Below are 56,561 nucleotides of genomic sequence, written 5' to 3'. Positions count from 1 at the left end.
CGCCGACATCTGGGCGGTCTTCCAGGACGAGTACCTGCCCACCCCGGACAACGCCTGGGGCCGGATCTCGCTGACCGGCTCGCGCAGCCTGACCACCGAGGACGGCCGTGACGCGCTGACCACGCAGGCCCTGGTGGACGGCGTGGAGACCACGCTGACCGGTACCGGCAACGGCCCGGTCTCCGCCTTCGGCGACGCGCTGGCCGGCATCGGCGTGGACGTCCGTGTCCTGGACTACGCCGAGCACGCGCTGAGCGAGGGCGGCGACGCCCAGGCCGCCGCGTACGTCGAGTGCGCGGTGGACGGCAAGGTGCTGTGGGGCGTCGGGATCGACGGCAACACCGTGCTGGCCTCCCTGAAGGCGATGATCAGCGCGGTCAACCGCGCGCGTCGCGGGTAATCCTTCCGGCTGAACCTCGCAGCACCGAACGGGCCGCCCTCCGAGGCGGCCCGTTCGCGTTCCCGGGACCACCCGCCCCGCCCCCTCCACCCCGTCCCACCCCCGCACGTAGTGACCCCGGCCCCCGCCACCGCGAGCGAGCCGAAGGGGCGCGCCGGTGCCGAAAGCGAGGAGCGCGGGCAGGAGCGAAGCGACTGACGAAGCGACGACCGTCGGCACCGGATCAAAGCGCCCCGGAGGCGAGCCGAGCCCCAATGAAGCTGTGTTCTGCGCCACATTTTTCTGTGTCGGAAGCCGTTCGGGGTACTGACACATGCCCGTAACCATGGCAACATCGACCCACCGGAAATCCGGGGTCGGTGGGACGGCCACGGCGTCCGGTCGCGTGACCTGCCCATTGTTGTGCAGGCCGCCTGCCATGTCTGGGGAGTGGCGCCGTGACAGGGTTGTGGGGTGTCCGTCCTCGGTGGCGGACTGACGTTCTCGGTGACTTCTTCTGCCCAGGCTGCGGCGGGGACCGCAACTACCGTCGGCAGCACGGCCGGCGGTGGCTGCGTCTCCTCGGCACACCGGTGCTCCCGCTGGGGCCGGTGATCGGCAGCGTCCAGTGCACCACCTGCCACGGCCGGTACGGCGTCCAGAGCCTGGAACAGCTCACCAGCGTCCGCCTCTCGGCGATGCTCCGCGACGCCCAGTACACCGTGGCCCTGGCCGTCCTGGCGGCCGGCGGCACCGGCGGGCGCAGCGCCCGCGAGGCGGCCTGCGCGGTCGTCAAGGACGCCGGCTTCGAGGACTGCGGCGAGGCCCAGGTGCTCGCCGCGCTGGCCGCGCTGTCCGGTCTGGGCGGCGAACTCCACCAGGCGCACGGCCTGGCCGACGGCCTCGCCGTCGAACTGCACGCGGCCCTCGAACCGCTCACCGCGCACCTCGCCCAGCAGGGCCGCGAGCGGCTGCTGCTCCAGGGCGCCTGGATCGCGCTGGCCGACGGCCGGTACCTGCCGCAGGAGCGCGAGGCGCTGGCCGAGGTGGGCCGGTGCCTGGGCCTCGGCGAGGAGCAGGTCGGCACCCTGCTGGAAGCGGCGACCCGCGCCGCGCACTGAGCCTCCGGGGCCTCCCCCCTGCCCCGGAGCAGGGCCCGACCTCCCCCCTCGGGCCCGCCGCGACCCGTACCGGCGGACATCCCCCCACGGACCCCGGTGCGGGATCACGGCTGCCGTCCCGCCGCCGGCGACCGCCGCCGTTCCCGCTGCCCGGTGCTCCCGTCCGGTGCTCCGCCCGGAGCACGCGGCCGGTGCGCGAGAATGGACGGATGCCCCCTCTGTTCGACGGTCTCGCACCCCTCGACGGCCCCGTGCCACCGCAGCGCTCCGCGCCTCCCGGCGGCGCCGTGCGCCCGGGCGGCCCGGGACGGACCGGCGGGGCCGCGGCATGAGCCTGTACCGGGACGACGGTGTCGTGCTCCGCGCGCAGAAGCTCGGCGAGGCCGACCGGATCATCACGCTGCTCACCCGGCGGCACGGCAAGGTCCGCGCGGTCGCCCGCGGGGTGCGCAAGACCAAGTCCAAGTTCGGCGCCCGGCTGGAGCCGTTCTCGCACGTGGACGTGCAGTTCTTCAGCCGCGGCAGCGACCTGATCGGCCGTGGCCTGCCGCTCTGCACCCAGGTGGAGACGATCGCACCGTACGGCGGCCCGATCGTCGCCGACTACGGCCGCTACACCGCCGGTACGGCGATGCTGGAGACGGCGGAACGGTTCGCCGAGAACGAGGGCGAGCCGGCCGTCCAGCAGTACCTGCTGCTGGTCGGCGGACTGCGGACGCTCGCCGCCGGCCGGCACGAGTCGCACCTGGTGCTGGACGCCTTCCTGCTGCGCTCGCTCGCCGTCAACGGGTACGGCGCGAGCTTCACCGACTGCGCGAAGTGCGGACTCGAAGGGCCCAACCGGTTCTTCTCGCTGCAGGCCGGCGGAGTGCTCTGCGGGGACTGCCGGGTGCCTGGCTGTGCCGTACCCTCCCCTGAGACACTGGTACTGCTCGGCTCGCTCCTGTCAGGGGACTGGCAGACGGCCGACGCCTGCGAGCCGCGGTACTGGCGGGAGGGCAGCGGTCTGGTCGCGGCCTATCTGCAGTGGCACCTGGAGCGGGGAATCCGCTCGATGAGATACGTGGAGAAGTAAGCATGGCAGCGCGACGGCTCTTCGGCGGAAGCAAGCAGAGGGACTACCTCCCCCCGACCCCGCACCCGAGCGGCGCACAGCCGCCGAAGATCCCCGGCGAGCTGGTGCCGGGCCACGTCGCCATCGTGATGGACGGGAACGGCCGCTGGGCCAAGGAGCGCGGGCTGCCCCGCACCGAGGGCCACAAGGTCGGCGAGAGCGTCGTGCTCGACGTCCTCAAGGGCGCCATCGAGCTGGGCGTGAAGAACATCTCGCTGTACGCCTTCTCCACCGAGAACTGGAAGCGGTCCCCGGAGGAGGTGAAGTTCCTGATGAACTTCAACCGGGACGTCATCCACCGCCGCCGCGACGAGATGGACGCGATGGGCGTGCGGGTCCGCTGGGCCGGCCGGATGCCCAAGCTCTGGAAGAGCGTGGTGCAGGAGCTGCAGGTCGCCGAGGAGCAGACCAAGGACAACGACGCCGTGACGCTCTACATGTGCGTCAACTACGGCGGCCGGGCCGAGGTCGCCGACGCGGCGGCGGCCATCGCGGCCGATGTCGCGGCCGGCAAGCTGGACCCGAAGAAGGTCAACGAGAAGACCGTCGCCAGGTACATGTACCACCCGGACATGCCGGACGTGGACCTCTTCCTGCGCCCCAGCGGCGAGCAGCGCACCTCCAACTTCCTGCTCTGGCAGTCCGCCTACGCCGAGTTCGTGTTCCAGGACGTGCTCTGGCCGGACTTCGACCGCCGCGACCTGTGGCGGGCCTGCGAGCAGTACGCGATGCGCGACCGCCGGTTCGGCGGCGCCCTGCCCAACGAGGTGACGGGGGAGCCCGCCGCCGAGGTGCCGACCCAGCGCTGAGTCCGCGCGGACGGACCTGCGGACGCACCGAGGGCCCACGGGACGGATCCCGTGGGCCCTCGGTGCGTCCGGTTCAGGCCTTGGCGGCGCAGTCCGCGCAGGTGCCGAAGATCTCCAGCGTGTGCGCGATGTCGCTGAAGCCGTGCTCGGCGGCGACCGCGTTGGCCCAGCGCTCGACGGCCGGGCCCTCGACCTCGACGGTGGCTCCGCAGTGACGGCACACCAGGTGGTGGTGGTGCCCGCTGCTGCAGCGCCGGTAGACGGCCTCGCCGTCGGCGGTGCGCAGCACGTCGACCTCGCCGGCGTCGGCGAGCGACTGCAGGGTGCGGTACACGGTGGTCAGGCCGACCGAGTCACCCCGGTGCTTGAGCATGTCGTGCAGTTCCTGCGCGCTGCGGAAGTCCTCGATCTCGTCCAGGGCCGCCGAGACGGCGGCCCGCTGCCGGGTCGATCGGGCGCGCGGCGTCGGGCCTGCGGTGGTCACCGTGGGTCCTCCTGGGGGTGGGGGCGTCTCGCACCTCATTGTGCCAGCCCCGCTCCGCTCGTCGGGCCGCTCTGCGCGCAGGCGTTCGCGTCGGCCGCGCCCTGGCCCGGCAGCCGGACGTCGCAGACCTCGGGGCCGCGGTCGGCCGGGGCCCGGTGGCGGCGCCGGGCGAGCGGTCCGGAGATCGCGCTGAACAGCGCGAAGACCACGATCGCGAGCAGCACGATGGCCGGGCCGGAGGGGACGTCCGCCTGGTAGGAGCCGGTCACGCCGGCCAGCGAGACCACCACGCCGAGCGCGATGGCGGCGGCCTGGGTGGCGGCGAAGGAGCGGGTCAGCTGCTGGGCGGCGACGACCGGCACCACCATCAGGGCGCTGACCAGGAGCAGGCCGACCACCCGCATCGCCACCGTGACCGTGACGGCGGCCATCACCGCGAGCAGCAGGTTCAGCAGCCGGACCGGCAGGCCGGTGACCCGGGCGAACTCCTCGTCCTGGCAGATCGCGAAGAGCTGGCGGCGCAGGCCGACGGTGACGGCGATGACGACCGCGCCGAGGACGGCGATGGTGACCAGGTCGGCGGGGGCGACGGTGAGGATGGAGCCCCACAGGTAGCTCTCCAGGCTGCCCGAGCCGGCCTCGGCGGAGAGCGAGACCAGCAGCTTGCCGCAGGCCATGCCGCCGTAGAAGAGCATCGCGAGGGCGATGTCGCCGCGCTGGTTGCCGCGGGAGCGGACCAGCTCCATGACGACGGCGCCGAGCACGCAGACCAGGACGGCCATCCAGACCGGGCTGGTCTGGAAGATGAAGCCGAGGCCGACGCCGGTCATCGCGACGTGTCCCATGCCGTCGCCCAGCAGGGCCTGGCGCCGCTGCACCAGGTAGATCCCGACGGCGGGCGCGGTGACGCCGACCAGGACGGCGGCCAGCAGCGCCCGCTGCATGAAGTCGTAGGAGAGCATCTCGGTCATGCCGGCCGCCTCGGGGTGGTCGTCAGCCCGGTACCCGTCAGGCCGGTGCTCGTCAGGTGGTGGTCGTCCGCGTGCGGGTGGACGTGGTCGTGGCCGGGCAGCGCGTGCAGACCGGTGTTCGGCACCGGCGGGCCGTCGTGGGCGACGCAGCCGTCGCGGAGCAGCACCACGCGGTCGATCAGCGGCTCCAGCGGGCCCAGCTCGTGCAGCACCAGCAGGACGGCGGCGCCGCGGGCGACCTCGCTGCGCAGGGTGTCGGCGAGCACCTGCTGGCTGGCGGCGTCCACGCCGGCCATCGGCTCGTCCATGATCAGCAGGTCGGGGGAGCCGACCAGGGCGCGGGCGATCAGCACCCGTTGCTGCTGGCCGCCGGAGAGGTCGGCGACGCCGTCGCGGGCGCGGTCGAGCATGCCGACGGCGTCGAGCGCGCGGTCGACCGCCTCGCGGTCCTTGCGGCGGAACGGCAGCAGCCGGTGCTGGGGGAGCCGGCCGGTGGAGACCACCTCGCGGACGGTGGCGGGGACGCCGCCGGCGGCGGTGGTGCGCTGCGGGACGTAGCCGATCCGGTGCCACTGCCGGAACTTGGCGTACGGGGTGCCGAACAGCTCCAGGCCGCCGCGCTCCAGCGGGACGGCGCCGATCACGCTCTTCACGGTGGTGGACTTGCCCGAGCCGTTGGCGCCGAGCAGGGCGACCACCTCGCCGGGCCGGACGGAGAGGTCGACGCCGCGCAGGACGGGCCGGCCGCCGAGCGAGGCGACGGCGCCGGTGAGGCGCACGATCGCGGGGGCGGCCGCCGCCGGGGTGCCGGGGAGCCGTGCCGGGTCGGAGTCCGTCGGGGGTGTGACGTCCTTCGTGCTGTTCTGGAGCATGGGGTGTGGTGTCCCGTCAGCTGGTGGCGCCGAGCGCGGCCTGCAGGTTGGCGAGGTTCTGCTTCATGATCGTCAGGTAGTCGTCGGCCGCCGCGCCGCCGGCGGGGGGCTTGATCCCCTCGATCGGGTCGAGGACGGCGGTCTTCAGGCCGAGGTCCTTGGCGACGGTGTCGGCGAGCTTGGGGCTGACCAGGGTCTCGAAGAAGATCGTGGTGGCGCCGTTGTCGCGGGCGGCCTTCTGGACCTCCGCCAGCCGGGCCGGGGTGGGCTCGGCCTCGGGGTCGACGCCGTTGATGGCCACCTGGGTCAGGCCGTAGTGCTCGGCGAGGTAGCCGAAGGCGGCGTGGCTGGTGACGAAGGTCCGGGACTTCACGTTCCGCAGGCCGTCCTGGAACTGCTGGTCCAGCGCGGTGAGCCGGTTCACCAGGTCGTCGGTGTTCCTGGTGTAGTCGGCGGCGTGCTCGGGGTCGGCCTTGGCGAACTCGGCGCCGACGCTCCTGGCGACCGCCGCGTAGCGGGTGGGGTCGAGCCAGATGTGCGGGTCGCCGGCCGGGCCCTCGTGGTGGTGGCCCTCGCCCTCCTCGGTGCCCTCGTCGAGGTGGTGGTCGACCAGCGGGCCGGCGGCCGTGGCGTCCACCAGGTGCTTGGCGTGGGACTGGCCGACGGCCTGGTCGACGGTGGGCTGCAGACCCTTGAGGTAGAGCACGGCGTCGGCCTTCTGGACCGCGCCGACCTGCTTGGCGGTGAGCTCCAGCTCGTGCGGCTCGACGCCGGCCGCGGTGAGGTCGGTGATCTTCACGTGCTCGCCGCCGATCTGCGCGGCGAGGAACTCCATCGGGTAGAAGGAGGCGACGACGTCCAGCTTGCCGTCCGAGCCCTTGGCGCTGCTGCTGCCGCCGCAGGCGGACAGGGCGAGCGCACCGATCACGGCCGTGGCGGTCAGGGCTATGGAGCGGGGGGCGCGTCGGAGGATCATCATGACAACCATTCTCATCTTATGTGGAAATGATTGTCAACTCACTCGTTCGGAGCAATCGGTCCGCCCGTCCGGCGGACGCCCGTTCGACCAGCTCCGGCGCCGGGCCGTCACCGGGCCGGTGCCTCACCGCCGATACCGATTTGAACCGGGTACCCGTATGGCCGGTAACCTGAGGTATTCGGGTACGAGCAACCAGCCGTGCCCTGACCGTGCCGTCGTACTGAAGAGAGCACTGTGGCCGCCGACAAGATCGACACGATCGTCAGCCTGAGCAAGCGCCGTGGCTTCGTCTACCCCTGCAGCGAGATCTACGGTGGCCAGCGCGCCGCCTGGGACTACGGACCGCTGGGTGTCGAGCTCAAGGAGAACATCAAGCGCCAGTGGTGGCGTTCGATGGTCACCGCGCGGGAGGACGTCGTCGGGCTCGACTCGTCGGTGATCCTCGCCCGCGAGGTCTGGGAGGCCTCCGGCCACGTCGCCACGTTCAACGACCCGTTGACCGAGTGCCTCTCCTGCCACAAGCGGTTCCGCGCGGACCACCTGGAGGAGGCGTACGAGGCCAAGCACGGCAAGCTGCCGGCCAACGGCCTCGCCGACCTCAACTGCCCCAACTGCGGGAACAAGGGCTCCTTCACCGAGCCCAAGGAGTTCTCGGGCATGCTGAAGACCCACCTCGGCGTCACCGAGGAGGCCTCCGGCCTGGCCTACCTGCGCCCCGAGACCGCGCAGGGCATCTTCACCAACTTCAAGGCCGTCCAGCAGACCTCGCGCAAGAAGCCGCCGTTCGGCATCGCCCAGACCGGCAAGAGCTTCCGCAACGAGATCACGCCCGGCAACTTCATCTTCCGCACCCGCGAGTTCGAGCAGATGGAGATGGAGTTCTTCGTCAAGCCCGGCGAGGACGAGGAGTGGCACGAGTACTGGCTCCAGCAGCGCTGGGACTGGTACGTCGGCCTCGGCATGAAGACCGAGAACATGCGCTTCTTCGAGCACCCGAAGGAGAAGCTCTCGCACTACGCCAAGCGCACGGTGGACATCGAGTACCGCTTCAACTTCGGCGGCACCGAGTTCTCCGAGCTGGAGGGCGTGGCCAACCGCACCGACTACGACCTGACGGTGCACAGCGAGCACTCCGGCCAGGACCTCAAGTACTTCGACCAGGAGTCCGGCGAGCGGTACTTCCCGTACGTCATCGAGCCGGCGGCGGGCCTCAACCGCGCGATGCTGGCCTTCCTGCTCGACGCCTACTTCGAGGACGAGGCGCCCAACGCCAAGGGCGTCATGGAGAAGCGCGTCGGCATGCGCCTGGACCCGCGCCTGGCGCCGGTCAAGGTCGCGGTGCTCCCGCTGTCGCGCAACGCCGACCTCTCGCCGAAGGCCCGCGGCCTCGCCGCCGACCTGCGCACCGCGTGGAACGTCGAGTTCGACGACGCCGGCGCGATCGGCAAGCGCTACCGTCGCCAGGACGAGATCGGTACGCCGTTCTGCGTCACGGTCGACTTCGACACCCTGGAGGACAACGCGGTCACCATCCGCGACCGCGACACCATGGCGCAGGAGCGGGTCTCGCTCGACCAGGTCAAGACCTACCTGGCGAGCCGTCTGATCGGCTGCTGACAGCACGCTCCGGCCCCCGTACGCCATCGCGGCGTACGGGGGCCTTCGCGTGTCGTGGACCGGCCCGCGCGATGCCGCGCCGGCGGCGGGACCTGGCCGTTGGCAGGGCCGGGGCGTCGGTCAGGGCCGGGCCGGTGGCAGGGCCGGGGCGTCGGTCAGCGGCGGGAGCGGCGGGAGCGGGGTGCCGGCTGCTCGGTCGGCAGGCCGGCCGCGCGCAGGGCCGCCTCACCCGCCCGCCGGCGGCCCGGGTCGCCGTCGGCGAGCGCGGCCAGCAGCGTGCCGTACCGGCCGGGGTCGCCGGCCAGCGCCGCACCGACCAGGGCCAGTTCGGCGGGCTGCCGCAGCGCCACCAGCTCCCGCAGCAGCGCGCCGGCCAGCGGCTCGTCCAGGGCACCGGCCAGGGCGGAGATCTCCGGGCCGGGGCGGGCGGCGGCCTGGCGCAGCAGGGTCCGGGTGTCACCGGTCCGGCCGGCCGCGTGCAGCCGCTCGGCCAGTGCCGCCAGGTCGGCGGGCGGGGCGGAGCCCCATTCCCAGAGCAGGGTCTGCCCGTCGGCGCCCTGGCCGGAGTGCTCCAGCGCGGCCAGCAGGTCGGGCAGGACGGCGGCCGGGTAGCCCCAGAGGGCGTGGAACAGCTCCGCCGCCTCGGTGACCAGGGCCGCCCGGCGCAGCTCGGCGAGGGTCCCGGCGGCGTGGCCGGGCGCCCCGTGCGCGACGGCCCGGGCGAGGTAGGCGGCGGCGCCGGCCGGGCCGCCGGAGCGGAGCAGCGCGGTGAGCCGGGCCACGTCGGCGGGGGCGAGGGTGACGGCGGCCTGGGCCACCAGGGCGGCCGACTCCTGGGCGGAGCCGCGCCGGTGCAGGCCGGCGATCCGTTCGGCGAGGCCGGCCAGCTCGGCGGGGGTGCGCGGTTGCGGGGCGGGCGCCGGGGCGGGCCGGCCGTCGGCGGGCCCGTCGCTGTCGGCCCGGGCGCCGGCCGGCGGCGGACCGCCCGCGGCGTCGGCGGCGTCGGTACCGGGCCGGGCGGTCCGTCCACCGCCGAAGCGGGCGCCGGTGGCCCGGGGCGCGGCGGCCGCCGGCAGGGCGTCCGCCGGGGGCGTCGGCGCGGGCGGGGCGGCGGGCTCCTGCTCGTACGCGCCGCCGAACCGCGCCCCGGTCGGGCGCTTGCGCCGGGGCTCGGGCGCGGGTGCCGGCGCGGGCTCGGGGGCGGCCGGAGCCGTGGCGGCCGTCTGGTCCTGGCGCCGGAGCCGGTCCTCGACGGCGAGCAGGTGCTCGCTGAGCTCCAGGCAGCGGGCGCCGAGGCTCTCGCGCAGTTGCCGGGCGTGGTCGAGCCGGCGCAGCAGTTCGGGGTCGGGCTGCTGCTGCGGCTGGGCGTAGCCGTGGTCGCGGTCCGGCAGGCTGACGGCGCGGACGGCCTCGCCGAGCCGGCGTTCGCGCTGGGTGGCGTACTGCCGGGCGCGCAGCAGTTCGTCGAGTTCGGCCCGCAGGGCCTGGGGGTCCTGCCCCACCGATGAGCGGGTCCTGCTCTCCTGGTGCACCGTCATCGCCCGCCCGACCTCTCCACCGTGCCCCGACCCTGGTTGCCGGTCATCCTGGCGGGGCGATACGGCGGGCGTGTTACGGCAGTGAGTCCGCTTGTTTTCGGTCCGGCGAGGAGTGCCCGTCCGGTGTACGAACAGGGTCGGTGCGCGGGGCCGTCCCGGCCGGGGAGCCGGTGGCGGGGCCGTCCAGGAGGCGGTCGGCCAGCGCGCCCGCCGCGACGGCGGCCAGCAGGAACGCGGTGACGGCGCGCAGCAGGCCGGCCTCGTAGTACGCGTCCGGCACCCAGCGGGCGGCGGGGTAGGCCGCGGCGAGGCCGGCCGCCCCGGCGAGGGCGAGCCGGCCGAGCGGTCCGAACCGGCCCGCCGCGCCCCTCGTGCCCGCCCGGCCCGCCGCGCCCGCCCGCAGTGCGGGGAGCACGGCCGCGAGCAGGACCAGCAGTCCGCCGCCGAGCGCCACCGCGGGCGTCCCGAACCCGGTCCCGTACCGGACGGCCAGCGCGGGTACCAGGAAGAGCACCAGGCCCCGGCGCAGCACCGCCTCGATCACCGAGACCGCCGGACCGGCCGGCGGCCGCGCGGCGGGCAGCGCGGCCCGGGCCCGTCGTACGGCGACGAGGACGGCCACCGCCCCGGCCGCGGCCGGGAGTTCGGCGCCGATCCGGCCCAGGTTGTACAGCAGTACGGTGTCGTAGAGGGCGAGCACCAGGCGGCCGGTCGCCCACAGGCCGACGCCGGACAGCAGCAGTCCGGCCGCGCCGGCCGGGGGCGTCCGGGCGTCGTCCCGGGCCGCGAGCCGGCGGATCAGCAGCGGCGTCAGGACGGCGGAGAGCACCCGCAGCAGGATGTCGTCGACGGTGTACGGGTTGTGCAGCTGCCACTCGACGGCGCAGAAGGCCACCGTGTACGAGGCGGCGGCCAGCGGGAGGAGCGGTGAGCGGGCCGTCCGCCGGTACAGCCCGGCGTCGAGCATCCGGAGCACGGTGGCGAACGCCAGCAGGACGAAGGGCAGTTCCAGCAGGGCGGGGACGCGCAGCACCGACGGCGCGAGCAGCCGGGGTGCGGGCCAGTGCGCCGCGAGCCACCGCACCGGCGCGTTCCCGTCGGCGAGCGCGAACCACCCGGCGGGCAGGTGGCGGGTGATGAAGGAGGTGTCCCCGCCGTGCTCGCGCAGCACGTACACGGTGACCAGCACCTGGTTGAGGGTGAGCAGCGCGATCACGACGGCCAGTGCCGCGCCCGGGCCGGGCGGCCGGCGGCGCCGCGGGGCCACCGGGCCGGGCGGGTTCACCCGGGCGGCCGGGGCCGGGCGGCCGGGGCCGGCGCGCAGGACCACGGGGGCGAGGAGCAGGCCGGCCAGGACCGAGGCCACCACGGTGGCGTCGATCAGCAGCGGTACGGCGGGCGGCACCGGGCGCTCAGGAGGAGAGCCGTGCGCGGGCCGCCATCAGGGCGAAGCCCAGCAGGTTCAGCCCCTGCCAGCGGGCCGGCTTCGTCACGTCCGCGTGGTCGGCGGCCAGGCCGACGCCCCAGATCCGGTCCACCGGGCTGGCCTCCACCAGGACGCGCTGCGAGGTGCCCAGCAGGTACGACCGCAACGCCGGGTCCTGCTCGAACTTGGCGACGCTGCCCGCCACCACCAGCTCGAAGCGCTCCGCCGTCCAGCGCCGGTCGTCGAAGCCCTTCACCTGCCGCCCGAGCGCCTTGGCCTCCGCGGGCGTGCGGGCCTTGAGGATCCGCGGCACCATCTGCTCGTCGCCGAACATCCGTGCCTTGCCCGCCATCATCCAGTGCTCGGCCGTCGGGTAGGTGATCCCGTCCACCACGAACGGCGACGGCCACCACTGGCTCAGCGCCCCGGGGCCGGTCTGCCCGCCGGGCTGCGGCCGGTGACCCCAGAACAGCAGGTACTTCGGCCGGGCGCCGGCCGCCACCAGGGCGGTGAGCTCCTCGCGGCTGCGGGTCTCGGCGGGGGTGGGGCGGCTGGTCGTCATGGGGGGCATCCTCGCACCGTCGGCGGGGGAGGGGCGCGCGATTTTCGCCGCCCCTCCCCCGCCGCCCCGGCCCTCGCCACCTGTGCCGATCGCGCCGCCCGTCCGGCCCGGAGCGGGAGCCGCCACGCGGTGGAGCCCCGACGGACCGGTCCGTCGTCCCGTCCTCACCCCACCGTGCGCGGCAGTCGCAGGCTCAGGCCGAGGATGGTGAAGGAGCCCAGCAACTGGATCCCGAGCACCAGGGCCAGCGCGTGGCTCATGCCGAGCGAGGGCGCGAGCGCGAGGTAGAGGGTGCCGAGGGTGGCCACCCCCAGGGCGAGGCTGGACTGCTGGGCGGTCGCCAGGACGCCGCTGCCGACGCCGGCCCGCTCCGGCGCGACCTTGGAGAGCACGACCCGGAACAGCGGTGTCCCGATCAGGCCCTGGCCGATGCCGGCCAGGGCGACGCCCGGGGCCATCCGCAGCGGCGAGAAGTCCGCCCAGTCGGCGAGCACGGTGGCGGCCAGGGTGGCCAGGCCGAGGGCCTGGACGACCGCGCCGGCGGCCAGCACCCGGCTGCCGAAGCGGCCGACCAGGCGCGGCCCGGAGAGCGAGGCGGTGAAGTACCCGACGGCCATCGGGACGAGGGCCCAGCCGGCCGCGACCGGGCCCAGCCGCAGGCCCTGCTGGAGGGCGACGGCGACGACGAACATGAAGCCGCCGAAGCCGGCGAAGTACGGCACCGCGATGCCGAGGCCCCGCCGCATCTCGGGGATCCGCAGCAGCGACGGCGGGATGATCGGCACGCCGCCGGCTCGCTCCGAGCGGCGCTCGACCTGGACGAAGGCGGCGACCAGGAAGGGGAACAGGGCGAGCAGCAGCCAGGTCCAGAGCGGCCAGCCGACCGCCCGGCCCTCCATCAGCGGCACCAGCAGGGCCAGCAGCGAGGCCGTCAGCAGGGCGGTGCCGGGCACGTCCACCCGGGCGGCCTGCGGGGAGCGGCTCTCCGGGACGTACCGGAGGGCGAGCAGCAGGGTGAGCAGCGCGAAGGGGACGTTGAGCAGGAAGACCGAGCGCCAGCCGGTGCCGAACAGGTCGGCGGCGACCAGCATCCCGCCGAGCACCTGGCCGATCACCACGGAGAGGCCGCCGACGGCGCCGTACACGCTCAGGGCCCGGGCCCGGCGGGCGCCGCCGGTGGCCGCGGTGATGGTGGCGAGGACCTGGGGGAGCAGCAGCGCGGCCGAGGCGCCCTGGGCCGCGCGGGCGGCGACCAGGGTCCAGGCACCGGGGGCCAGCCCGCAGGCGAGCGAGGTGAGGGCGAAGGCGGCGGCGCCGAGCACGAACAGCCGGCGGCGGCCGAAGATGTCGCCGAGCCGCCCGCCGAGGACGAGCAGGACGGCGAAGGCGATGCCGTACCCGGCGGCGACCAGCTCCAGCACGGCCGGGCCGGCCGCGAGGTCCTGGTCGATGGTGGGCAGGGCGACGTTGACGATGAAGAAGTCGAGCATCGGCAGGAAGGCGCCGAGCAGGACGGTGACGAGTCCGGCGGTGCCGAGGGCGCCGGTGCCGGTGCCGTGCGTGGTGGTGGCGGGAGCGGCGGTGGGGGTGGCGGTGGTGGTGGTCGATCGTCCCTGGTGCGGGGCGGCGGGGGCCTTGACTGCTTCTAGTGGCTGGGTCACGACTCCTACGATCGGCGGCCGCCCAGCCTGGTACCAGAGTGTCTTTATCCAGGTATAAGAAGTACCTGGCAACCGTCTGAGGGAGGGTGCATGCTGGTGCCATGAGCCTGAGCACCGTACCCGCCCGCACCGCCGCCGGAGACGGCGCCGGCGGCCGCTCCGCGCCCGTGGCGGCGCCCGCCGAGGCGCGCCGGCACGAGCTGGCGGCCTTCCTGCGCAGCCGCCGCGAGCGGATCGCCCCCGACCAGGTCGGCCTGCCCGTGACCGGCCGCCGGCGCACCCCGGGCCTGCGCCGGGAGGAGGTCGCGCAGCTCGCCGCCGTCGGGGTCACCTGGTACACCTGGCTGGAGCAGGGCCGGGCCATCCAGGTCTCCGTGCAGGTCCTGGACGCGGTCGCCCGCGCGCTGCTGCTGGACCGGAACGAGCGGGCGCACCTGTTCGCCCTCGCCGGGGCGGACGACCCCTCGCCGGTGCTGGAGTGCGCCACGGTGACCCCGGCCGTCCGGCTGATGCTGGACCAGTTCGGGCCGATGCCCGCGGCCGTGGTGAACAGCCGGTACGACATCCTGGCCCACAACCACGCGTACACCCACCTGGCGGGGGACTTGGAGGCGCAGCCCTTCGAGGAGCGCAACCTGCTCTGGATGGCCTTCACCCCCTCGCGCTTCCAGGACGTCCTGGTGGACGTCGAGGTCGAGCGCGAGGGCATGGTGGCCCGGTTCCGCTCGGCGATGGCGGACCACAGCGCCGAACCCGCCTGGAAGGCCCTGGTGACCCGGCTCCGGCAGGCCTCCCCGGACTTCGAGGCCGCCTGGGCGCGCCACGAGGTGGCGCGGCCCGGCAACGGCGTCAAGCGCTTCCTGGTCCCCGGCGCCGGTCTGCTCAGCTTCGACTACACCGGTCTCTGGCTCGGCCCCCGGGCCGGCTCCCGGCTGATCGTCTATACCCCGCGCTGCGAGGAGACCAGGGAGCGGATGGCGGTGCTGGCCGCCCGGTAGGCGGCCGCCGGCGGGCGGCTGCGGCTCTTCCGGGGCGGCGTTCGGCCCTGGGTGTCCGTCAGGCCTGGGCGTCCAGGAACGGCAGCAGGGCGGCGGTGAGTTCGGCCGGCGACTCCAGGGCGATCAGATGGGCCGCGTCCGGGAACCGGACCAGCTCCGCGCCGGGGATCTCGGCGGCGTAGCGGCCGGCGATGGCCTGGAAGTCGGCGTTGTCGCGCAGGCCGACGCCGACCAGGGCGGGGACGCCGATCGCGGCGATGTCGTTGCCCGTGACGCCCCGGGACAGTTCGCCCACCGCCTCCTGGTTCGCCAGCGCCGTCCGTACCGGCCCGCGGAGCCGCTCGGTCAGCCCGGGGTCGATCTCCTCCCAGCCGCGGGTCGCCCCGCGCAGCCACATGTCCAGGTTCACCTGGACGGCGACGTCCAGGTCACCGGCGGCCAGGGCCTTCGTCTCCGCCTCGTCGTAGGCGAACATGTCCGCCGACCAGTCGTACCCCGGCCACGGCGCGGCCAGCAGCGCGAGGGACCGCACCCGCTCCGGGTGGGCGAGGGTGAAGCCCACCGACACCCGGCCGCCCCAGGAGGCGCCGACCAGGTGGACCTGCTCGTGGCCGAGGTGGTCCAGCAGCCGGAGCAGGTCGTCGGTCTCGCCGAACTCGCCGGTCGGCACCGGGGACGCGCCGAAGCCGCGCAGGTCGTACCGGACGACGGTGTAGCGCTCGGCGAGCGCGGGGACGACCGCGTCCCACATCCGGTGGTCGGCGATGCCGGCATGCACGAGGACGACGGGCGGACCGTCACCGGTGACGGTGTACGCGAGGTGGCCGAGTTCGTCGGCGAGGGTGATCATCCGGGCATGGTGGCATGTTGGCGGCGTACATGCCACCGGGTTCCGGTCGCGGGCCGGTTGCTGCTGCGGGCGGAGCCTCCGGCGCACGTCCAGGACGGGAGGGACCTGCGCCTGTTCAACGGCGCCGTCTCGTCGTGGCCGGAGGCCGCAGGAGGCGAGCGCGGTCGGGCAGGCGCTCGCGGAGCGCCTCGGAGTGCCGTTCCACGTCGCGAGCCCCGACCTGCCGGACGACTCCGCTCCGCGCTGGCGGACCTCCGCCAACCGCGGTTGCGCCGGGCCCGCCGGCCGGGCGGGGACGTCCTACCGGGTTCTGCCCGTCGATGTGGTCAACTGGTGGCTCCGCGCGCCGGTGCGAACCGGTCACCGGTCGGTGGCCAGGCCCGTCGGCACCGCGGAACCCGCCCCGGCCGACGGCCTGCCGGCCAGTCGGCCGGGGCGGGACCTCGCACCCCCGGGGAGGCGCCGCGTTCGCGCGGGATCGGGCCTGTCCGAGGCGGTCGGCGCCTCCGCGGGTCGGCGAACTCGCAGCTCTCCGCGGCCGAACCGCCGGCCCTGGCAGGAGTTTTCAGGCCGCGCCGAACTCGCCGGTGGCGGTGGCGGTGACGAAGGCCTGCCAGGCCTCGGCGGGGAAGAGGAGGGCGGGGCCGGCGGGGTCCTTGGAGTCGCGGACGGGCGTGACGTCGGGGTAGCCGTCGGCGACCTCCACGCAGCCGTTCTGCCCGCCGCTGTATGTGCTCTTGCGCCAGGGAGCTTCGGTCAGGTCAACGTGCATGCTCAAAGTCCTCCCGTACGCGGCGGATCGTTGCCAGGGTTGCGGCCCGATTCAGGGCCTCGACCTGAAGGCGATCGTAGTGCCTGTTCAGCACTGAAACGGATTCGGTATCCCTGTCCAGGTAACCACGTTGCTCGGTTTCGGTGTACGCGAGCAGCTTCCGATCGGGGAGCGTCAGCAAGGCAACTGGGTGTGTGAAAGGTCTGTCCTCCCCCAGCGAGTACGGCGCAACCTGGAGGATCACGTGTGACCGGGTGGCAAGGTCTTCCAGATGGTCCAGTTGCGAGACCATCACGTCCCTTCCGCCGATGGGCCGGAGCAGGCAGCTTTCGTCGAGCACCGCGTGCACAGTTGGCGGCTGAGTGCGGTCGAGACACTGCTGCCTGGTCAGAAGAAAGGCCACTCGCTCGTCGGCCTGCGCCGGGGTGGCGCTTCCTCGTCGCACATTGCCGGCCTCCCATGCGGTCGCATAGGCCTGGGTTTGCAGGAGTCCAGGGACGACACCGATTTCGAACAGTCTCAGCTGAGTGGCACGAGCCTCGTGCTCCGCGAACTCGGGGAACCCCTCGATCAAAGCCGTGTGCTTGTGCTGCCACCACATCAGCACCAAGGTCCCGCCAGTCTGAAGCGCTTCGTCCGCCAGGCGGGCAAACTTCGCGGTCGGTGCCCGTTTGGCAAGTTCGATGTAGCAGACGGAGGTGTGGTCGTAGCCGAGCTGCTTGGCGAGCTGTGCCTGGGTCAGTCCAAGTGCCTCGCGCGACCTGCGGAGTTGGACTCCGAACGGCGCCCACGGGGATGACGTTGGATCAAGGACCTTACGGTTCACCATGGGTGCTCCAACTTGTGCGCCACGGAAAGACAAGTCGATTGTGGCTTCCGGGAACACTCTCTGTCCACCACTATGGAACACACAGTGAGCGCCGATTGCCGTGAGCATCGGCCGGCCCGACAGAGGGGCGGTCCCACCATGAAGTCCACTACAGGGCCGGAGCCGTGCCGGCCGAGGCCGGGGGAGACGATCGCCGTCGTCCCCCCGGACTGGGAGATCACCGATCCGGCGGCCCCTCGTTGCCGGGGCGAAGTGGTCGACGTGGTGGGTGACTTGGTGACAGTCCGGGTGCTCGGGCATCTGCGGTTGCGGCGGGTGCACCAGGTGGCGGCGTGGTCGGGCGAGGAACAGGAGGAAGGTGCGCGATGAGCGACCGGGCGAAGCCGTACCGGCCCCGCGAGGGCGAGACGGTACGGGACAGCAGGCGCCGGCTGACCGGTGTCTACATGGACACCCAGGGCGGCTGGGTCTACCTGCGCCCCGAGGGCGGGGGAGTGGAGTGGACGGCGAGGCCCGAGCACATCGCGCCGCTGGTGGACCTGGGCGCCGACGGGGAGGAGGGGGCGGCGTGAGGAGTCCGGACGGGGTGCGGCCGCTGGTCACGGCGGGCGTGGTCGTGGTGGCCGCCGCGGCGGTCGCCGTTGCCGCCGTGATCCCGGTCCGGGACGGCCCGCCGGGGACGACGGGGCTGGTGGCACTGCTGGCCTTCGCGATGGCGCTGATGACGGGCATCGCGGTCTCGGGAGCACCGGAAAGGGCAAGGGCGGAGGCAGCGGCAGGTACGGGGGCAGGTACGGCGGAGATGGTGGCGCGGCAGCCGGCCCGTCGCGAGGCCGGGCTGCCGCCGCCCGCGCCGGCGGAGGAGGTGCCCCCGCAGCGAGGGCGCTGCTTCGGTTGCGTCCGACTTGCGGCGGTGACCGGGGCCGGAGTGCTCGCCAGGGGCGGGGTGGAGGTGCCGTTGTACGTCTGCTCGTCCTGCCTGGAGCACCTGGAGGCCTGGCACGCGGCGCAGCTCGCCGCGGCCGGGGCGGACCGGACGGGCGCCGGGTTCGCCCCGTGACCCCGGACCCGCCGCCGCGCCGAGCCGGCGGCGGAGGGGCCGGCGTCGCCCGGGCCTACCGGATCGCCGGACTGCTCGCCGCCGTGACGGGCCAGGACGTCCGGCTCGCCAGGATTCCCGCCGGGTACCGCCTGACCCTCGCGGCCCCGGCGGACCCGCTGATCCAGGGCGCCCTGCCGCCGGTGCTCGGCGCCGGCGCACGCTGGGGGTACGCCGGCCGCACCGGGCTCCGGTGCGAGGTGGACGGCTGAGCGGCCGGGGCGCCGGCCCGGGCCACGAGCAGACAGGCGGCGGCCAGCGGCAGTTCGACGCACAGGGCCATCACCAGCGCCGAGGCGAGGGCGATACCGGGCGCGGCCGTGCCCACGTCGGCGAGGGCATCGGCGCAGAGCAGCACCGCGGCGCCGGCCGCCGTCCGACGGGCCGACCGTGCACGGTGTCCGAGCAGGACGTGGGTGGTGGCGAGCGCCCCGAACTCCAGGGCGTCCAGCACCACCCACCAGGTCTCCCCGCAGGCGGCCAGCACCGCCAGCCAGGGCAGCAGCGCGAGGGCGGCCGGGCCGGGCAGGCGTACGGCCAGGCGTTCGCAGGATCCGAGAGGCTCCGGGCGTCCGGGACCGGGACGGGGGGCGGGATTCACGCCGCACCGCCGCCGTGGGCGCACATCGCCCTGGACCGGGCCCGGACCAGGCGCAGCCGCTCGGCGGGCGCCTCACCGGTGGAGTCCCGTACCGTCACGGTGCTGAACGGGCCCTCGGCCCAGGCCAGCCAGAACACCCCGGACACCGTCACGGCGGGTGCCGCCGGCCGGGCCCGGCGCCGCAGCGGCAGCCGTCCGGCGGAGAACTCCACCACCGGGAGCGGCCCGTGGGCCGGCAGCCGCCCCCAGGCGAACGAGAGCTGCCGCCCGCCGTCCGTGCTGCGCCGCGCGCCCCCCAGCAGCCGGGCCGAGAGCCGGGAGAGGACCAGGACGTCCACCAACTCGCCGTGCTCGTAGACCTCCAGGGCGGGCCGCCCCCGCCGGTGCCCGCCGCCGCCACCGCTGCGACGGACCTCCCACGGCCCTCCCGGCGCGGCCGGCTCCCGCCCTTCGTCGCGGGTGCCCGACGGTGCGTCCGCCGCCCCCACTGCTGTCCCCGTTGTCCTCGTCATGCCGTCAAGCCTCCCGGCCGGGGCGGGAGATGTCGGTAGCGCGATCGACCCGACCGGGGGTGTAGCCAGCTGCACCCCCGGCCCGGCAGTCCCCTTCATGGCGGGCCGTGATCACCACGTCCTAGGCTGTCGGGCATGCCCCCGACCCCCACCCCGCTGCGCCGCGCGCTCACCGCGAGTGCCGGGCGGGCCCCCTGGTCGGCCGGGCCCTGGCACGACACGCTCTTCGTCTCCGCCGGGGCCGCGCTGAGCGTTCCGCTCTGGGCGGCGGTGCTCGTCCCGAAGCTGCTCTTCCCGCTGCTGGGCCTGGTGCTGCTCTCGCTCGGCCTGCTGAGCGCCGCGCAGCGCAGCCGGATGCGGGTGCTGCGCGGGGTGGAGATCCCGCGCCGGGCCCGGGACGGCCGGGGCCCGCTGCGCCGGCTGCATTCACCGGCGGCCCGGCGGCAGGCGGGGTACCACCTGGTGGCCGCGCCGCTGCTGGCGGTCGGCGCGGCCCTGGTCCTGTACGGCTGGGGCGTCGGCCTGGTGCTGGCGACGGTGTACGGCTGGGAGTGGCTGATGCCGCCCGGCAGCCGGGTGCACGCGGACAACTGGCTCGTCCCGCAGGAGGTCCTGGTCACGCTGGCGGGTCTGGTGCTGCTCGCCGTCGTGCCGTACGCGGCCGGCCGGCTGGCCGGGCTGGACGAGCGGGTGACCAGGGCGATGCTCGGCCCCAACCGGGCAGAGCAACTGGAACGCCGGGTGGAGGACCTCGCCGAGAGCCGGGCCGGGGTGGTGGACGCGGCCGACGCCGAGCGCCGCCGGATCGAACGCGACCTGCACGACGGCGCCCAGCAGCGGCTGACCTCGCTCGCGATGAACCTGGGCCTCGCCCGGCGGACCCTCAAGGACGTCCCCCCGGAGGCGATGCAGGTGATCGTGGACGCGCACGAGGAGGCCCAGGCCGCCATCGCCGAGCTGCGCGACCTGATCCGCGGCCTGCACCCGGTGGTGCTGGAGGACCGCGGCCTGGACGCCGCGCTGTCCGGCATCGCCGCCCGCGCCCCGCTGCCGGTGCGCCTCGACGTCCAGGTGCCGCCCGGGATCGCGCCGACCGTCGAGGCGGTCGCGTACTTCACCGTCTCCGAGGCGCTGACCAACGTCGCCAAGCACGCCCGTGCCTCCAGGGTCGACCTGTCGGTGCGCGGGCGGGGCGGCCGGCTGCGGATCACCGTCACCGACGACGGCGTGGGCGGAGCCGACCCGGCGGGCGGCACCGGACTCACGGGGCTGCGCAAACGCGCCGCCTCGGTGGACGGCACCCTCGCCGTCCACAGCCCCCTCGGGGGCCCCACCACCATCACCGTGGAGCTGCCGTGCGTGCTGTGATCGCCGAGGACTCGGTCCTGCTGAGGGCCGGGCTGGTCAAGGTCCTGGAGGCGGTGGGCTTCGAGGTGGCGGCCGCGGTCGGTGACGCGGAGGAGCTGCTCGCCGCCGTCGAGGAGCACGCGCCGCAGGTGGTGGTGACGGACGTCCGGATGCCGCCGGGCTTCACCGACGAGGGCGTCCGGGCGGCGCTGATGATCCGGCGGCAGTGGCCGGAGGTCGCGGTGCTGCTGCTCTCCCAGTTCGTGGAGGAGCGCTACGCCGCCGACCTGCTCGCCACCAACACCAGCGGTGTGGGTTACCTGCTCAAGCAGCGGGTGGCGAACGTCGACGACTTCGTGGACGCCCTGCAGCGGGTGGCCGAGGGCGGCACCGCGCTGGACCCGGAGGTGGTCGCCCAACTGCTGGTGCGCCGCAACAGCGACCCGCTGGAGCGGCTGACCCCGCGCGAGCGGGAGGTGCTCGGCCTGATGGCGGAGGGACGTTCCAACACGGCCATCGCGGCGGCCCTGGTGGTCGGCGACAGTGCCGTCGCCAAGCACATCAACTCGATCTTCACCAAGCTGGACCTGCCGCCGGCGGACGCGACCCACCGCCGGGTGCTCGCGGTGCTGCGCTTCCTGGAGGTCGGCTGACCATGGAGCGGGTCGCCGGAGGGGAGAGGGCGGCGGGGGCCGCGGACGGGACCGGGTCCGGGCCAGGAGCCTGGACGGACGGTCCGGAGGGGGCGCCGCGGCCGGGCGGGACGGCGCGCGGACTCCGGGTCTGGCGCCTCGTCGGCGGGCTGGTGACGGCGGTGGTGCTGGTGCTCTCCGGCTCGCAGGCCATGGGCGTGCTGGTGCGGCAGCACACCGTGCGGGACAAGACGTACGCGCTGGCCGCCCGCGAGCTGGTGCTCGACACCACCGGGGCGGAGGTCCGGATCGAGCCGGGACTGCCCGGGCAGGTGCTGGTCCGCAGCAGCCTGGACTGGACCCTGCGCAAACCGCTGGTGGCGATGCTCTGGGAGGGCGACACCCTGAAGGTGACGGTGCGCTGCGACCGGATGCTCGACCTCGGCGGTCTCGGCTGCGGGGTCGGCCTCGACATCCGGGTGCCGGCCGCCACCGCGGTGACCGGGCTGAGCACGTCGGGGTCCGTCGAGGTGCGCGGTCTGACCGGGGACGTCCGGCTGCGGAGCGGCTCGGGGGCGGTGGTGCTGACGGGCCTCGGCGGACGGGTGACCGCCCGGTCGGGCTCGGGGTCGGTCTGGGGCACGGCGCTGGCGTCGGCCCGGGTCGAGGTGGGCACCGGCTCCGGCGACGCCCGGCTGGCCTTCGCCCGTCCGCCGGACTCGGTCACCGCCTCGACCACCTCCGGGGAGCTGTGGATCACCGTCCCCACCGGTTCGCGGTACCGGATCACCGGCCGTTCGGCCTCGGGCGGGCGCAGCATCGACCCGGTGCTGGAGGACCCGGCGGCGCCGCGCGGGATCGACGTCTCCACCCGCTCGGGGGCGGTGTTCATCAGGTCGTCCGACGGCTGACCGGCCACCGGGCCGGGTGGGGGACAATGAAGAGTCCCGGACCGCGCCCGGCGGGACCGCCTAGCTGCTGAGGATGCGCCGCGCATGACCGCCACGCCCGCCACCGCCACGCCCGTGCCCGCCCCGGCCGACTCCGAGTTCGCGCCGCTGGACATCGGCCCGATGCGGGTGTGGCCGCCCGTCGTGCTGGCCCCGATGGCGGGCATCACCAACGCGCCGTTCCGCACCCTGTGCCGGGAGCAGAGCGACGGCAAGGGCCTGTTCGTCAGCGAGATGATCACCACCAGGGCGCTGGTCGAGCGCAACGCCAAGACCATGCAGCTGATCCGCTTCGACCCGAGCGAGAAGCCGCGCTCCATCCAGCTGTACGGGGTGGACCCGGTGACCGTCGGCAAGGCCGCCCGCATGATCGCGGACGAGGGCCTGGCCGACCACATCGACCTCAACTTCGGCTGCCCCGTCCCCAAGGTGACCCGCAAGGGCGGCGGCTCGGCGCTGCCGTACAAGCGGAACCTGCTGCGGGAGCTGCTGCGCGAGGCCGTCGCGGGCGCGGGCGACCTGCCGGTGACCATGAAGATGCGCAAGGGCATCGACGACGACCACCTCACCTACCTGGACGCCGGCCGGATCGGCGCCGAGGAGGGCGTCTCGGCGATCGCGCTGCACGGGCGCACGGCCGCCCAGCACTACGGCGGCACCGCGGACTGGTCGGCGATCGCCCGGCTGCGGGAGTCCGTCCCGGCGCACATCCCGGTGCTGGGCAACGGCGACATCTGGTCGGCCGGCGACGCGCTGCGGATGATGCGGGAGACGGGCTGCGACGGTGTGGTGGTTGGGCGCGGCTGCCTGGGCCGGCCGTGGCTGTTCAAGGACCTGGTCGCGGTCTTCGAGGGGGACGCCGACCCGGCGCGCCCCTCGTTCGCGGACGTGTCCCGGGCGATGGTGCGCCACGCGCAGCTGCTGGGCGAGTGGATGGGGGACGAGCAGCGCGGGGTGGTGGACTTCCGCAAGCACGTCGCCTGGTACACCAAGGGCTTCTCGGTCGGCTCCGAGCTGCGGGTGCGGCTGGCCAACTCCAGCTCGCTGGCCGAACTGGGCGGGACGCTGGCCGAGGTGGAGCAGTCGCAGCTCTGGCCGGCCGGCGCGGACGGTCCCCGGGGCCGGACCAGTGGCAACAACCGGGTGGTCCTCCCCGAGGGCTGGTTGGACGATCCGTACGACTGCGCCCTGCCGGGCATTGACGCCGAATCGGACACCTCCGGCGGCTGATGTGGACGGTCCGGCCAAGTGACCCCGAGAGGGGCGACTGCCGGAGCGGCCCAGCCCTCTTGGACAACCTGGCCAAGAGGGCTCCATTCAGGCTTGATCCGGTCACGGAACGAACACGTTTCTGGACGCAGTGCGACGATTGGCGCAGAGTCGCTACGCACGACTGGTGAGATGCGCCCGTGACGCTTGCCACATACCGTGGCGACTGACATACGGTCAGGTGCCGGTCTTGGCCCGGATGGCGCAAATCGCCTTCCGAAGGGGTCGGCGGAGTATCGGAGAGTCGGGATGCAGGAAATCAAACCGGGGCAACGCGGCCGGGTGCTCACCATCACGCTCTGTCCGCTTCGTGTGATCTTCGTGTTTCCGTGCATTCAAGACTTGAAGGCGCGCTAGCGTCAGCCGGACGATTTCAGCACCAGAGGTGAACACCCTGACGGGCATTCGATCTGCTGGGTTACCGATCGGTACCAGCCTCGTACGGCCTATTGGCAGCGCAACAACGCCTTCGAAATGGGTATGTTCTCCGGCGTCAGGGCAACCGTGTGCGAGGAGACCGACCCGTGCCGTCCCAGCAGAAGTTTGTTTACTCCTTCACTGAAGGAAACAAGGACCTCAAGGATCTTCTTGGCGGCAAGGGCGCCAACCTCGCCGAGATGACCAACCTGGGCCTCCCCGTCCCTCCGGGGTTCACCCTCACCACCGAGGCCTGCAAGGTGTTCCTGGAGACCGGCAGTGAGCCGGCCTCGCTCCACGAAGAGGTGAGTGCGCACCTCGACGCCCTGGAGCGGGAGATGGGCAAGAAGCTCGGCCAGGCCGACGACCCCTTGCTGGTGTCCGTCCGTTCCGGCGCCAAGTTCTCGATGCCCGGCATGATGGACACCGTCCTCAACATCGGGCTCTCCGACGCCTCGGTGCTCGGCCTGGCCGCGCAGTCCGGCAACGAGCGCTTCGCCTGGGACTCCTACCGCCGCCTGGTCCAGATGTTCGGCAAGACCGTGCTGGGCGTCGAGGGCGAGCTGTTCGAGGAGGCCCTCGACGAGGCCAAGGCCGCCAAGGGCACCACCGACGACCTGGACCTGGACGCTTCCGACCTCCAGGTACTGGTCGACACCTTCAAGGCCATCGTGCTGCGCGAGACCGGCCGGGCCTTCCCGCAGGACCCGCGCGACCAGATGGACCTCGCCATCCACGCCGTCTTCCACTCCTGGAACGGTGACCGGGCCCGGCTGTACCGCCGCCAGGAGCGCATCCCGAACGACCTGGGCACCGCGGTCAACGTCTGCAGCATGGTGTTCGGCAACCTCGGCGAGGACTCCGGCACCGGCGTCGCCTTCACCCGTGACCCCTCCACGGGCGCGGTCGGCGTCTACGGCGACTACCTCTCCAACGCCCAGGGCGAGGACGTCGTCGCCGGCATCCGCAACACCCTGCAGCTCAGCGAGCTGGAGAAGCTGGACAAGAAGTCGTACGACGAGCTCATGGCGATCATGCACAAGCTCGAACTGCACTACCGCGACCTGTGCGACATCGAGTTCACCATCGAGCGCGGCAAGCTGTGGATGCTCCAGACCCGGATCGGCAAGCGCACCGCCGCCGCCGCCTTCCGGATCGCCGTCCAGCTGGTCGACCAGGGCCTGATCGACCTGGACGAGGCGCTGCACCGGGTCACCGGCGGGCAGCTCGCCCAGCTGATGTTCCCGCGCTTCGCCCCCGACGCCAGCTCCAAGCGGGTCGCCTGGGGTCTCGCGGCCTCGCCGGGCGCCGCGGTCGGCAAGGTGGTCTTCGACTCCTACACCGCCGTGAAGTGGTCGCGCTCCGGCGAGAAGGTCATCCTGGTCCGCCGGGAGACCAACCCGGACGACCTGGACGGCATGATCGCCGCCGAGGGCATCCTGACCTCGCGCGGTGGCAAGACCTCGCACGCGGCCGTCGTCGCCCGCGGCATGGGCAAGACCTGTGTCTGCGGCGCCGAGGAGCTGGAGGTCGACACCAAGCGCCGGCGCTTCACCACCGCCGACGGGCAGGTCGTGGAGGAGGGCGACGTCGTCTCCATCGACGGCGCGACCGGCAAGGTGTACCTCGGCGAGGTACCCGTGCTGCCCTCCCCGGTGGTCGAGTACTTCGAGGGCACCCTGCACGCCGGCGCCGACGTCCAGGGCGGTCTCGTCCAGGCCGTGCACCGGCTGATGTCGCACGCCGACGTGCGCCGCCGCCTGGCCGTCCGCGCCAACGCCGACAACGCCGAGGACGGCGGGCGCGCCCGCCGCTACGGCGCCCAGGGCATCGGCCTGTGCCGCACCGAGCACATGTTCCTCGGCGAGGAGCGCCGCAAGGAGGTCGAGCACCTGATCCTGGCGGACAACGACAAGGACCGGGAGTCCGCGCTCGGCACCCTGCTGCCGCTGCAGAAGGGCGACTTCCTGGAGCTGTTCCAGGCGATGGACGGGCTGCCCGTCACCGTCCGGCTGCTCGACCCGCCGCTGCACGAGTTCCTGCCCGACATCACCGAGCTGTCGGTGCGCGTCGCCCTCGCCGAGGCCCGCAAGGACCCGAACGAGAACGACCTGCGCCTGCTCCAGGCCGTCCACAAGCTGCACGAGCAGAACCCGATGCTGGGCCTGCGCGGCGTACGCCTCGGCCTGGTCATCCCCGGTCTGTTCGGCATGCAGGTACGGGCCATCGCGGAGGCGGCCGCCGAGCGCAAGCTGGCCGGCGGCGACCCGCGTCCGGAGGTGATGATCCCGCTCGTCGGCACCGTCCAGGAGCTGGAGATCGTCCGCGACGAGTGCGAGCGGGTGCTGGCCGAGGTCGCCTCCTCCACCGGCGTCCAGCTGGACATCAAGCTCGGCACCATGATCGAGCTGCCCCGGGCCGCCGTGACCGCCGGCCAGATCGCCGAGGCCGCCGAGTTCTTCTCCTTCGGGACCAACGACCTCACCCAGACCGTCTGGGGCTTCTCCCGCGACGACGTGGAGGCCTCGTTCTTCACCGCGTACCTGGAGAAGGGCATCTTCGGAGTCTCCCCGTTCGAGACCATCGACCGGGACGGCGTCGGCGCGCTGGTCAAGCACGCCGTCGAGGCCGGCCGGGCCACCCGACCCGACCTCAAGCTCGGCGTCTGCGGCGAGCACGGCGGCGACCCGGACTCGGTGCACTTCTTCCACGAGGTGGGCCTGGACTACGTGTCCTGCTCCCCCTTCCGGATCCCGGTGGCGCGCCTGGAAGCGGGCCGCGCCGCCCTTGAGACGGCGGGCAGCGACTCGCGCTGACGGTGGCGGGCACCCGGGCGGCCAGGCATCGGCCGCCCGGGGCCCGACCCGCCTCGGCGAAGACCGCTGACCGCATCCCCTCCGACCGGGAGGGGCGTACACCGGAGCTCGGCGCAGGAGAACCGGCGTACGTACAGCAGTTGGGGCGGGAACGGACAATGGCGTCCGCTCCCGCCCCTTCCGCGTTCCCTGCGCCGATCGGGTGATGACGGACCCCGTTCGGACGGGCGGCGCGACGCGCCCGGCAAGCTGGATGTCATGACCAGTCCCATGACCAGCCGCAGCCGCCTGATCGCCGTCGCCGTGCTCCTGGTCTGCGCGATCGCCGCCGCGGGCGCCTACGCCCTCAGCGCGCACCGGGACCCGGCGGACGCCGGGACGACCCCCTCCCCGCCCGTCGCCTCCACCGCCCGCGCCCCCGGTGCGTCCGCGGCCGGCCCCACCGCCGCCGCCTGGGTGCCCGCCGACCCGGGCATCGCCGACGTCTGCCGGAGCAGGCTCCCCACCCCGGCCCGCAGCACCCTGGCGCTGATCGCCGCGGGCGGCCCCTACCCCTACCGCTCCGACGGCGTCGTCTTCGAGAACCGCGAGAGCCGGCTGCCCCGGCAGCGCACCGGCTACTACCACGAGTACACCGTGGTCACCCCCGGCTCCCAGGATCGCGGCACCCGACGCGTCGTCACCGGCGCGGTCGGCGAGCAGTACTGGACGGCCGACCACTACGCGAGCTTCCAGGAGATCGACCCGCGCTGCTGAACCGGGCCGGCGGACCGGGCCGGCCGCCGCCGTCGCACCGGGCCGTCGCACCGCCGTCGCACCGGGCCGGCCAGCGGCGGGAAAAAGCACTGGGCATCATGTTCTCAGTCTGAGAACATGATGCCCGATGACCCCTGCCCCCGAACACGACGCGACCTCCGACCCCGCCCTCGACTCCCTGCACGGCCTCTCCGTCGGGGACGCCCTCGGCGCCCAGTTCTTCGTCCCCGGCACCGGAGGCCACCTGGCCGCCCGGACCACCCCGCCCGGCCCCTGGCCGTGGACGGACGACACCGAGATGGCCTGCTCGGTCCACGCCGCGCACCGCGAGCGCGGCGGCATCGACACCTTCGACCTGACCCACGCCTTCGCCCGCCGGCACGACTTCGACCGCGGCTACGGCCCGGCCGCCAACCGGATGCTGCGCCTCGTCCGCGAGGGCGGGGACGCGAAACGCCTGGCGGCCGGGCTCTTCGACGGCCAGGGCTCGTACGGCAACGGCGCCGCCATGCGGGTCGCCCCGCTCGGCGCCGCCTTCGCCCACGACCCGGCGGCCGCCGTCGGGCCGGCCGGCGACACCGCGGTGATCACCCACACCCACCCGCAGGCGGTGGCCGGCGCGGTCGCCGTCGCCGTGGCCGCCGCCCACGCCGCCCGGGCCCGGACCGAACCCACCACCCCCGCCGCCCTTCTGACGGCGGTACGGGACCTCACCCCGCCCGGCGCCGTCCGGGCAGGCATCGGCGAGGCGATCGCCCTGCTCGCCGAGCCGGACCTGCGGGCGGTCGCCCGGGTGCTCGGCAACGGCAGCCGGGTCAGCGCCGCCGACACGGTGCCGTACGCGCTCTGGTGCGCCGCCCGCCGGCTCGACGACTACCCGGGCGCGGTCCGGGACGCGATCGCCGCGGGCGGGGACGTGGACACCACGGCCGCGATCACCGGCGGCATCGTCGCCGCGCGCACCGGCACGGCCGGCATCCCCGCCGGGTGGCTCGCCGCCCGCGAGCCGCTGCCCGGCTGGGCGACGCCGGAGCCGGGCAGCGTCGCGACCGCCACGACCGACCCGGTCGCCGCCCGTCCGCTGCTCTCCCCGCGCCCGCAGGCGGTGCCGGACGTGCTCTGGAGCGAGGAGCAGTGGCAGCGGGTCCGGCGCGGCCTGCGCCCGGCGGCGATGGAGGACAAGTGGTTCTCCTGGACGGCCGAGGGCACCCTCCACCTGCACCGCAGCTGGACGGGTGACGCGGTCTGGGAGGTCCGGGTGGCACCCGTCCGCGGCGGCGGGTGGCGGCCGGTCTCGGCACTGGTCGAGGAGCGGTACGCGGGCCTGCGGGCCGGCGCCCTGGACGCCGACGCGTTCTTCGCCGCGATCCTGCGGCTGGCCGCCCGGGGGTACTGACCCGTGGCGGGGCACCGGCGGGGCCCGTCCGGCGGGCCCCGCCGGACGGCCGTCCGGTCGGTCAGGCGGGGATCAGCTGCCCAGTGCCGCCGCCGTGTCTAAGGCACTCCTGGTTGATCGTCCGGTCCGGGGCGCTCGGCGAGGTGGCGGCGGCGATCCGCAGCTCGATGATGTCCCGCACGGCCGGCCACTCCTCGTCCAGGATCGAGTAGAAGGCCGTGCTGCGGACCACCCCGTCCAGGCCGCGCGAGTGGGCCCGGCGGACGCCCTCGCAGGTGGCCCCGAGCCGCTCGATGGCGGTCCGCGAGCGCTGGTTGCGGGCGTCGGCGCGCATCGAGATCCGCTGCACGCCCCACACCTCGAAGGCGTGCCGCAGCATCAGCAGCTTCGCCTCGGTGTTGATGCCGGTGCCCTGGGCGCGCGGGGACAGCCAGGTGTTGCCGATCTCCGCGGCGTCGGGCACCGCGGTGGCCGGATCGCCGAACGGGATGCCCGGTGCCGGCGGCCAGACCAGCGGGCCCTGCCAGTAGTCGAGTTCGAGGAAGCGGGTCGAGCCCACCACCCTGCCGTCGGCGGTGCTCACGGTCGCGAACGGCAGCGAGCGCCCGGCCGCCTGGTCGGCGAGGGCGCGGGCGACGTAGTCGCGGGCCGCTTCCAGGCCGTGCGGGACGGGGGTGAAGGCGTAGGTCGTACGGTCCTCGGCGCCGGCCTGGGCCAGCGCCTCGGCGTGGTACGTGGCGAGGGGCTCCAGCCGGACGGTGCGGCCGTTGAGGATGACGGGTACGGGCACGGAACCTTCGGTCCTTCGGCGGTCGGAGGGTGACCTCGCGCCGGGATGCGGCGCGGAGGGCGACTGGACTTCGCCCCGGCTCCAGGGGGCTCCGCCCGTTCCGGCGTACGCCGGAGTGCCCGGTTCGTACGGCGGGGGAGGCGGCCCGGAGGCGGGCAGCGCGGTGCCGGAACGGACACGGGTCCACGGACCGGTCCGGCGGGATGAGCGAGGGGACAGTGTGCGTCCGCGATATGGCCGAGGAGGAAACGAGTACGCGAAGGGAAGCAGGCGGCCAGATGAAGGCAAGGTGCGTCGTGTGGGCTGGCCCAACAGCGGTCCGGGACGTGGTCAACGGCGTTACCGACGACGAGACGACGACGCGACGATGCGAGGCAGCGAGAGGACGATACCCGTCAAAGGGCGGTGCGTCACTTCGCGGCACGCGAAAGGGGGCGTGTGAGTCGCCGCCGTACGCTGCGCCGCCCGGGCGCGGGCCCCGGAATCTGCCCGGCGCACGCCGCGCCGGACCGGCGGAGGGGGTGTGACCAGCGGGTTTCCTGCGGGGTGCGATGATTCTCCGACCGGGGGAGGGCCGGGCACCGTTCCCGGCACGAAGCGTGGGCGCAACGGGAATGCAAGCGGCCTCCGGCACGCTGGAGTGAGCGGGAGACCCACGTCGGCGGACAGCCGGCGCCGGGCCTCCGCAGGCCGGGAGCGGCCCGGACGGGCCGCAGGGCCGTACCGGACCGGGACGGGCCCGCGACGGACGACACCAGACCGGGTCGGACCGGGTCAGACCGAGACAGACCGACGACGAGAACGAACGGGGTTGGGTACGCGGTGCGAGATCACCAGGCGCTGTACGAGCTGGAACCGCAGGGTGTGGCCGCCGTGGCCGCCGCGAACGCGGCCTTGGGCGACACCGGCGCGGGCCTGGTGCTGCTGTACCACTTCGAGGGCTTCATGGACGCCGGCGAGGCCGGCGGCCAGGTGGTCGCGCACCTGCTGGAGGAGGGCTCCCCGCAGGTCGTCGCCCGCTTCGACCACGACCGCCTGGTGGACTACCGCGCCCGCCGCCCCGCGATGGTCTTCGATCGTGAGCACTGGGCCTCCTACGACCCGCCGGAGATCCTGCTCCAACTGGTCGAGGACGCGGCCGGCTCGCCGTTCCTGCTGCTCACCGGCCCCGAGCCGGACGTCGAGTGGGAGCGCTTCGCCGCCGCCGTGCGCGAGCTGGCGGAGCGGTTCGAGGTCCGGCTCTCCATCGACTTCCACGGCATCCCGATGGGCGTGCCGCACACCCGCCCGGTCGGCCTGACCCCGCACGGGAACCGCCTCGACCTGGCCTCCGGCTACCCGCAGTGGTTCGAGCAGGCCCAGGTGCCCGGCAGCGCCCAGGCCCTGCTGGAGTACCGGCTGGCCGAGGCCGGCCACGACGTCCTCGGCTTCGCCGTGCACGTGCCGCACTACGTGGCCCGCTCGGCCTACCCCGCCGCCGCCGTGCTGATCCTGGAGGCCGCCCAGTCGGCCACCGGCCTGGTGCTGCCCGGCCACTCGCTGCGCGACCGGGTCGGCGAGGTCTACGCCGACATCGAGGAGCAGCTGGCCCAGGGCGACGGCGAGCTGCGCTCGGCCATCCGCGGCATGGAGGGCCAGTACGACGCGGTGGCCGGCGCCGAGAGCCGGGACAGCCTGCTCGCCGAGGCGGTCGACCTGCCCTCGGCGGACGAGCTGGGCCGGCGCTTCGAGCAGTTCCTGGCGGAGCACGAGCGGGACGCCGACTAGGCCGGGCCCCAGGGCCTGTCCGGCCCCGGGCGCGGCCGACGGGGCCGGGCAGGGGCCGAACGACCTGACCGCGCCGGGCCCGGCATGCGTGCCGGGCCCCGCGCGGGGGCGGTGGGCGGGAACGACCGTGACGTGACCGGTCGGTCCCGCCCACCGTCATGTGCGCGTGCGTGCCGGTCCGCCGGCCGTGCCCGTACCGGCCGGCCGGGTTCCGGGCCGGTCAGGCCTTCGAAAACCGGTGGAGCGGCGCCGCCGTGCCCCGCTACCGTGCTGCGGAACCCAGTTGTCCAGTGAAGGACAAGCCCTTGTACACCGTGTGAGACCTCCCGAGTGCTGATTCGTCGCGCGTCGCACCTGTGCGCCGCGCACCTTTTTGCTGCGGTCTTCTCACTGGAACCGGTGTACTTCTGTGCTCACGGACTGGGTGGTCATGCCCACCTGCCTCCCCCTCGTCATCCGCCGCTGCCACGCGTGCCCGTCCGGGCGCTTCCAGGCCGGCGGAAAGTTCCGCGTCAACGCCAACCACAAGGTCGTCGACGCCTGGCTCCTCGCCCTCTGCACCGGGTGCGGGGACACCACCAAGATCACCGTCCTGGAGCGGGTGAACGTACGCTCCGTACCACCCGCGCTGCTCGGCCGGCTGCACGGCAACGACCCCGGCCTGGCGGCCGAGTTGCTGCAGGACCCGGTCCTGCGGCGGCGCAATCGCATCGCCCTCGACTGGGACGACGCCTGGCGCCTGGACACCGGGGGATCGGATCACCTCGGCCGCGAGGTGATCGACGTCTCGGTCCGCTTCGCGGCCCGGATCCCGGTCCGGCCGCTGCGGCTGATCGCGGAGGGCTGCGGCCTTTCGCGGGCGGAGGCCGCGAGGCTGGTCGCGCAGGGCAAGCTCGTGTCGGCCGTCCGGCTGGGCGGCAAGCTCTCCGGCGACTTCGGCTTCACGCTCAAGCGCTGAGCCCGGCCCGGGCCGGGGCCGGTTCTCGCGAGGGAGCCGGCCCCGGCCCGAATCCCCGCCCCGGCCCCGGCCCGAATCCCCGCCCCGGCCCCGCCCCGACCCCGGGGCGGGGCCGGGGCGCGAGAAGTTTCCGCCGGCGGGAGTTCTCGGGCCGGGCCCGTTCGTTGCTGCTGCCGAGGTGCCCGGGGGACGGGCCGCCGGCCGCGCACGTACCGAGGGCGTGCGGATTTCCTATCCCCAGGGGGGCTCTGCTGTGCACAGGCGATCATCCGGCGGCCCGGCCGCCACCCGCGGCGCGGTGCTGCTGGCCGCCGTCCTGCTGGCCGCGGGCTGCAGCGGCGGGACGGACCGGCCGGTCGCGGCGGAGTCCGGCCCGGGCCGGGCCGCCGCCGGCCCGAGCACCGGCCCCGGTCCGAGCCCCAGTCCGACGCCCGCCGTGCCGGCCGGCCCGTACGTGGCGCTGGGGGACTCGTACACCTCCGGCCTGAGGATCGAACCGCAGGTCGGCGAGCCCCGGGGCTGCGCCCGCTCGGCGGTCAACTACCCCTCGCTGGTGGCCAAGGCGCTCGGCCTGGCCGGGGCCTCCTTCCGGGACGTCAGCTGCAGCGCGGCCCGCACGGCCGACCTGACCGGCTCGCAGCGCACCGACGACGGCGCCAACCCGCCCCAGCTGGACGCGCTGTCGGCGGACACCCGGCTGGTGACCGTCGGGATCGGCGGCAACGACGCCGGGTTCATGGAGGTGGTCGGCGAGTGCGCCCGGCAGAACCTGGTGCAGTCGCTGGCGCAGAGCCTGGCCGGCAGCGCGGCCGCCGCGGCGCCCTGCCGGGACCACTACGCCTCGGGCGGCGCCGACCAGGTCCGGCGCAAGGTGGACGCGGCGGGGGAGAAGCTCGCCGCCGTCCTGGCCGAGGTGCGGCGCCGGGCCCCGCAGGCCCGGGTGTTCGTGGTCGGGTACCCGGCTCTGCTGCCGGCCGACCCGAGCGCCTGCACGCCGGTGCTGGGTGCCGGTGTGGCCCCCGCCGACCTGGGCTTCCTGGGGGAGAAGGAGCGCGAGCTCAACAGCATGCTCGCCGCGCGGGCGGCGGCCGCCGGGGCCGGCTTCGTGGACACCGCCACCCCCTCCGCGGGCCACGACATGTGCGCGGGGGCGGCCCGCTGGGTCGAGCCGCCGTTCCCGGCGCCGGGCCTGGCCGCCGTCCACCCGAACGCGCAGGGCCAGCAGGGGATGGCGGCGGCGGTGCTGCGGGCCGTCCGGGGGTAGCCCGGCGGTCCGGTGGCCCGCGCCCGGCACCTCGCGTCCCCGGCATCCACCGCCCCGCCGGCCGGGCGGCCGCACCAGGTGGACGGCCGCGTCAGGTGGACGGCGGACCACCGGGAAACGGGCCGGCGGCCGTCCGCGCGGTCAGGGCAATGACCACGGACGGCCGCCGGGGGTCCTGGGGTTCCGGTGCAGCGGGGCGTTCAGGTGTTCAGGCGGGCCGTCCGGCCCCCGGCCGGGGCCGGGACGGCCTCAGGCCGGGCTCAGCCGGGTCGGGTGGACGACGATCCGTACCGACTCGTCGTCCAGGCACTCGCCGGTGACCAGGTCGAACCGCTGCTTGAGCAGGGGCGAGGCGACGTAGACCCGGCCGTCCGCGGTCGAGCCGAGCAGCCCGCGGGACAGGACGTAAGCGCCGGTGAACGGGTCCCGGTTGGCGATCGCGTGGATCCGGTCCAGGTGGTCGCGGAACACCGCGGCCTGCCGGCCGTCCGGCAGCAGGGCGGCCACGCCGCGCCCCGGGGCGAGCCGCTCCAGGTCGCAGACGGGGGCCCAGGCACCCTCCGCGAGCACCTCGATCCGGTCGGTGGCGGCGGCCTCGGTGGCGACGGCGAAGGCGGTCTCAGTGGCGACGGTGGTCATCGGACCTCCAGCAGGAGCGAGTTGTCGGGGTCGAGGGCGGCCAGCAGATCGGCCTCGGTCGCGAGCAGGGTCAGGTCGGGCTTGACCTGGCCGCGCTCGGGGGTGAACCGGATGCTCGGGTCCTCGACGCCGGGGGCGTTGACGAAGGAGACGAAGCGGCGCATCCGGTCCGGGTCGGCCAGCGTGGCGGCCCACTCGTCCTGGTAGTCGGACACGTGGTTGGCCATCAGGGCCTCCAGCTCGTCGGCGATACCGAGGCTGTCGTGCACCACCACGTCGCGGACGTGGTCCAGGCCGCCCTCGATCCGCTCCAGCCAGGCGGAGGTGCGCTCCAGCCGGTCGGCGGTCCGGATGTAGAACATCAGGAACCGGTCGATCAGCTTGATCAGCTGGTCGTCGTCGAGGTCCTGGGCGAGCAGGTCGGCGTGCCGGGGGGTGGCACCGCCGTTGCCGCCGACGTACAGGTTCCAGCCGTTGGAGGTGGCGATGATGCCGAAGTCCTTGCCGCGGGCCTCGGCGCACTCGCGGGCGCAGCCGGAGACCGCCGACTTCAGCTTGTGCGGACTGCGCAGGCCCCGGTAGCGCAGTTCCAGGTGGATCGCCATGGCGACCGAGTCCTGCACGCCGTAGCGGCACCAGGTCGAGCCGACGCAGGACTTCACCGTCCGCAGGGACTTCCCGTAGGCGTGGCCGGACTCGAAGCCGGCCTCGACCAGCCTGGTCCAGATCAGCGGCAGCTGGTCCACCGTGGCACCGAAGAGGTCGATCCGCTGGCCACCGGTGATCTTGGTGTAGAGGCCGAAGTCGCGGGCCACCTCACCGATCACGATCAGCCCCTCGGGGGTGATCTCACCGCCGGGGATCCGCGGGACCACCGAGTACGAGCCGTTCTTCTGCAGGTTGGCCAGGAAGTGGTCGTTGGTGTCCTGGAGGGCCGCCTGCTCGCCGTCCAGCACGTGGCCGGAGGCCTCCAGCTCGGGCGCCAGCGAGGCGATGATCGAGCCGACGGTCGGCTTGCAGACCTCGCAGCCCTCCCCGCCCAGGCGGCCGTGCTCGGCCAGCAGCCGGCGGTGGGTGGAGATCCGCTTCACCCGGACGATCTCGTACAGCTCCGCGCGGGTCTGCCCGAAGCAGGGGCAGAGCCCCTTGTCGACCTCGATGCCGGAGGCCTCCAGCTCGTCACTGACGATCGTGGAGAGCAGCTTGATGCAGGAGCCGCAGCCGGTGCCGGCCTTGGTGCACTTCTTGACCTCGGGGACGGTGCCGCAGCTGTGCTCGGTGACCGCCGCGCGGACCTCGCCCTTGGTCACGTTGTGGCAGTTGCAGACCACCGCCTCGTCCGGCAGCGCGGAGCTGCCGAGCGAGACCGGCCCGCCCGCTCCGGCGGGCAGCACCAGCGACTCGGCCGGGACAGGCAGCGGGGTGCCGGTGCCGGCCAGCGGCCGCAGCGAGGAGTACGCCTCGGCGTCGCCGACCAGGATGCCGCCGAGCAGCGCGCCCTCGGGGGTGACCACCAGCTTCTTGTAGATGCCGGAGCGGGAGTCGGAGTAGACGACGTCCAGCGCGCCGGGGGTGGTGCCGAAGGCGTCGCCGAAGCTGGCCACGTCCACGCCGAGCAGCTTGAGCTTGGTGGAGAGGTCGGCGCCGGTGAACGGCTTGGCGGCCTTGTCGGCCAGCTGGTGGGCGACCGCGCCCGCCATCTCGTACCCGGGGGCGACCAGGCCGTAGACCCGGCCGTCCACGGCGAGCGCGCACTCGCCGATGGCGAAGACGTTCTCGTCGGAGGTCCGGCAGTTCTCGTCGACCGCGATGCCGCCGCGCTCGCCGACCTTCAGGCCGCAGTCGCGGGCCAGCTGGTCGCGGGGGCGCACACCGGCCGAGAAGACCACCAGGTCGGTGTCGAGGCTGCTGCCGTCGGTGAAGGTCATCCCGTTGGCCGCGCCCTCGGGCGAGACCGTCACGGCGGTGGTGCCGATGCCGGTGTGGACGACGACGCCCATCTCCTCGATGGTGCGGCGCAGCGCCTCGCCGCCGCCCTCGTCCACCTGGACGGGCATCAGCCGGGGGGCGAACTCGACCACGTGGGTCTGCAGGCCCAGGCCCTTGAGCGCGCCGGCCGCCTCCAGCCCGAGCAGGCCGCCGCCGACCACCGCGCCGACCCGGGAGCCGGCCGCGTACGCCTCGATGGCGTGCAGGTCCTCGATGGTGCGGTAGACGAAGCAGCCCTCGGCGTCCTTGCCGTCCACCGGCGGCACGAACGGGTAGGAGCCGGTGGCGAGCACCAGGGTGTCGTAGGCGATGCTGCGGCCGCTCGCGGTGGTGACCGTCCGGGCCTCGCGGTCGATCGCGGTGGCCGGGTCGGAGAGGTGGATCTCGTAGCCGTGCTTCGCGGCGAAGCCGTCCTCGGCGAGCAGCAGGTCCTCGGGGGTCTTGCCGGAGAAGTACGAGGTCAGCGCGACCCGGTCGTAGGCGTGCCGGGGCTCCTCGGCGAGGACGACGACCCGGTAGCGGTCGGCGGCTCCGGCGTCGGCCAGGGCTTCCAGGAAGCGGTGGCCGACCATGCCGTATCCGACCAGCAGTACGGTCGGCCTGGTGGTGGTGGTCATCGGGTCCCTCCGGGGGTCGTGCTGCTCTGCGTGGTGGCGGTGAGCAGGTGGAGCGGGTGGGCTGACAGGGCCTCGTCGCCCTCCCAGGTGTGGGCCAGGGTTCCGACGGTGCTGAGGTCGCCGAGCAGGACGCCGCCGACGAGGCGGTCCTCGCCCTGCTCGTCCCGGCGGACGATCACCTTGCGGTAGGTGCCGCCGGCGGCGTCGGCGAGCCGGATCACCCGGTCCTCGGGGGCGGCCGGCCCGGTCTCGCCGAAGGCGGCGAGGTCGAGCGGCGCACGGTCGGGGCCGGTCAGGGTGAGCCGGGTGAGCAGCCGGCTGCCGGTGTACGAGGGGGCGGCCGGGCCCGGGGCCAGCAGGCGGGCCAGGGTGTCGGCCTGCTCCTGGGCGGGGCCGGCCAGGCCGTAGAGCACGCCGCGGTGCTCGGCGCAGTCGCCCACCGCGTGGATGTGCGGGTCGCTGGTCCGCAGCCGGTCGTCGACCACGATGCCTCGGCGGGTCTCCAGGCCCGCCGCCTCGGCGAGCCCGGTCCGCGGCCGCACCCCGACGGCGACCACCAGCAGGCCGGCCTCCAGCCGGAAGCCGTCGGCCAGTTCGACGCCGGTGACGGTGCGGTCCTCGGTCAGGACGGAGCGGACCCGGCACTCGGTGTGCACCTCGATGCCGAGGTCGGTGAGGTGCTTGCGCAACAGCGCGCCGGCCTCCGGGTCGAGGTGGCGCTCCATCAGGTGCTCGCCCTGGTGGGCCAGCACCACCTGGACGCCGCGCGCCGCCAGTGCCCGGGCGGCGCTCACCCCGAGCAGCCCGCCGCCGACCACCACCGCCTGCGCGACACCGGGCAGGTAGGCCTCGATGTCGGCGCAGTCGGCCATCGTCCGGAAGGCGAAGACGCCGCTCGGCAGCGTGTGCCGCTCCCGCCCCGCCCCGGAGTCGTCGAACAGGCCGCGCAGCGGCGGCAGGACGGGGTTGCTCCCGGTGGCCAGCACCAGGTCGCCGTAGCCGATCGCGGAGCCGTCGTCGCAGAGCACCCGGCGCTGCTCCCGGTCGATCCGGACCACCCGGGCCTGCCGGCGCTCGACCTGCGCCGGCAGCGCGGCCAGCGCGGCCAGCTCGGGGGCGTAACGGCCGGCCAGCACCTCGGCGAGCAGGACCCGGTTGTACGCGGGGTGCTCCTCCTCGGCGAGCAGCACGACTGGGCGGTCGGTGCCGTGCTGGACGAGCTGCTGGGCGAGCCGGTGGCCGGCCATCCCCGCGCCGACGACCACGATGCCGTCCGCTGGGGGAGTACCGGTCGTTGTCATGCCTTTGAGCATGTGGCGCGGGTGTTTCCCGTCCGGGGCCGGTCTGTTTCGGAGGCGGAACGTTGACCTCAGCGGGGTCCGGGGCCGGGTGTGAGCCCGCCGGGTCCGGGCCGGTGCGCGCCGCGGGGGCGGCGCGCACCCGGTGTCACGGCCGGGTGCCGGCGGCCACCAGGGCGACGCTGCGGGCGAGTTCGGCGGCGTAGGCGGGGGTGAGGGCCGCCGGGTCGAAGAGCAGCCGGTACCACATGGGCCCGTAGACCAGGTCGAGCAGGAACTCGTCGTCGGGGTGCGCCACCTCGCCGCGCGCCCGGCCGCGGGCCAGCAGTTCGCGGACCGACTCGCGGCGGACGGCGATCAGCTTCTCCCACAACAGCGCGGCGAACGCCTGGTCCTGCACGGCCTCGGCGGCCAGCGCGCGGTTGAGGGTGCCGTTGACGCCCTGCTGGCCCGCGAAGGTCGCGGTGAGCAGGGCGGTGAGGTCGCCGCGCAGCGAGCCGGTGTCGGGGGTCGGCAGGTGGGTGAAGGCGTAGCCGGCCAGGGCGTCCAGGACGACCTCGCCCTTGCTGCGGTAGCGGCGGTAGACGGTCTGCTTGGAGACGCCGCTGAGGGCCGCGATGCCCTCCATGCTCAGGCCGCGGTAGCCGTGCTGCTCGGTCAGGTCGACGGCGGCGCGGCGGATGGCTTCGTCGACGGCGGGGTCACGGGGGCGTCCGGTCATGGGCTCACCTTACGGGTTGACATACGGTCCGTCTCGTATTGAAATATGGATACGCAACGGACCGTATTGGAATGGGGGTCTCCGATGCGTACCACCCGGGCCCCACTGGCCCGCCCAGTTCTCACCGCCTCATCCGCCTCATCCGCCTCATCCACCCCAGCTGCCTCCGGCGCCGCCTCCGCCCCAGCCGGTCCTGCTCCCGCCGCCGCTCCCGATACCGCCACCAGTCCCGGGCCCGCCGCCCGCTCCGGCCGCACCGCCCGGCCCGCGCTCGCGGCCCTCTCGCTCGGCTACTTCACCCTCGGCACCGCCTCGCTCGCCGTCGTCGGACTCGGCGGCCCGATCGGCCGCGACCTGCACACCGCACCCGGCAGCGTCGGCGTCCTGGTCAGCGTCTTCGCCCTCACCTTCGCGCTGGCCGCCCCGCTCGCCCCGGCCGTCCTGGGCCGGCTCGACCGCCGCGCCGTCCTGCTGCTCGGCCTCGCCCTGATGGCCGCCGGCGGGGCCCTGAGCGCGCTCGCCCCCTCGTACGCCGTCCTGGCCGCCGCCCGCGTGCTGGCCGGGCTCGGCGGCGCCGTCTTCGGGCCCGCCTCCTCGGCGGTCGGCTCGCTGATCGTCCCCGAGGAGCACCGCTCGCGGGCCCTGGCCACGGTCTTCGCCGGCATGACGGTCGCCGCCGTCCTCGGCGTGCCGCTCTCGGCCTACCTGGGCGGCGCGGTCGGCTGGCGCTGGACGCTGGCCGGCATCGCGGCCGCCACCCTGCTGGCGCTCGTCCTGGTCGCCGCCCTGGTGCCGGCCGTCCCTGCGGGCGAGCCGCCCACCGCCGCCGCCTACCGGCGGCTGCTCGCCACCCCGGGCGCCGCCGCCACCGTGCTGACCACCCTGCTGTACATGGCCGCCCAGTTCACCGTCTACGGCGTCGCCGGCGCCTACGTCGCGGCCCGCTTCGGCGCCTCCGCGGGGGCGGTCACCCTGGTGCTGTTCGCCTTCGGCCTCTGCGGCGTGGCCGGCAACGCCTGCGGCGCCCGGCTCTCCGCCCGGCTCGGCGGCGCCCGGACGGTGACCCTCACCCAGCTCGGCCTGGCCGCCGCCTTCCTCGGGCTGCTCGCCGCCCCGGGGGCACTGCCGGCCGCGGTCCTGCTGTTCGCGCTCTGGGCCTTCTTCAGCCAGCTCTACCAGGCGCCGCAGCAGGCCCGCCTGATCGCCCTGGCGCCCGCGCAGCGCGGCCTACTGCTGGCCCTCAACGCCTCGATGCTCTACGTCGGCATCAGCCTCGGCAGCCTGCTCGCCGGCACCTTCCTGCCCGCCCTCGGCGCCGGCCCGCTGCCCGCCCTCGGCCTGCTGCCGCTCGCCCTCGCGGGCCTGGCCCACCGGGCCTCCGTCCGCCGTACCGACCGCACCGCGCCGGCCTCCTCCGCGGCCGGCGCCGCCCGAGAAGGAGTCACCCGATGACCGCCACCGCCGTTCCCGCCGCCGTCACCCCCGCCGCCGCCGTTCCCGCCGCAGGTGTTCCCACGGACCCCGCCGCCGCCCGCGCACTGGTCCAGGACTACCTGGAGACCTTCTGGAACCAGGGCCGCACCGATCTCGCCGACCGCTACCTCGCCGAGGACCTCCAGCAGCACAACCCCAACCTCCCCGACGGCCGCGCCCCGCTCGCCGCGTTCGTCGCCGGCCTGCGCGGCCGGCTCCCGGAGCTCCGCTTCGAACTGCGCCGCCTCGCCGCCGAGGGCGACCTGGTCTTCGCCCACTCCCACTTCACCGCCGCCCCCGGTGACCCGGGCCGCGCCGTGGTCGACGTCTTCCGGATCGCCGACGGCCTGATCGCCGAGCACTGGGACCTCGACGGGGCCGTGCCGGAGAGCACCGCGAGCGGCCGCCCGGTCGTCTGACGCTGCAGAGCCGGGGGCGCGGGCCTGCGCGCCCCCGGCATCGGCGGGCTCAGGCGGAGGCGACCGGCTCCAGCCGCACCGCGCAGGCCTTGAACTCCGGCATCCGGGAGACCGGGTCCAGCGCCGGGTTGGTGTGGATGTTGGCACTGCCCTCGCCCGCCCAGTGGAAGGGCATGAAGACGGTGTCGGGCCTGATCGCGGTGGTCAGCCGGGCGGGGGTGACGGTCCGTCCGCGCCGGCTGACCACCGCGACCTGGTCCCCGTCCCGCACGCCCAGCCGGTCGGCGAGCAGCGGGTGCAGCTCGACGTACGGGCCCGGGGCGGCGGCGTTCAGGGCGTCGACCCGGCGGGTCTGCGCGCCGGACTGGTACTGGGCCAGCACCCGGCCGGTGGTGAGCCGGACGGGGTACCGGGCGTCCGGCTCCTCGGCGGCGGGCCGGTGCTGGACGGGGGTGAAGCGGGCCCGCCCGTCCGGGTGGGCGAAGCGCTCCAGGAAGAGCCGGGGGGTGCCCGGGTGCTCCGGCGACGAGCAGGGCCAGAACACGCCGTCCTCGGCCGCGATCCGCTCGTAGCTGATGCCCGCGTAGTCGGCCGGGCCGCCCGCCGAGGCGCGGCGCAGCTCGTCGAAGGCCTTCTCCGGGTCGGTCGGGAACCCCTCGCCGTGGCCGAGCCGGGCCGCCAGCGCGTGCAGCACCTCCAGGTCGGTGCGCACGCCCGCCGGCGCGTCGACGGCCTTGCGGCGCAGGATGACCCGCCCCTCCAGGTTGGTCATCGTCCCGGTCTCCTCGGCCCACTGGGCGACCGGCAGGACGACGTCGGCCAGCTCGGCGGTCTCGGACAGCACCACGTCGCTGACGACCAGGAAGTCGAGCGAGCGCAGCCGCTCGGTGACGTGCCCGGCGTGCGGGGCCGAGACCACCGGGTTGGAACCGGTCAGCAGCAGCGCCCTGACCTCCCCGCCGAGCGAGTCCAGCAGCTCGTACGCGCTGCGCCCGGGGCCGGGCAGCGAGTCGGGGTCGACGCCCCAGACGGCGGCGACGTGGGCGCGGGCGGCCGGGTCGTCCAGCTTGCGGTAGCCGGGCAGCTGGTCCGCCTTCTGGCCGTGCTCGCGCCCGCCCTGGCCGTTGCCCTGACCGGTGAGGCAGCCGTAGCCGGCGTTGGGGCGGCCCGCGTTGCCGGTGGCCAGGCAGAGGTTGATCCAGGCGCTCACCGTGTCGGTGCCCTTGGCCTGCTGCTCCGGGCCGCGCGCGGTGAGCACCATCGCGCTGTCCGCGTCGCAGAACAGCCGGGCGGCCTCGCGCAGCTGCGGCAGCGGTACGCCGGTCACCGCCTCCACGTGCTCGGGCCAGTGCGCCATCGCGGCGGCCCTGGTCTCCGCCCAGCCGGTGGTGCGTCCGGCGATGAAGTCCTCGTCGGTGCGGCCGTCCGCGACCACCAGGTGCAGCAGGCCGAGCGCGAGGGCCAGGTCGGTGCCGGGGCGCGGGGCGAGGTGCAGGTCGGCGAGTTCGGCGGTGCGGGTGCGGCGCGGGTCGACGACGACCAGGGTGCCGCCGTTCTCCCGCAGTTCGCGCAGGTAGCGGACGAACGGCGGCATGGTCTCCGCCGGGTTGCTGCCGACCAGGATCACGCAGCCGGCCCCCGGGATGTCGGCGACCGGGAACGGCAGGCCGCGGTCCAGGCCGAAGGCCCTGGTCCCGGCGGCCGCGGCCGAGGACATGCAGAACCGGCCGTTGTAGTCGATCGCCGAGGTGCGCAGCGCCACCCGGGCGAACTTGCCGAGCAGATAGGCCTTCTCGTTGGTCAGCCCGCCGCCGCCGAACACCCCGACGGCGTCCCGCCCGTACGCCGCGGCGGTGCCGGTCAGCCGGTCGGCGACCAGGTCGAGGGCCTCGTCCCAGCCGGCCGGCCGCAGCTCGCCGTCGCGGCGGACCAGCGGCGTGCTGAGCCGGGCGCCGGGGGCCAGCACGGCGGCGGCGTTGGACCCCTTGCCGCACAGCGCGCCCCGGTTGACGGGGAAGCCGGGCCGCTCGACCACCGAGACGGGAACGGCGCCCCCGGTGCGGCGCAGCCCCATGCCGCACTGGAGGGCGCAGTACGGGCAGTGCGTGTCGGTGGTGGCGACGGTGTTGCTCATGCCGTCACCCTGCTACGGCGCTGTTTCGCCGCCACGACCCGCGCGTTACGGCTTCCGCACACCGGGCTCACCCCGGTGGGCCCCGGCTGTGAGGGCGGGGAAACCAGTCGTGACCGCCGGGCAACGGCAGGGAAACAGCGAGCGGCCACGCTGGAAGCATGACGCCGCCCACCTGGACCTCCAGCTCCTCCGACCTCCTCGCCGAGATCTCGCAGCAGTTCACCGCCAGGCCGGCCGCGACGTCGTCCGGCCGCCCGGCCGTCCGGCCGCCGCTGGTCCTGCACTCGGCCCGCCGCCCGGCCCTGGTGCTGGTCGCGCACGGTTCGCGCGATCCGGCGGCCCTCGCCGAGATCCGCCGGCTGCTCGCGCTGCTGCGGGACGCCCGCCCCGAACTCGACGTCCGGCTGGCCCACCTCGGGCTGAACGCGCCGCTGCTGCCGGACGTGCTGGCGGAGCTGGCCGGCCCGGTGGTCCTGGTCCCGCTGCTGCTCGGCCGGGGTTACCACGTCAAGGTCGACCTGCCGGCCCTGATGGCGGCCGCGCCGCAGGTCAACGGCACGATCACGGCCCCGCTCGGGCCGGACGGGCTGCTCACCGAAGTGCTGTACGAGCGGCTGGTGGAGGCCGGCTGGACCGATCCCGCGACCGTCCGCGAGCGGCACCGGCACGGCCGTGACGCCGTCGTGCTGGCCGCCTCGGGCTCGCGCGACCCGGACGCGGCGGCCGACACCGAGGCGCAGGCCCGGCTGCTGGCCCGGCGGCTGCACGTGCCGGTGGTGCCCGGCTACGTCGCGGCCGGCTCGCCGAGCGTGGCCGAGGCGGTGGCCCGGCTGTCGGCGCGCGGCTACCGCCGGATCGCGGTGGCGGGGTACTTCACCGCCCCGGGGGACTTCGCCCGGCTGGCCGCGGCGGCGGGGGACTGGCTGACCAGCGCGCCGCTGGGCGCGCACGAGCTGATGGCCCGTCTGGTGCTGGCCCGCTACGAGCACTCCCGGCTCCGGACGGCGGCCTGAGCCGCGACGGCGGCCGGACGCCCCGCCCGGCGCTCGCGGGCGCCCGGCCGCGGGCCGCGCCCCCGTCCGGGGTTCGCGCCCTGTTGTGCGCTCGGTCACGCGCGGCACCCCCCGGCTGTCGGACGGGCGGCGTACCGTGACTGCCATATGGACGACACCGCGCACCGCACCGCCACCCCGGACCTGACCCCGTCGCACCGGCCGGACCCGTACGACGGGGCCGCCGAGGCCCGCTGGGTGCCCGAGCCGGACAAACGCCCCGGCCGTACGGCGTTCCAGCGCGACCGCGCCCGCGTCCTGCACTCGGCCGCCCTGCGCCGGCTGGCGGGCACGACCCAGGTGGTCGCCCCGATGCGCAGCGACTTCCCCCGCACCCGGCTGACCCACTCGCTGGAGTGCGCCCAGGTCGGCCGCGAGCTGGGCGCGGCCCTCGGCTGCGACCCCGACCTGGTGGAGACGGGCTGCCTGGCGCACGACATCGGCCACCCGCCGTTCGGCCACACCGGCGAGGAGGCGCTCGACCAGGCCGCCGAGTCCTGCGGCGGCTTCGAGGGCAACGCCCAGTCGCTGCGGATCCTGACCCGCCTGGAGCCCAAGCGCTTCGCCCCCCTGGACGAGGCGCCGGCCCGGCTCGCGCCCTGGCCGGGCCGCAGCGTCGGCCTCAACCTCAGCCGCGCCGCGCTGGACGCCGCCACCAAGTACCCGTGGACCCGCGGCGCCCACCCCACCGACCCGGGCTCCACCAAGTACGGCGTCTACGCGGACGACCTGCCGGTGTTCCGCTGGCTGCGGGCCGGCTCCCCGCCCGACCGCAAGTGCTTCGAGGCCACCGTCATGGACTGGTCCGACGACGTCGCCTACTCCACCCACGACGTCGAGGACGGCCTGCAGGCCGGCCACATCGACCCGGAGGCCCTGCGCTCCCCGGCCGAGCGCGCCGAACTGTTCAAGGTCGCCGAGCGCTACGCCCCGGACGCCCCGCCCGAGGAGCTCTCGGAGGCGCTGGACCGCCTGCACGCCCAGCCCTGGTGGCCCGCCGCCTACGACGGCTCGGCCCGCGCCCGGGCCGGCCTCAAGGACCTCACCAGCCAGCTGATCGGCCGGTTCTGCCTGGCCGCCGAGCAGGCCACCCGGGCCCGCTACGGCCCCGGCCGGCTGACCAGGTACGCGGCCGAGCTGGTGGTCCCGCGCGAGGTGCGGCTGGAGTGTGCGGTGCTGAAGGCCGTCGCCGTCCGGTACGTGATGCAGCGCGACGAGCAGGAGCAGCTCCGCTCGCGCCAGCGGATCGTGATCGCCGAGCTGGCCGAGGCGCTGACCCGGCGGGCCCCGGAGGGCCTGGACGTGGTCTTCGCCGCCCGCTACGAGGAGGCCGAGGACGACTGCGCGGCCCTGCGCGCGGTGATCGACCAGATCGCCACCCTGACCGACGCCTCGGCGCTGGCCCTGCACGCCCGGCTGGTCGGCCCGGCGGCCCGGACCTGAGCGCCCGGGGACGGGCCGCCGGGGACGTAGACTTCCACAGTGGCCGGGCGGATCAGGGATGAAGATGTACAGGCGGTGCGCAGCGCGCTGCCCATCGACGTGGTGGTCGGCGAGTACGTCCAGCTGACCAACGGCGGCGGGGGCGAGTACAAGGGCGTCTGCCCGTTCCACGACGAGAAGTCCGCGTCGTTCTACGTCAACCCGTCCAAGGGCGTCTTCCACTGCTTCGGCTGCCAGGAGAACGGCGACACCATCGCCTTCCTGATGAAGATCGAGCACTTCACCTTCGCCGAGGCCGTCGAGCGGATGGCCGCCCAGGCCAACATCACCCTGCGTTACGAGGAGGGCGGGTACAACCCCCGCCACCAGCAGGGCGAGCGGACCAGGCTGGTCGAGGCGCACAAGGTGGCCGCGGCGTTCTTCCGGGAGCAGCTGCAGTCGCCGGAGGCCGAGATCGGCCGGCGGTTCCTGGCCGAGCGCGGCTTCGACGAGGAGGCGGCCCAGCACTTCGGCGTCGGCTACGCGCCGGCCGGCTGGGAGCACCTGGTGCGCTTCCTGCGCGGCAAGGGCTTCAGCGACAAGGAGGTCCTGCTCGGCGGCCTGGCCTCGCAGGGCCAGCGCGGCGGCCTGATCGACCGCTTCCGCGGCCGGCTGGTCTGGCCGATCCGGGACATGGGCGGCGAGGTGATCGGCTTCGGCGCCCGCCGGCTGCGCGAGGACGACAACGGCCCGAAGTACCTCAACACCCCCGAGACGCCGATCTACAAGAAGTCCAACGTGCTGTACGGCATCGACCTGGCGAAGAAGGAGATCGCCAAGTCGGGCCGGGCGGTGGTGGTCGAGGGCTACACCGACGTGATGGCCTGTCACCTGGCCGGGGTGACCACGGCGGTGGCGACCTGCGGCACCGCCTTCGCCGAGGACCACATCAAGATCATCCGCCGGCTGCTGATGGACACCTCCCAGTACCGGGGCGAGACGGTCTTCACCTTCGACGGCGACGCGGCCGGCCAGAAGGCCGCCCTGCGCGCCTTCGAGGACGACCAGAAGTTCGCCGCCCGCACCTCCATCGCGGTCAGCCCGGGCGGCATGGACCCGTGCGACCTGCGGCTGGCCCAGGGCGACGAGGCGGTCCGGACGCTGATCGACAACCCCGTCCCGCTCTTCGAGTTCGCGCTGCGCTCGGCCGTCGCCCGCCACCGGGTGGAGACCGCCGAGGGCCGGTCCGCCGCGCTGCTGGAGGCGGCGCCGATCGTCGCCAAGATCAAGGACCGCTCGATCCAGCACGAGTACGCCGTCCAGCTGGCCGGCATGCTGGGCATCCTCGACGAGCAGTTCGTGGTCCGCCGGGTCGGCCAGCTGGCCCGCTGGGACCGCGACAACAAGCAGCAGAACCAGCGCGGCGGCAACCAGCAGCAGGCCCGCCGGCCGGAGGCGCAGGCCCAGCCGGTGCAGCCGGCCCGCCCGGTGTTCCGGCTCAACCCGCGCGACCCGGCCCAGTTCGTCGAGCGCGAGCTGCTCAAGCTGGCCCTGCAGTACCCGGCGCTGGTCAGCCCGGCCTTCGACAACTACGGCGAGGACGAGTTCCCCACCCCGCCGTACACCGCCGTGCGCCGCGCGATCGGCCAGGCCGGCGGCGCCGCGTACGGGGCCGCCCTGCCCGACTTCACCAAGACCGTCCGGGAGACCGCGCCGGACGACCAGGTGCGCTCGCTGGTCACCGAGCTGACCGTCGAGCCGGTCCGCACCCGGCGCAAGCCCGACGAGATCTACGCCGGCGAGTTCCTGGTCAAGCTGCGGCTGCAGGCGGTGGAGCGGCGGGTGGCCGAGGTCCGGGCCCAGCTCCAGCGGCTGGGCAACCGGGCCGCCCCCGAGGAGCTGCACGCGGTGCAGACCGAGCTGTGGCAGCTCCAGCAGTACGGCCAGCAGCTGCGCAGCCGGGGCGCCGCCGCGCTCTAGGCGCGCCCCGGGCGGCGCACGGCGGACCGCCGGCGGCGATCGGCGTCCGCGGGCGCCCGCCGGGGCCGGCGGCAGAAAGTCCGCGCACGAGTCTCGGCCGGAGTGTGTGGTGTACCCCACACTGGAGGACGTCCCAACTCCGTTCAGCGCGGGTCCGCCAGAGTCGCGCACGGCCCCGAGGGGATGCCCGTGGAGCCCGCCGCGACAGTCCGCCCTACGCCGAACCGGACCTCCGACACCACCGACGCCGCCGGCCTCCCGGGCCCGCCCCGCCCGCAGCGGGACGCCTCGGCCCCGGACGGCACGGCCCAGGACGGCCCGGGCCCGCGCTTACCCGGCCCGCAGCTGCCCCGTGCCCGGCCCGGCGCCACCGGCGAGCCACCCGGAGGCCGGCCGGGTGCGGAACTCCCTGAGGAGCCGCCCGAGCCGTCCGACGAGCTGCCGGACGAGCCTGAGGCACTGCCCGGGGAGCTCGCCGGCGAGCCGGCCGGCGACCCCGGCTCCCGGCCGGGCCGGGCCGCCCCCGCGGCCTCGCTGGACGCCGCCGCCGGCCCCGCCGCGGACCTGTTCCGCCAGTACCTGCGCGAGATCGGGCGGGTCCGGCTGCTGACCGCGGCGGAGGAGGTCGAACTCGCCCGCCAGGTCGAGGCCGGCCTGTTCGCCGAGGAGCGGCTCGGCCGCACCCCGGGTCCGGACGACCGCCTCGCCGACGAGCTCGACCGCCTGGTGGTGCTCGGCCGGATCGCCAAGCGCCGGCTGATCGAGGCCAACCTGCGCCTGGTGGTCTCGGTGGCCAAGCGCTACATCGGACGCGGCCTGACCATGCTCGACCTGGTCCAGGAGGGGAACGTCGGCCTGATCCGGGCGGTCGAGAAGTTCGACTACACCCGGGGCTACAAGTTCTCCACCTACGCGACCTGGTGGATCCGGCAGGCGATGAGCCGGGCCCTCGCGGACCAGGCCCGCACCATCCGGGTCCCGGTGCACGTGGTCGAGCTGATCAACCGGGTGGTGCGGATCCAGCGCGGACTGCTCCAGGAGCGCGGTGTCGAGCCCACCCCGGCCGACATCGCCGCCGTCCTGGAGCTGCCGGAGACCCGGATCCGGGAGGTGCTGCGCCTGGCCCAGGAGCCGATCTCGCTGCACACCCCGGTCGGCGAGGAGGACGACGTGGCCCTCGGCGACCTGATCGAGGACGCCGACGCGGCCTCACCCGTCGAGTCGGCCTCGTTCCTGCTGCTGCGCCGGCACCTGGAGGCCGTGCTGGCCACCCTCGGCGAACGCGAACGGCAGGTGGTGCAGTTGCGGTACGGCCTGGACGACGGCCGCCCGCGCACCCTGGAGGAGATCGGGCACCTCTTCGGGGTCACCCGGGAGCGGATCCGCCAGATCGAGTCGAAGACCCTCGGCAAACTGCGCGACCACGCCTTCGCCGAGCAGCTCCGCGGGTACCTGGACTGATGTCCGGGGGCGCTGCCCGGACGCGCCGGGGCTCAGCCCCAGATGCTGTTGTTGGCGAGCGGCCGGGCGGCCCCGGCGAGGCCGGTGCCCAGTGCGGAGGTGGCGGCGGACGCGGCCGGGCCGCGCGCTCCGGCGGGGCCGGCGGCGGCCGGGCGGGGCAGGAGGGACGGGAGGCAGCTGCGGTCGGGCAGCGAGCCGACGGACATGAGGGACTCCGTGGAGATCGGCCGCGCGGACGCCGGGCCCGGTGGGCCCGACGGAAGGCGGGGGCGCCTTCCCTGCGGTGATCACCATGCTCCGGCCCGGCCCGCCGCCTGGTCCAGATCCACGGCGTCCCCATCCGTACCTCGCCGTCCCAGAGGCTCTGACCTGCAGGGACGTCGCGGAGTTGGGACGGTGCCGGCGGAGTCCGGGACAGCGGCGGCGGGTCCTACGGCGCGGCCGGAGCCTTCACGTGGTCGGTGCAGGCGCGGGTGACGCCGTCCGGCAGGGTGGCGCAGACCCAGGCGGACTTGTCGGCGGTCAGCTCCACCATCGGCGAGTAGGCGTCGTTGCCCCACTTCACGGCGTACGGGGAGGTGGTCCCGTCCGAGTTCTCCGCCGAGACGATGGCGTTCGGCGCCGCGTAGGTGATCCGGCCCCAGGCCGCCGAGCAGGCCTTGCTGTAGCGCAGCTCCATGACGATGTCCTGGTTCTTGCCCAGGACGAGGGTCTGGCCGTCCTGGCTGCAGCCCATCGCGCCCGGGTCCTTGCCGCTGCAGCCGGCCGCGCTGCAGCCGATCGGACGCGGCGTCGCGGAGGCGGAGGCGGACCCGCCGGGCGCGGGTGCGGCCGCGACGGTACTGGTACCGGTGGCGGTGGCGCTGACGGCGGCCCCGGCGGCGGTCTGGTCCGGGTGGCCGCCGTCCCGGGTGAGCCCGAGGACCAGGGCGGCGGCCAGGACGGCCGCGAGTGCCCCGGCGGCCACCGCCCGGCGGGCCGACCACCAGCCGGTGCGCCCGGCCGGTGCGGGCGCCGCGTCCTCGCCGTCGGTGCCCTCCGGGCCGGCCGCGTCGGTACCGGCCGCGGTACCGGCCGCGTCGGCCGCCGCCCGCTCCCGGTCGGCGAGGTCCCACAGGTCGAGCAGCGGGGCCACCTCGTGGCCGAAGGCGGCGTCCAGGCTCTCCACGGCCCCGCGCGGCGGGAACTGCTTGCCGTTGACCCAGCGCTCCCACGAGGACTTCGCGTAGTGCGTACGCTCGCCGATCCTGGCGTAGCTGAGCCCCGAGGCGTCCTTGAAGGCCAGCAGCTCCAGGCGCAGCCGCTCGGCGGCGTCGGGTCCGGCGTCGGCTCCGGCGCCGGAGGCGCCGTGCGGGGGCGTGGTGAGTGCGTCCTCGGTGGTCATCGTCATGCCGTTCGCCTGGTGGTGACCGGGTCCGGCTGAGTACGGGACGGTGCCACGCGCCTGGACGGCCCCCTCCTCAAGGCCCGGCGGGTTGGTGGTCCTGAGAGTCCGTCGGGCAGCATAGCGCGCGCCGCCGACGCCCAGGGCGGGCGGCGGCCCGGCGAGGGCCCGGACCGCCGCCCGACGGTGGCTCAGTGGTGGCAGGCCGTCCCGGCCGGGACCCCGAGGTCCTTCAACGGGCGCGGCCGGCTCCTGAGTTCCGGCAGCGGCCGGGTCAGGCCGGCGAGCAGCGGTCAGCCAGGTCGCGGGAGAAGCCCTTGCGGCGGACGCCCGCAGCACCGCGGGGCCGGTCCCGTCCGCCGGGAAGCCGCAGGCGGGCACCCGCCGGCCCCGCTCGCGCAGCCGGCGCGGGACGTTGAAGACGCCGAACGGTCACGTCGCCGGTGGTGGTGAAGGCGAAGACCGGCAGAACGGGCTGACCGTCAGCCTCCGGCCGTCGTCGGCTCCTTCGGGCAGCGCCGCGGGGGATCCGCCCTCCGCTCCGACGGCCGTGTCCTGCTCCCGGCCTTCACCGGTGGCCGGTTGACGCATTCCCGTCGCCACCGGCGCCCGGCACCGGACGGTCTCAGGAGGCGGTCTCCGGGTGGATCTGCTCCCGGGCCGCCGCGTACTGCCGGCGGACCGCCGACCCGACCGGCAGGTCCCGCTCCTGGTCGGGGACGGTGGTGACGGCCCCCTCCGGCAGCTCCCAGCGCGGCGGCTCGGCGCCGCCGGCCAGGGCCCAGGCGGCCTGCCGGGCGGCGCCGCGCGCCGCGTGGTCGCCGGGCGCGGGGACGACGACGGGGACGCCGAACAGCTGCGGGGCGATCTGCCGCACGGCGGGCAGCCGCCCGGCGGTGCCGAGCAGGAACACCCGGCGGACCTCCACGCCCTTGGCCCGCAGCACGTCCAGCGCGTCGGCGATGTTGCAGAGCATGCCCTCGACGGCGGCCCTGGCCAGGTGGTGGGGCGCCATCGACTCGGCGCGCAGCCCGGTCAGGGTGCCCGCCGCGTGCGGCAGGCTGGGCGTGCGCTCACCGTCCAGGTAGGGCAGCAGCACCAGCCCGTAGGAGCCGGGGGAGGACTGCAGGGCCAGCTCGCTGAGCCCCTCCAGGTCGGTGCCGAGCATCCCGGCGGTGGCGCGCAGCACCTGGGCGGCGTTCAGGGTGGCGGCCATCGGCAGGTGGCGGCCGGTCGCGTCGGCGAAGGAGGAGATGACGCCGGAGGCGTCCACCACGGCCCGGTCGTGCACCGCGAAGATGGTGCCGTTGCCGCCGATCGACACCACCGCGTCGCCGGGGCCGAGGCCCAGGCCCAGGGCGGCGGCCATGTTGTCGCCGGTGCCGGCCGAGATCAGCAGGCCCTCGGGGGTGTGCCCGGCGGGCTCGGCCGGGGCGAGGACCTCGGGCAGCCGCAGTTCGTGGCCGAGGGCCAGCTTCACCAGGTCCTGCCGGTACTCGCCGGTGACCGGCGACCAGTAGCCGGTGCCGGAGGCGTCGCCGCGGTCGGTGGTGCGGCGCTGCGGGTGGCCGAGGAGCTGCCAGACCAGCCAGTCGTGCGGCAGCAGCACCTCGGCGATCCGCCGGGCCGAGGCCGGTTCGAACTCGGCCAGCCAGCGCAGCTTGGCGATGGTGTAGCTGGCGGTCGGGACGGCGCCGATGGCCTGGGTCCAGGCGGCGGGGCCGCCGAGGGCGTCCACCAGGGCCGCCGCGGCGCCGGCCGAGCGCGGGTCGTTCCACAGGATGGCGGGGCGGACCAGCACGCCGCCCGCGTCCAGGCCGATCATGCCGTGCTGCTGGGCGCAGACGCCGATCGCCCGGACGCTCTCCAGCAGGCCTCCCGCGGCGGCCTCCCCCAGCGAGTGCAGCCAGGACTGCGGGTCCGTCCCGGCCCGGGCGTCGTCGCCCTCGGGGGCCGGGTGCGGGGCCTTGCCGGAGCGCAGCACGGCGCCGGTCTCGGCGTCGCACGCCACGATCTTGGTGCGGTTGGTCGAACTGTCTATCCCCGCGACGATGGCCATGTCGAGATCATGCCTCAGCGGGCGCCCCGGCGCGGCCGGGCGGCACAAGTGTTGCCCACTCGGTACCGGTCGGTAGCGGCCCGGTCGCACGGTGGTTCGGCGGTCCGTCCGCCCTCGTACAACGGTCCGCCCTCGCGGTCCGGTCCGGGGCCGGCGGCCGGCGCGGTGGCGCCGCTCACCGGTCCGGCGGCCGCGGGGGCGGGCAGGAGCGGCCCGTTCACGGGCGGAAGGTTCCCCAGCTGTCGTCCGCCGGCACCGGCTCGCGGTTGAAGTACGGCACCCGCTCGGTCAGCGAGTTCGGCAGCTTGTCGCCGACCTTGTCCGCCACGGCGCCGGCCGCCTTGCCGGCCGCCGCGCCCGCCTGCTGCTTGGCCTTGCCGGCGGCACTCTGCACCCGGGGGTTCTGCGCGACCTTCCTGGTGGCCTTGGCGATCTGCTCGTACCGCTGCCGCCCCGCGCGTGAGCCGAGGACGTACCCGGCCGCGGCCCCCACGATGAAACTCAGCTTCCACATGCTCGGTCTCCACCCTTCCTCGCGGACTGTGCCGCATTGCCCTACCCGCCGTTCGCGGCGGCGAACCGTCCGTGCCCCCAGCATCCCCGGGCGGCAGGCCGGGCGCGCGCCGGGCGCGCCGGGCGGGGGGTCGGGGGCGGTGGCGGGAAAGCGATTGGCGGACCACCCCCCTGAGTGCGCTAATGTATGTCCCGCAGCGAGCGCCGAGGGCCCGGGAGACCGGAAGCCCGGAGCGGTAGCCGATCCCCCATAGCTCAATTGGCAGAGCAGCCGACTGTTAATCGGCAGGTTATTGGTTCGAGTCCAATTGGGGGAGCCACAGGGAGCCGGGCCCACGGGCCCGGCCGACCTGCTGTGCCGTACCTCGGTACGCGCAATCCCGCATAGCTCAATTGGCAGAGCAGCCGGCTGTTAACCGGCAGGTTTTTGGTTCGAGTCCAAATGCGGGAGCTTCATCGGGTTCGTCCCCGGTGAGTGCTCAGAGCGAAGGCCCCCCGATCAACCGGGGGGCCTTCGTGTTTCCCGGCCCGGCCCGGTCCGCTCGCGGGCCCGCCGAGGGGCCGGCCCGGCGGAACGGTCCCGGAGGAGCCGGCCCGCCCGGTGCCTGCGGCCGGCCGTCCTCAGCCGGCCGCCGCCCGGCGGTAGAGCTGGGTGACCCGCTCGTCGAAGGTGACGCTGTACGAGACCCGGGGAGTGTCCCCGCCCTCCTGGTATCCGCCGATCACGCCCACCACCGCGCCGGCACCGGTGATCCAGGGACTGCCACTGGTGCCCTCCGTGTAGCCGTCGCAGTCGAAGCGCTCCTGGGTGGGGCTCTGCGAGGCCGTCCGGGTGGAGCAGGTGATCGGCTCCTCGCCGCCGTTCGGGTAGCCGGTCACCGAGACGGCCAGCCCGAAGCCGCTCTCGCCGCCGAGGCTGTTGCCGCCGACCACGTCCTCGATCTGGCGGCCGCCGGACGGCTTCACCGTGACGAAGGCCACGTCGTACTCGGGGTCGGCCTCCTCGCTCCAGCGCGGATCGACCGTCACCGCGTCCAGCGCCCAGCTCCCGTAGGGGGACGTCCCGTTGCGGTAGCCGGGGGTGAACACCAGGCCCTCCTGCGGACCGTAGTCCTCCGGCACCACGCAGTGCGCGGCGGTGACCAGCAGGTTGTGCCGGGGGCTGCGCACCACGCTGGCGGTGCAGGCACGGGGCCCCTGGGCGGTGCCGAGGGAGAGGGTGCCGATGCGGTCCCCGGCGGCGTCCCGGGGGGCGGTCCGGGCCGCCGGGGGCGCCTCGACGGTGGAGCTGCAGGCGGTGGCGGCGATCAGCAGGGCGGCTGCGGGGGGCAGCAGCCGGGCGCGTACGGGCCGGGCCGGGCCGAGTGCCATCAGGACTCCGCCTCTCGTCCTCGCGTCCGGCGGCCGCGTGTCGGGGGTACGGGCGTCGCGCCGGGGGCCGGCGGTGCGGCGCGCCGGGCCGCCGTCGTCCGGCACCCCGTACCGGGAAGATCTACCAGTCCGGGCGGGGGCGGCGCCAGCGCCCGGCCCGGTCACCCGGTGGCCCGGTCGTACAGCGCCTGCACGTCGTCGCCGAAGTAGCTGCTGTACGAGGTGTCGGCGGTGTTGCCGCCCCGCTGGTAGCCGCCTATCACCCCGACCACCGTGCCGGTCCTGGTGGCCGGGTCGAAGTCGGTCACCCAGGGGCTCCCGCTGGTGCCGCCGGTGTAGTCCGGGCAGTCGATCCGCAACTGGGTCGGGCTCTGTTCCTCCGAGGTGTTGCTGCAGGTGATGGGCAGGTCGCTGCTGCTCGGGTAGCCCGTCACCTTGACCGGCAGCCGGTGGTCCCGGTCGACGCCCAGCAGGTTGGCGCCGAGCACCTGCTGCACCTGCCGGCCGTTCTGCGGGGCGACCACGGCGAACGCCACGTCGATGTCGGGGTCGCCGGACTCCTGCCAGCGCGGGTCGACCGTCACCGACAGCAGCGGCCAGACGCCGTTCGGGGTCTCGCCGGCCCGGTAGCCGGGGACGAACACCAGGTCGCCGCGCGGGCCCAGGTGCGGGTCGTCCACGCAGTGGGCGGCGGTGACGATCAGGTTGAGGCCGGCACTGTCGACGACGCTCGCGGTGCAGAAGTGGTCGCCGGCGGCCGAGTGCGTGAAGACCGCGCCCACCAGGCTGTTCAGCACGGTGGGCGCGGCCGTGCGGGTCGTCCCGGGGTGCTCGGCGACGGCGGCCAGGATCCGGTCCTTGCTCCAGCCGTGCACCGCGTCGGTGCCGCCGGCGCCCGGCGTCCGGGTGCCCGGCGCCGGAGCCCCCGAAGTCGCACCCCCCGGCGCCGGGCCGCCGGACCTCGTGGCGGCGGTCGGGCCGGCCGGGGAGACGCACCCCGCGCAGGCCAGGGCGAGCGTCAGGGCGCAGGCGCCGGCCGCCAGCTCACGTATCGTCATCCACCGCACCCGGCACCCTCCGCGCCGCGCCGGACCGTGGACCGGGCCGGCTCGTGGGCTCCCAGGATCCGGCCGCCGGGCCGGCCCGGCCACCGGGAATCGCCCGGACGGGGAGGGCGCCGGGCCCGCGTACCCATGTGCGCCCCCGGCGCGCATCACGGGTGATCGACCGGCTATGCTGCCCGGGACGGCCTTCCGGGGCCGTCTGCTGCTGCCGCGACCGGCTCACCGGGCGCGCACGGCGAACCGGGGCGGTAGCTCAGCCGGTTAGAGCAGGGGACTCATAATCCCTTGGTCGTGGGTTCGAGTCCCACCCGCCCCACCGTCGAAATGTCCCGGCCCGCCGCGAATCCGCCGCGCCGGCCTGCCACAACGGCCGACTGTCCTGGAGGAACTCTAGGGCAGGGCCGCCCCCCTCCAGGCGCGGACATGCCGAGGTTCACCCGTCCGGGACGCCCGCTCCGGAAACGTATTGACGGACCGCAACGTAGTGACGGACCGCAACGTAGTGACGAACCGTCCGGCGCGCCCGCGCGTTGCCGGCTCCGGGGGTGCCACGAGGTCGCGGCCGGTTCCTTCGCCGCCGGCCCCGCCCGTTGCGGGCTCCCGGGCCGCCGCCGACGTGGCCTCGCAAGGTACCGGCCACCGCCCGCCGGGGCGCCCGGCGCGCCCGTCCGTACGCCGCCCGGGTCCCTCGCCCGCCCCGGCGCCCCGTCCACCGCGCATAGTTGGGGTATGGACTCCAGCTTCGCCGAGGTGGTGCGACAGTCTCCGGTCTCCCCGGCCCCGCTCAGCGGCGGGCTGCCCCGGCGGGCGGTGCTGCTCGGGGGCGCGGGGGCGCTCCTGGGCGCGGCCGGCTGCGCCGGGGGAGGGGCGGCCGGCCACTCGCCGGCCCCTGGTACGCCGGCCCCAGACGGCACCGGACCGGGAGCCGCCGGGTCCCCGCCGGCCGGTTCCCCGCCCGCCGCCTCCCCGCCGACCGCGAGCGGCACACCCGCCGCACTTCCGGCGGTCACGCCCTGGGTGCCCGGCCCGGGCGAGGTGGACCCCGACGTGAAGCTGCGGGCCGTGCAGCTGGTCGAGGCGCTGGGCAACTGGCCGGCCGGCGGGCAGGGCGTCGCCGCGGCCGGCGCCCGGGCCGCCGCGCTCGGGCTCGACCCGGGCCTGGCAGGCCAGGCCGGCCCGCTGCTCCCGGCGGCCGACCGGGCCGCCCTGCAGGTGCTGTACGCCCAGTACGGCGGACTGCTGGGCGACAGCGCCAGCGTCATGGTGGTGTGCCGGCAGTGGACGGCCGCGGCCGACGGCACCGTCGCCGAGGGCGGCACCACGGTCGACGTCCGGCTCGGCCGGGCGCAGCCGCGCTGGACGGTGACCGAACTGCACCCCGCCGACCCGGGCCCGCCGTCGGCCACCCT

At 74.9% G+C, this 56,561-nt stretch carries 50 protein-coding genes and 3 tRNA genes (2 of these 53 cut by a window edge); 28 read left to right on the top strand and 25 right to left on the bottom strand.

Annotated features, from left to right (window positions below; translation table 11 throughout):
- From leuA to IE329_RS07145, 4 genes are all read left to right on the top strand, one after another.
- Positions 1-400, top strand: the final stretch of a protein-coding gene (gene leuA, locus IE329_RS07160; RefSeq protein WP_190209968.1) for a 2-isopropylmalate synthase. It extends 1,397 nt beyond the left edge of the window; only the last 400 of its 1,797 coding nucleotides appear in the window; the start codon falls outside the window, past its left edge; the stop codon is at positions 398-400.
- A gap of 437 nt (positions 401-837) precedes the next feature.
- Positions 838-1,500, top strand: a complete 663-nt coding sequence (locus IE329_RS07155; RefSeq protein WP_190209967.1) for a TerB family tellurite resistance protein — start codon at positions 838-840, stop codon at positions 1,498-1,500.
- A 328-nt stretch (positions 1,501-1,828) separates the two neighbouring features.
- Complete coding sequence (gene recO, locus IE329_RS07150; RefSeq protein ID WP_190209966.1) at positions 1,829-2,575, top strand: DNA repair protein RecO; 747 nt, start codon at positions 1,829-1,831, stop codon at positions 2,573-2,575.
- A gap of 2 nt (positions 2,576-2,577) precedes the next feature.
- Positions 2,578-3,423 (top strand): isoprenyl transferase, encoded by an 846-nt coding sequence (locus IE329_RS07145; RefSeq protein ID WP_190209965.1) that lies wholly within the window; start codon positions 2,578-2,580, stop codon positions 3,421-3,423.
- Between the two features lie 73 nt (positions 3,424-3,496).
- On the opposite strand, the gene IE329_RS07140 is transcribed toward IE329_RS07145, so the two are convergent.
- The 4 genes from IE329_RS07140 to IE329_RS07125 are packed head-to-tail and all read right to left on the bottom strand — an operon-like array spanning position 3,497 to position 6,726.
- Positions 3,497-3,907 (bottom strand): Fur family transcriptional regulator, encoded by a 411-nt coding sequence (locus IE329_RS07140; protein ID WP_073927616.1) that lies wholly within the window; start codon positions 3,905-3,907, stop codon positions 3,497-3,499.
- A gap of 35 nt (positions 3,908-3,942) precedes the next feature.
- Complete coding sequence (locus IE329_RS07135) at positions 3,943-4,878, bottom strand: metal ABC transporter permease (protein ID WP_373311100.1); 936 nt, start codon at positions 4,876-4,878, stop codon at positions 3,943-3,945.
- Entirely contained in the window at positions 4,875-5,750 is an 876-nt protein-coding gene (locus IE329_RS07130) for a metal ABC transporter ATP-binding protein (protein ID WP_190209964.1), read from the bottom strand. Before IE329_RS07130 ends, IE329_RS07135 begins: the two co-directional genes overlap by 4 nt.
- A 16-nt stretch (positions 5,751-5,766) precedes the next feature.
- Complete coding sequence (locus IE329_RS07125; protein ID WP_190210095.1) at positions 5,767-6,726, bottom strand: metal ABC transporter substrate-binding protein; 960 nt, start codon at positions 6,724-6,726, stop codon at positions 5,767-5,769.
- Between the two features lie 237 nt (positions 6,727-6,963).
- Between IE329_RS07125 and IE329_RS07120 the strand changes: the two genes are divergently transcribed.
- Positions 6,964-8,346, top strand: coding sequence for a glycine--tRNA ligase (locus IE329_RS07120; RefSeq protein WP_073927614.1), 1,383 nt, complete (start codon positions 6,964-6,966; stop codon positions 8,344-8,346).
- A 155-nt stretch (positions 8,347-8,501) separates the two neighbouring features.
- Here the strand turns inward: IE329_RS07120 and IE329_RS07115 are convergent, their stop codons facing one another.
- The 4 genes from IE329_RS07115 to IE329_RS07100 form a co-directional block, all read right to left on the bottom strand.
- Entirely contained in the window at positions 8,502-9,884 is a 1,383-nt protein-coding gene (locus IE329_RS07115) for a hypothetical protein (RefSeq protein ID WP_190209963.1), read from the bottom strand.
- 73 nt (positions 9,885-9,957) lie between these two features.
- Positions 9,958-11,289 carry a hypothetical protein gene (locus IE329_RS07110; RefSeq protein WP_190209962.1) on the bottom strand — a complete coding sequence of 444 codons (1,332 nt, stop codon included), beginning with the start codon at positions 11,287-11,289 and terminating at the stop codon, positions 9,958-9,960.
- A 7-nt stretch (positions 11,290-11,296) separates the two neighbouring features.
- The gene (locus tag IE329_RS07105) at positions 11,297-11,872 is read right to left on the bottom strand and encodes an NADAR family protein (protein ID WP_190209961.1); all 576 of its coding nucleotides are present in this window, start codon (positions 11,870-11,872) and stop codon (positions 11,297-11,299) included.
- 164 nt (positions 11,873-12,036) lie between these two features.
- The gene (locus IE329_RS07100; protein WP_373311099.1) at positions 12,037-13,533 is read right to left on the bottom strand and encodes an MFS transporter; all 1,497 of its coding nucleotides are present in this window, start codon (positions 13,531-13,533) and stop codon (positions 12,037-12,039) included.
- 101 nt (positions 13,534-13,634) lie between these two features.
- Here IE329_RS07100 and IE329_RS07095 point away from each other — a divergent pair, with 101 nt between their 5' ends.
- Positions 13,635-14,531, top strand: a complete 897-nt coding sequence (locus tag IE329_RS07095) for a helix-turn-helix transcriptional regulator (protein ID WP_190209960.1) — start codon at positions 13,635-13,637, stop codon at positions 14,529-14,531.
- Positions 14,532-14,589: 58 nt separating this feature from the next.
- Here IE329_RS07095 and IE329_RS07090 read toward each other — a convergent pair whose 3' ends face one another.
- The 3 genes from IE329_RS07090 to IE329_RS07080 all read right to left on the bottom strand — a co-directional run bounded on the left by IE329_RS07090 (position 14,590) and on the right by IE329_RS07080 (position 16,982).
- Complete coding sequence (locus tag IE329_RS07090; RefSeq protein WP_190209959.1) at positions 14,590-15,381, bottom strand: alpha/beta fold hydrolase; 792 nt, start codon at positions 15,379-15,381, stop codon at positions 14,590-14,592.
- A gap of 565 nt (positions 15,382-15,946) precedes the next feature.
- Positions 15,947-16,153 carry a DUF397 domain-containing protein gene (locus IE329_RS07085; protein WP_190209958.1) on the bottom strand — a complete coding sequence of 69 codons (207 nt, stop codon included), beginning with the start codon at positions 16,151-16,153 and terminating at the stop codon, positions 15,947-15,949.
- Positions 16,143-16,982 carry a helix-turn-helix domain-containing protein gene (locus IE329_RS07080; protein WP_190209957.1) on the bottom strand — a complete coding sequence of 280 codons (840 nt, stop codon included), beginning with the start codon at positions 16,980-16,982 and terminating at the stop codon, positions 16,143-16,145. Before IE329_RS07080 ends, IE329_RS07085 begins: the two co-directional genes overlap by 11 nt.
- A 365-nt stretch (positions 16,983-17,347) precedes the next feature.
- Here IE329_RS07080 and IE329_RS07075 point away from each other — a divergent pair, with 365 nt between their 5' ends.
- Positions 17,348-17,554 (top strand): hypothetical protein, encoded by a 207-nt coding sequence (locus IE329_RS07075; RefSeq protein ID WP_190209956.1) that lies wholly within the window; start codon positions 17,348-17,350, stop codon positions 17,552-17,554.
- The gene (locus IE329_RS07070; RefSeq protein WP_190209955.1) at positions 17,551-18,042 is read left to right on the top strand and encodes a hypothetical protein; all 492 of its coding nucleotides are present in this window, start codon (positions 17,551-17,553) and stop codon (positions 18,040-18,042) included. Before IE329_RS07075 ends, IE329_RS07070 begins: the two co-directional genes overlap by 4 nt.
- A 55-nt stretch (positions 18,043-18,097) precedes the next feature.
- On the opposite strand, the gene IE329_RS07065 is transcribed toward IE329_RS07070, so the two are convergent.
- On the bottom strand, positions 18,098-18,682 hold the full coding sequence (locus IE329_RS07065) for a hypothetical protein (RefSeq protein ID WP_190209954.1): 585 nt from the start codon (positions 18,680-18,682) through the stop codon (positions 18,098-18,100).
- Positions 18,679-19,194 (bottom strand): hypothetical protein, encoded by a 516-nt coding sequence (locus IE329_RS07060; protein ID WP_190209953.1) that lies wholly within the window; start codon positions 19,192-19,194, stop codon positions 18,679-18,681. The genes IE329_RS07065 and IE329_RS07060 overlap by 4 nt, the downstream gene beginning before the upstream one ends.
- A gap of 135 nt (positions 19,195-19,329) precedes the next feature.
- On the opposite strand from IE329_RS07060, the gene IE329_RS07055 reads away from it, so the two are divergent.
- From IE329_RS07055 to IE329_RS07025, 7 genes are all read left to right on the top strand, one after another.
- Entirely contained in the window at positions 19,330-20,562 is a 1,233-nt protein-coding gene (locus IE329_RS07055; protein ID WP_190209952.1) for a sensor histidine kinase, read from the top strand.
- A complete protein-coding gene (locus IE329_RS07050) occupies positions 20,550-21,194 on the top strand; it encodes a response regulator (protein ID WP_190209951.1) in 645 nt (214 codons plus the stop codon). The genes IE329_RS07055 and IE329_RS07050 overlap by 13 nt, the downstream gene beginning before the upstream one ends.
- 152 nt (positions 21,195-21,346) lie before the next feature.
- Positions 21,347-22,084 carry a DUF4097 family beta strand repeat-containing protein gene (locus IE329_RS07045; protein WP_190209950.1) on the top strand — a complete coding sequence of 246 codons (738 nt, stop codon included), beginning with the start codon at positions 21,347-21,349 and terminating at the stop codon, positions 22,082-22,084.
- 84 nt (positions 22,085-22,168) lie between these two features.
- Positions 22,169-23,353 (top strand): tRNA dihydrouridine synthase DusB, encoded by a 1,185-nt coding sequence (gene dusB / locus IE329_RS07040; protein ID WP_190209949.1) that lies wholly within the window; start codon positions 22,169-22,171, stop codon positions 23,351-23,353.
- A gap of 563 nt (positions 23,354-23,916) precedes the next feature.
- The gene (gene ppdK / locus IE329_RS07035) at positions 23,917-26,625 is read left to right on the top strand and encodes a pyruvate, phosphate dikinase (RefSeq protein ID WP_229927236.1); all 2,709 of its coding nucleotides are present in this window, start codon (positions 23,917-23,919) and stop codon (positions 26,623-26,625) included.
- Between the two features lie 258 nt (positions 26,626-26,883).
- Entirely contained in the window at positions 26,884-27,381 is a 498-nt protein-coding gene (locus IE329_RS07030; RefSeq protein WP_229927235.1) for a ribonuclease domain-containing protein, read from the top strand.
- A 127-nt stretch (positions 27,382-27,508) separates the two neighbouring features.
- On the top strand, positions 27,509-28,777 hold the full coding sequence (locus IE329_RS07025) for an ADP-ribosylglycohydrolase family protein (RefSeq protein WP_190209947.1): 1,269 nt from the start codon (positions 27,509-27,511) through the stop codon (positions 28,775-28,777).
- A 61-nt stretch (positions 28,778-28,838) separates the two neighbouring features.
- On the opposite strand, the gene IE329_RS07020 is transcribed toward IE329_RS07025, so the two are convergent.
- Positions 28,839-29,567 (bottom strand): GNAT family N-acetyltransferase, encoded by a 729-nt coding sequence (locus tag IE329_RS07020; protein WP_190209946.1) that lies wholly within the window; start codon positions 29,565-29,567, stop codon positions 28,839-28,841.
- Between the two features lie 822 nt (positions 29,568-30,389).
- On the opposite strand from IE329_RS07020, the gene IE329_RS07015 reads away from it, so the two are divergent.
- From IE329_RS07015 to IE329_RS07005, 3 genes are all read left to right on the top strand, one after another.
- A complete protein-coding gene (locus IE329_RS07015) occupies positions 30,390-31,334 on the top strand; it encodes a PAC2 family protein (RefSeq protein WP_190209945.1) in 945 nt (314 codons plus the stop codon).
- Positions 31,335-31,764: 430 nt separating this feature from the next.
- Positions 31,765-32,292: a DUF1062 domain-containing protein gene (locus tag IE329_RS07010; protein WP_190209944.1), complete on the top strand. Its 528-nt coding sequence runs from the start codon at positions 31,765-31,767 to the stop codon at positions 32,290-32,292.
- 253 nt (positions 32,293-32,545) lie between these two features.
- Positions 32,546-33,556, top strand: a complete 1,011-nt coding sequence (locus IE329_RS07005; protein WP_229927234.1) for an SGNH/GDSL hydrolase family protein — start codon at positions 32,546-32,548, stop codon at positions 33,554-33,556.
- A gap of 249 nt (positions 33,557-33,805) precedes the next feature.
- Here the strand turns inward: IE329_RS07005 and nirD are convergent, their stop codons facing one another.
- The 4 genes from nirD to IE329_RS06985 all read right to left on the bottom strand — a co-directional run bounded on the left by nirD (position 33,806) and on the right by IE329_RS06985 (position 38,820).
- Complete coding sequence (gene nirD, locus IE329_RS07000) at positions 33,806-34,195, bottom strand: nitrite reductase small subunit NirD (protein ID WP_190209943.1); 390 nt, start codon at positions 34,193-34,195, stop codon at positions 33,806-33,808.
- Positions 34,192-36,801, bottom strand: coding sequence for a nitrite reductase large subunit NirB (nirB, locus tag IE329_RS06995; RefSeq protein ID WP_190209942.1), 2,610 nt, complete (start codon positions 36,799-36,801; stop codon positions 34,192-34,194). The genes nirD and nirB overlap by 4 nt, the downstream gene beginning before the upstream one ends.
- The gene (locus IE329_RS06990; RefSeq protein ID WP_190209941.1) at positions 36,798-38,102 is read right to left on the bottom strand and encodes an NAD(P)/FAD-dependent oxidoreductase; all 1,305 of its coding nucleotides are present in this window, start codon (positions 38,100-38,102) and stop codon (positions 36,798-36,800) included. Before IE329_RS06990 ends, nirB begins: the two co-directional genes overlap by 4 nt.
- 145 nt (positions 38,103-38,247) lie before the next feature.
- On the bottom strand, positions 38,248-38,820 hold the full coding sequence (locus IE329_RS06985; RefSeq protein ID WP_190209940.1) for a TetR/AcrR family transcriptional regulator: 573 nt from the start codon (positions 38,818-38,820) through the stop codon (positions 38,248-38,250).
- Positions 38,821-38,904: 84 nt separating this feature from the next.
- Here IE329_RS06985 and IE329_RS06980 point away from each other — a divergent pair, with 84 nt between their 5' ends.
- On the top strand, positions 38,905-40,272 hold the full coding sequence (locus IE329_RS06980) for an MFS transporter (RefSeq protein WP_190209939.1): 1,368 nt from the start codon (positions 38,905-38,907) through the stop codon (positions 40,270-40,272).
- A complete protein-coding gene (locus IE329_RS06975; protein WP_190209938.1) occupies positions 40,269-40,712 on the top strand; it encodes a nuclear transport factor 2 family protein in 444 nt (147 codons plus the stop codon). The genes IE329_RS06980 and IE329_RS06975 overlap by 4 nt, the downstream gene beginning before the upstream one ends.
- Before the next feature lie 49 nt (positions 40,713-40,761).
- Here IE329_RS06975 and IE329_RS06970 read toward each other — a convergent pair whose 3' ends face one another.
- Positions 40,762-42,846, bottom strand: a complete 2,085-nt coding sequence (locus tag IE329_RS06970; RefSeq protein WP_190209937.1) for a molybdopterin oxidoreductase family protein — start codon at positions 42,844-42,846, stop codon at positions 40,762-40,764.
- A gap of 158 nt (positions 42,847-43,004) precedes the next feature.
- Here IE329_RS06970 and IE329_RS06965 point away from each other — a divergent pair, with 158 nt between their 5' ends.
- From IE329_RS06965 to IE329_RS06950, 4 genes are all read left to right on the top strand, one after another.
- Positions 43,005-43,859 (top strand): sirohydrochlorin chelatase, encoded by an 855-nt coding sequence (locus tag IE329_RS06965; RefSeq protein ID WP_190209936.1) that lies wholly within the window; start codon positions 43,005-43,007, stop codon positions 43,857-43,859.
- A gap of 147 nt (positions 43,860-44,006) precedes the next feature.
- A complete protein-coding gene (locus tag IE329_RS06960) occupies positions 44,007-45,341 on the top strand; it encodes a deoxyguanosinetriphosphate triphosphohydrolase (RefSeq protein ID WP_190209935.1) in 1,335 nt (444 codons plus the stop codon).
- Between the two features lie 39 nt (positions 45,342-45,380).
- Positions 45,381-47,300, top strand: a complete 1,920-nt coding sequence (gene dnaG, locus IE329_RS06955; RefSeq protein ID WP_190209934.1) for a DNA primase — start codon at positions 45,381-45,383, stop codon at positions 47,298-47,300.
- Between the two features lie 183 nt (positions 47,301-47,483).
- Complete coding sequence (locus IE329_RS06950) at positions 47,484-48,761, top strand: RNA polymerase sigma factor (RefSeq protein ID WP_229927233.1); 1,278 nt, start codon at positions 47,484-47,486, stop codon at positions 48,759-48,761.
- Positions 48,762-48,793: 32 nt separating this feature from the next.
- Here IE329_RS06950 and IE329_RS06945 read toward each other — a convergent pair whose 3' ends face one another.
- The 4 genes from IE329_RS06945 to IE329_RS06930 form a co-directional block, all read right to left on the bottom strand.
- Complete coding sequence (locus IE329_RS06945) at positions 48,794-48,967, bottom strand: hypothetical protein (protein ID WP_190209933.1); 174 nt, start codon at positions 48,965-48,967, stop codon at positions 48,794-48,796.
- A 224-nt stretch (positions 48,968-49,191) separates the two neighbouring features.
- Positions 49,192-50,151 carry a DUF2690 domain-containing protein gene (locus IE329_RS06940; protein WP_190209932.1) on the bottom strand — a complete coding sequence of 320 codons (960 nt, stop codon included), beginning with the start codon at positions 50,149-50,151 and terminating at the stop codon, positions 49,192-49,194.
- Positions 50,152-50,770: 619 nt separating this feature from the next.
- Positions 50,771-52,204, bottom strand: a complete 1,434-nt coding sequence (locus tag IE329_RS06935; protein WP_190209931.1) for an FGGY family carbohydrate kinase — start codon at positions 52,202-52,204, stop codon at positions 50,771-50,773.
- A gap of 217 nt (positions 52,205-52,421) precedes the next feature.
- Positions 52,422-52,718 carry a hypothetical protein gene (locus tag IE329_RS06930; protein WP_190209930.1) on the bottom strand — a complete coding sequence of 99 codons (297 nt, stop codon included), beginning with the start codon at positions 52,716-52,718 and terminating at the stop codon, positions 52,422-52,424.
- A gap of 243 nt (positions 52,719-52,961) precedes the next feature.
- Between IE329_RS06930 and IE329_RS06925 the strand changes: the two genes are divergently transcribed.
- Both IE329_RS06925 and IE329_RS06920 read left to right on the top strand, forming a co-directional pair.
- Positions 52,962-53,037, top strand: a tRNA-Asn gene (locus IE329_RS06925).
- 58 nt (positions 53,038-53,095) lie between these two features.
- Positions 53,096-53,168, top strand: a tRNA-Asn gene (locus IE329_RS06920).
- Positions 53,169-53,338: 170 nt separating this feature from the next.
- On the opposite strand, the gene IE329_RS06915 is transcribed toward IE329_RS06920, so the two are convergent.
- Both IE329_RS06915 and IE329_RS06910 read right to left on the bottom strand, forming a co-directional pair.
- The gene (locus IE329_RS06915) at positions 53,339-54,088 is read right to left on the bottom strand and encodes a trypsin-like serine peptidase (protein ID WP_190209929.1); all 750 of its coding nucleotides are present in this window, start codon (positions 54,086-54,088) and stop codon (positions 53,339-53,341) included.
- Between the two features lie 161 nt (positions 54,089-54,249).
- Positions 54,250-55,146 (bottom strand): trypsin-like serine peptidase, encoded by an 897-nt coding sequence (locus IE329_RS06910; RefSeq protein ID WP_190209928.1) that lies wholly within the window; start codon positions 55,144-55,146, stop codon positions 54,250-54,252.
- 248 nt (positions 55,147-55,394) lie between these two features.
- Here IE329_RS06910 and IE329_RS06905 point away from each other — a divergent pair.
- Together IE329_RS06905 and IE329_RS06900 are read left to right on the top strand one after the other, a co-directional pair.
- Positions 55,395-55,468: transfer RNA gene (locus IE329_RS06905), tRNA-Ile, on the top strand.
- Between the two features lie 413 nt (positions 55,469-55,881).
- Positions 55,882-56,561, top strand: the 5' portion of a protein-coding gene (locus IE329_RS06900; RefSeq protein WP_229927232.1) for a hypothetical protein. The gene runs 421 nt beyond the window's last position; only the first 680 of its 1,101 coding nucleotides appear in the window; it begins with the start codon at positions 55,882-55,884; the stop codon falls past the right edge of the window.

The organism is Kitasatospora indigofera (assembly GCF_014655955.1).
Lineage (GTDB): Bacteria > Actinomycetota > Actinomycetes > Streptomycetales > Streptomycetaceae > Kitasatospora > Kitasatospora indigofera.
The sequence above is the reverse complement of the archived record's forward strand: the minus strand, read 5'-3'. Positions and strand labels throughout refer to the sequence as shown.

Coding starts and splice junctions, on each gene's coding strand:
- IE329_RS06990 (WP_190209941.1), bottom strand. CDS start 38,102: ATGACAACGACCGGTACTCCCCCAGCGGACGGCATCGTGGTCGTCGGC.
- IE329_RS07075 (WP_190209956.1), top strand. CDS start 17,348: ATGAGCGACCGGGCGAAGCCGTACCGGCCCCGCGAGGGCGAGACGGTA.
- IE329_RS06910 (WP_190209928.1), bottom strand. CDS start 55,146: ATGACGATACGTGAGCTGGCGGCCGGCGCCTGCGCCCTGACGCTCGCC.
- IE329_RS07105 (WP_190209961.1), bottom strand. CDS start 11,872: ATGACGACCAGCCGCCCCACCCCCGCCGAGACCCGCAGCCGCGAGGAG.
- IE329_RS06940 (WP_190209932.1), bottom strand. CDS start 50,151: ATGACGATGACCACCGAGGACGCACTCACCACGCCCCCGCACGGCGCC.
- IE329_RS06945 (WP_190209933.1), bottom strand. CDS start 48,967: ATGTCCGTCGGCTCGCTGCCCGACCGCAGCTGCCTCCCGTCCCTCCTG.
- IE329_RS07135 (WP_373311100.1), bottom strand. CDS start 4,878: ATGACCGAGATGCTCTCCTACGACTTCATGCAGCGGGCGCTGCTGGCC.
- IE329_RS06970 (WP_190209937.1), bottom strand. CDS start 42,846: ATGAGCAACACCGTCGCCACCACCGACACGCACTGCCCGTACTGCGCC.
- IE329_RS06950 (WP_229927233.1), top strand. CDS start 47,484: ATGCCCGTGGAGCCCGCCGCGACAGTCCGCCCTACGCCGAACCGGACC.
- IE329_RS06985 (WP_190209940.1), bottom strand. CDS start 38,820: ATGACCGGACGCCCCCGTGACCCCGCCGTCGACGAAGCCATCCGCCGC.
- IE329_RS07055 (WP_190209952.1), top strand. CDS start 19,330: ATGCCCCCGACCCCCACCCCGCTGCGCCGCGCGCTCACCGCGAGTGCC.
- IE329_RS06975 (WP_190209938.1), top strand. CDS start 40,269: ATGACCGCCACCGCCGTTCCCGCCGCCGTCACCCCCGCCGCCGCCGTT.
- IE329_RS06935 (WP_190209931.1), bottom strand. CDS start 52,204: ATGGCCATCGTCGCGGGGATAGACAGTTCGACCAACCGCACCAAGATC.
- nirD (WP_190209943.1), bottom strand. CDS start 34,195: ATGACCACCGTCGCCACTGAGACCGCCTTCGCCGTCGCCACCGAGGCC.
- IE329_RS07060 (WP_190209953.1), bottom strand. CDS start 19,194: ATGACGAGGACAACGGGGACAGCAGTGGGGGCGGCGGACGCACCGTCG.
- IE329_RS07145 (WP_190209965.1), top strand. CDS start 2,578: ATGGCAGCGCGACGGCTCTTCGGCGGAAGCAAGCAGAGGGACTACCTC.
- IE329_RS07025 (WP_190209947.1), top strand. CDS start 27,509: ATGACCCCTGCCCCCGAACACGACGCGACCTCCGACCCCGCCCTCGAC.
- recO (WP_190209966.1), top strand. CDS start 1,829: ATGAGCCTGTACCGGGACGACGGTGTCGTGCTCCGCGCGCAGAAGCTC.
- IE329_RS06960 (WP_190209935.1), top strand. CDS start 44,007: ATGGACGACACCGCGCACCGCACCGCCACCCCGGACCTGACCCCGTCG.
- IE329_RS06930 (WP_190209930.1), bottom strand. CDS start 52,718: ATGTGGAAGCTGAGTTTCATCGTGGGGGCCGCGGCCGGGTACGTCCTC.
- IE329_RS07125 (WP_190210095.1), bottom strand. CDS start 6,726: ATGATCCTCCGACGCGCCCCCCGCTCCATAGCCCTGACCGCCACGGCC.
- dusB (WP_190209949.1), top strand. CDS start 22,169: ATGACCGCCACGCCCGCCACCGCCACGCCCGTGCCCGCCCCGGCCGAC.
- IE329_RS07030 (WP_229927235.1), top strand. CDS start 26,884: ATGACCAGTCCCATGACCAGCCGCAGCCGCCTGATCGCCGTCGCCGTG.
- IE329_RS07080 (WP_190209957.1), bottom strand. CDS start 16,982: ATGGTGAACCGTAAGGTCCTTGATCCAACGTCATCCCCGTGGGCGCCG.
- IE329_RS07085 (WP_190209958.1), bottom strand. CDS start 16,153: ATGCACGTTGACCTGACCGAAGCTCCCTGGCGCAAGAGCACATACAGC.
- nirB (WP_190209942.1), bottom strand. CDS start 36,801: ATGACCACCACCACCAGGCCGACCGTACTGCTGGTCGGATACGGCATG.
- IE329_RS07090 (WP_190209959.1), bottom strand. CDS start 15,381: ATGATCACCCTCGCCGACGAACTCGGCCACCTCGCGTACACCGTCACC.
- IE329_RS07115 (WP_190209963.1), bottom strand. CDS start 9,884: ATGACGGTGCACCAGGAGAGCAGGACCCGCTCATCGGTGGGGCAGGAC.
- IE329_RS06965 (WP_190209936.1), top strand. CDS start 43,005: ATGACGCCGCCCACCTGGACCTCCAGCTCCTCCGACCTCCTCGCCGAG.
- IE329_RS07130 (WP_190209964.1), bottom strand. CDS start 5,750: ATGCTCCAGAACAGCACGAAGGACGTCACACCCCCGACGGACTCCGAC.
- IE329_RS06915 (WP_190209929.1), bottom strand. CDS start 54,088: ATGGCACTCGGCCCGGCCCGGCCCGTACGCGCCCGGCTGCTGCCCCCC.
- IE329_RS06980 (WP_190209939.1), top strand. CDS start 38,905: ATGCGTACCACCCGGGCCCCACTGGCCCGCCCAGTTCTCACCGCCTCA.
- IE329_RS07095 (WP_190209960.1), top strand. CDS start 13,635: ATGAGCCTGAGCACCGTACCCGCCCGCACCGCCGCCGGAGACGGCGCC.
- IE329_RS07010 (WP_190209944.1), top strand. CDS start 31,765: ATGCCCACCTGCCTCCCCCTCGTCATCCGCCGCTGCCACGCGTGCCCG.